57 protein-coding genes and 1 pseudogene (2 of these 58 only partly in view) are annotated in these 53,557 nt (G+C 65.9%); 25 read left to right on the top strand and 33 right to left on the bottom strand.

The annotated features are described in order from the left end of the window. Together FHJ30_RS18165 and FHJ30_RS18160 are read right to left on the bottom strand one after the other, a co-directional pair. On the bottom strand, nt 1–111 hold the 5' portion of the coding sequence (locus FHJ30_RS18165; RefSeq protein WP_257223700.1) for a 2-hydroxy-3-oxopropionate reductase. It extends 813 nt beyond the left edge of the window; only the first 111 of its 924 coding nucleotides appear in the window; its start codon is at nt 109–111; its stop codon lies off the left edge, out of view. 62 nt (nt 112–173) lie between these two features. Beyond that, nucleotides 174–974 (bottom strand): hydroxypyruvate isomerase family protein, encoded by an 801-nt coding sequence (locus FHJ30_RS18160; protein ID WP_139030651.1) that lies wholly within the window; start codon nt 972–974, stop codon nt 174–176. A gap of 345 nt (nt 975–1,319) precedes the next feature. Here FHJ30_RS18160 and FHJ30_RS18155 point away from each other — a divergent pair, with 345 nt between their 5' ends. After that, on the top strand, nt 1,320–1,718 hold the full coding sequence (locus FHJ30_RS18155) for a cupin domain-containing protein (protein WP_139030650.1): 399 nt from the start codon (nt 1,320–1,322) through the stop codon (nt 1,716–1,718). 81 nt (nt 1,719–1,799) lie between these two features. Here FHJ30_RS18155 and FHJ30_RS18150 read toward each other — a convergent pair whose 3' ends face one another. Both FHJ30_RS18150 and FHJ30_RS18145 read right to left on the bottom strand, forming a co-directional pair. Next, the gene (locus FHJ30_RS18150; protein WP_139030649.1) at nt 1,800–3,089 is read right to left on the bottom strand and encodes an MFS transporter; all 1,290 of its coding nucleotides are present in this window, start codon (nt 3,087–3,089) and stop codon (nt 1,800–1,802) included. A gap of 62 nt (nt 3,090–3,151) precedes the next feature. Next, on the bottom strand, nt 3,152–4,384 hold the full coding sequence (locus FHJ30_RS18145; protein WP_139030648.1) for a M20 family metallopeptidase: 1,233 nt from the start codon (nt 4,382–4,384) through the stop codon (nt 3,152–3,154). A 137-nt stretch (nt 4,385–4,521) separates the two neighbouring features. Here FHJ30_RS18145 and FHJ30_RS18140 point away from each other — a divergent pair, with 137 nt between their 5' ends. Continuing rightward, nucleotides 4,522–5,553 (top strand): Lrp/AsnC family transcriptional regulator, encoded by a 1,032-nt coding sequence (locus tag FHJ30_RS18140; RefSeq protein ID WP_139030647.1) that lies wholly within the window; start codon nt 4,522–4,524, stop codon nt 5,551–5,553. A gap of 62 nt (nt 5,554–5,615) precedes the next feature. Here FHJ30_RS18140 and FHJ30_RS18135 read toward each other — a convergent pair whose 3' ends face one another. Both FHJ30_RS18135 and FHJ30_RS18130 read right to left on the bottom strand, forming a co-directional pair. After that, nucleotides 5,616–7,313, bottom strand: a complete 1,698-nt coding sequence (locus FHJ30_RS18135) for an amidase (RefSeq protein WP_139030646.1) — start codon at nt 7,311–7,313, stop codon at nt 5,616–5,618. Beyond that, nucleotides 7,310–7,615 carry a hypothetical protein gene (locus tag FHJ30_RS18130; protein ID WP_139030645.1) on the bottom strand — a complete coding sequence of 102 codons (306 nt, stop codon included), beginning with the start codon at nt 7,613–7,615 and terminating at the stop codon, nt 7,310–7,312. Before FHJ30_RS18130 ends, FHJ30_RS18135 begins: the two co-directional genes overlap by 4 nt. A gap of 240 nt (nt 7,616–7,855) precedes the next feature. Between FHJ30_RS18130 and FHJ30_RS18125 the strand changes: the two genes are divergently transcribed. From FHJ30_RS18125 to FHJ30_RS18115, 3 genes are all read left to right on the top strand, one after another. Beyond that, on the top strand, nt 7,856–9,238 hold the full coding sequence (locus tag FHJ30_RS18125; RefSeq protein WP_240793756.1) for a cation:dicarboxylate symporter family transporter: 1,383 nt from the start codon (nt 7,856–7,858) through the stop codon (nt 9,236–9,238). A gap of 114 nt (nt 9,239–9,352) precedes the next feature. Next, on the top strand, nt 9,353–9,652 hold the full coding sequence (locus tag FHJ30_RS18120) for a putative quinol monooxygenase (RefSeq protein ID WP_139030643.1): 300 nt from the start codon (nt 9,353–9,355) through the stop codon (nt 9,650–9,652). A 78-nt stretch (nt 9,653–9,730) separates the two neighbouring features. Next, nucleotides 9,731–10,630 (top strand): Rieske 2Fe-2S domain-containing protein, encoded by a 900-nt coding sequence (locus FHJ30_RS18115; RefSeq protein WP_139030642.1) that lies wholly within the window; start codon nt 9,731–9,733, stop codon nt 10,628–10,630. Between the two features lie 17 nt (nt 10,631–10,647). Here the strand turns inward: FHJ30_RS18115 and FHJ30_RS18110 are convergent, their stop codons facing one another. After that, entirely contained in the window at nt 10,648–11,928 is a 1,281-nt protein-coding gene (locus tag FHJ30_RS18110) for an HNH endonuclease signature motif containing protein (RefSeq protein WP_139030641.1), read from the bottom strand. Between the two features lie 49 nt (nt 11,929–11,977). Here FHJ30_RS18110 and FHJ30_RS21775 point away from each other — a divergent pair, with 49 nt between their 5' ends. Then, entirely contained in the window at nt 11,978–12,259 is a 282-nt protein-coding gene (locus tag FHJ30_RS21775; RefSeq protein ID WP_139030640.1) for a hypothetical protein, read from the top strand. A 28-nt stretch (nt 12,260–12,287) separates the two neighbouring features. On the opposite strand, the gene FHJ30_RS18100 is transcribed toward FHJ30_RS21775, so the two are convergent. Genes FHJ30_RS18100 through FHJ30_RS18085 form a run of 4 tightly spaced genes read right to left on the bottom strand, consistent with a single transcriptional unit; the run spans nt 12,288 to nt 16,339 of the window. Further along, entirely contained in the window at nt 12,288–13,499 is a 1,212-nt protein-coding gene (locus FHJ30_RS18100; protein WP_139030639.1) for an N-acetylglucosamine-6-phosphate deacetylase, read from the bottom strand. Then, entirely contained in the window at nt 13,484–14,251 is a 768-nt protein-coding gene (locus FHJ30_RS18095) for a copper homeostasis protein CutC (RefSeq protein WP_240793755.1), read from the bottom strand. The genes FHJ30_RS18100 and FHJ30_RS18095 overlap by 16 nt, the downstream gene beginning before the upstream one ends. Nucleotides 14,252–14,253: 2 nt before the next feature. Continuing rightward, nucleotides 14,254–15,033 carry a glucosamine-6-phosphate deaminase gene (nagB, locus tag FHJ30_RS18090; protein WP_139030638.1) on the bottom strand — a complete coding sequence of 260 codons (780 nt, stop codon included), beginning with the start codon at nt 15,031–15,033 and terminating at the stop codon, nt 14,254–14,256. 55 nt (nt 15,034–15,088) lie between these two features. Beyond that, nucleotides 15,089–16,339, bottom strand: a complete 1,251-nt coding sequence (locus FHJ30_RS18085; RefSeq protein ID WP_139030637.1) for a PTS transporter subunit EIIC — start codon at nt 16,337–16,339, stop codon at nt 15,089–15,091. A 230-nt stretch (nt 16,340–16,569) separates the two neighbouring features. On the opposite strand from FHJ30_RS18085, the gene FHJ30_RS18080 reads away from it, so the two are divergent. Continuing rightward, nucleotides 16,570–16,800 carry a glucose PTS transporter subunit EIIB gene (locus tag FHJ30_RS18080; protein WP_079595209.1) on the top strand — a complete coding sequence of 77 codons (231 nt, stop codon included), beginning with the start codon at nt 16,570–16,572 and terminating at the stop codon, nt 16,798–16,800. Further along, nucleotides 16,800–17,258, top strand: coding sequence for a glucose PTS transporter subunit IIA (locus tag FHJ30_RS18075; protein ID WP_139030636.1), 459 nt, complete (start codon nt 16,800–16,802; stop codon nt 17,256–17,258). Before FHJ30_RS18080 ends, FHJ30_RS18075 begins: the two co-directional genes overlap by 1 nt. Before the next feature lie 18 nt (nt 17,259–17,276). Here the strand turns inward: FHJ30_RS18075 and FHJ30_RS18070 are convergent, their stop codons facing one another. Beyond that, nucleotides 17,277–18,032: a GntR family transcriptional regulator gene (locus FHJ30_RS18070; protein WP_228404459.1), complete on the bottom strand. Its 756-nt coding sequence runs from the start codon at nt 18,030–18,032 to the stop codon at nt 17,277–17,279. Between the two features lie 222 nt (nt 18,033–18,254). Here FHJ30_RS18070 and FHJ30_RS18065 point away from each other — a divergent pair, with 222 nt between their 5' ends. Then, nucleotides 18,255–19,076: a hypothetical protein gene (locus tag FHJ30_RS18065; protein WP_240793754.1), complete on the top strand. Its 822-nt coding sequence runs from the start codon at nt 18,255–18,257 to the stop codon at nt 19,074–19,076. Nucleotides 19,077–19,141: 65 nt separating this feature from the next. On the opposite strand, the gene FHJ30_RS18060 is transcribed toward FHJ30_RS18065, so the two are convergent. Next, the gene (locus FHJ30_RS18060) at nt 19,142–19,744 is read right to left on the bottom strand and encodes a thymidylate kinase (RefSeq protein ID WP_139030635.1); all 603 of its coding nucleotides are present in this window, start codon (nt 19,742–19,744) and stop codon (nt 19,142–19,144) included. 190 nt (nt 19,745–19,934) lie between these two features. Between FHJ30_RS18060 and FHJ30_RS18055 the strand changes: the two genes are divergently transcribed. Next, nucleotides 19,935–20,204, top strand: coding sequence for a hypothetical protein (locus FHJ30_RS18055; protein ID WP_139030634.1), 270 nt, complete (start codon nt 19,935–19,937; stop codon nt 20,202–20,204). An 8-nt stretch (nt 20,205–20,212) separates the two neighbouring features. Further along, nucleotides 20,213–21,148 (top strand): threonine/serine dehydratase, encoded by a 936-nt coding sequence (locus FHJ30_RS18050; RefSeq protein ID WP_139030633.1) that lies wholly within the window; start codon nt 20,213–20,215, stop codon nt 21,146–21,148. A gap of 49 nt (nt 21,149–21,197) precedes the next feature. On the opposite strand, the gene FHJ30_RS18045 is transcribed toward FHJ30_RS18050, so the two are convergent. Continuing rightward, entirely contained in the window at nt 21,198–21,536 is a 339-nt protein-coding gene (locus FHJ30_RS18045) for a hypothetical protein (RefSeq protein WP_139030632.1), read from the bottom strand. A gap of 154 nt (nt 21,537–21,690) precedes the next feature. Here FHJ30_RS18045 and FHJ30_RS18040 point away from each other — a divergent pair, with 154 nt between their 5' ends. Further along, nucleotides 21,691–22,665: a hypothetical protein gene (locus FHJ30_RS18040; protein WP_139030631.1), complete on the top strand. Its 975-nt coding sequence runs from the start codon at nt 21,691–21,693 to the stop codon at nt 22,663–22,665. 42 nt (nt 22,666–22,707) lie between these two features. On the opposite strand, the gene FHJ30_RS18035 is transcribed toward FHJ30_RS18040, so the two are convergent. The 3 genes from FHJ30_RS18035 to FHJ30_RS18025 all read right to left on the bottom strand — a co-directional run bounded on the left by FHJ30_RS18035 (nt 22,708) and on the right by FHJ30_RS18025 (nt 25,191). Further along, complete coding sequence (locus tag FHJ30_RS18035; RefSeq protein WP_139030630.1) at nt 22,708–23,349, bottom strand: NADPH-dependent F420 reductase; 642 nt, start codon at nt 23,347–23,349, stop codon at nt 22,708–22,710. 70 nt (nt 23,350–23,419) lie between these two features. Beyond that, on the bottom strand, nt 23,420–24,100 hold the full coding sequence (locus FHJ30_RS18030) for a YitT family protein (protein ID WP_139030629.1): 681 nt from the start codon (nt 24,098–24,100) through the stop codon (nt 23,420–23,422). After that, nucleotides 24,097–25,191: a histidinol-phosphate transaminase gene (locus tag FHJ30_RS18025; protein ID WP_139030628.1), complete on the bottom strand. Its 1,095-nt coding sequence runs from the start codon at nt 25,189–25,191 to the stop codon at nt 24,097–24,099. The genes FHJ30_RS18030 and FHJ30_RS18025 overlap by 4 nt, the downstream gene beginning before the upstream one ends. 91 nt (nt 25,192–25,282) lie before the next feature. Between FHJ30_RS18025 and FHJ30_RS18020 the strand changes: the two genes are divergently transcribed. Further along, nucleotides 25,283–25,765, top strand: coding sequence for an Lrp/AsnC family transcriptional regulator (locus FHJ30_RS18020; RefSeq protein ID WP_139030627.1), 483 nt, complete (start codon nt 25,283–25,285; stop codon nt 25,763–25,765). Nucleotides 25,766–25,928: 163 nt separating this feature from the next. Here FHJ30_RS18020 and FHJ30_RS18015 read toward each other — a convergent pair whose 3' ends face one another. The 3 genes from FHJ30_RS18015 to FHJ30_RS21445 form a co-directional block, all read right to left on the bottom strand. Further along, nucleotides 25,929–26,891: an SRPBCC family protein gene (locus FHJ30_RS18015; protein WP_139030626.1), complete on the bottom strand. Its 963-nt coding sequence runs from the start codon at nt 26,889–26,891 to the stop codon at nt 25,929–25,931. 179 nt (nt 26,892–27,070) lie between these two features. Further along, the gene (locus tag FHJ30_RS18010) at nt 27,071–27,736 is read right to left on the bottom strand and encodes an SRPBCC family protein (RefSeq protein WP_139030771.1); all 666 of its coding nucleotides are present in this window, start codon (nt 27,734–27,736) and stop codon (nt 27,071–27,073) included. Nucleotides 27,737–27,893: 157 nt separating this feature from the next. Then, entirely contained in the window at nt 27,894–28,052 is a 159-nt protein-coding gene (locus FHJ30_RS21445; RefSeq protein ID WP_171059123.1) for a hypothetical protein, read from the bottom strand. Nucleotides 28,053–28,266: 214 nt separating this feature from the next. Between FHJ30_RS21445 and FHJ30_RS18005 the strand changes: the two genes are divergently transcribed. Next, on the top strand, nt 28,267–28,878 hold the full coding sequence (locus tag FHJ30_RS18005; protein WP_139030625.1) for an NADPH-dependent FMN reductase: 612 nt from the start codon (nt 28,267–28,269) through the stop codon (nt 28,876–28,878). A 116-nt stretch (nt 28,879–28,994) separates the two neighbouring features. Here FHJ30_RS18005 and FHJ30_RS18000 read toward each other — a convergent pair whose 3' ends face one another. Next, nucleotides 28,995–29,471, bottom strand: coding sequence for a sensor histidine kinase (locus FHJ30_RS18000; RefSeq protein WP_139030624.1), 477 nt, complete (start codon nt 29,469–29,471; stop codon nt 28,995–28,997). 214 nt (nt 29,472–29,685) lie between these two features. Here FHJ30_RS18000 and FHJ30_RS17995 point away from each other — a divergent pair, with 214 nt between their 5' ends. The 6 genes from FHJ30_RS17995 (at nt 29,686) to FHJ30_RS17970 (ending at nt 35,441) form a co-directional block, all read left to right on the top strand. Continuing rightward, nucleotides 29,686–30,441, top strand: a complete 756-nt coding sequence (locus FHJ30_RS17995) for a ZIP family metal transporter (RefSeq protein WP_139030623.1) — start codon at nt 29,686–29,688, stop codon at nt 30,439–30,441. Nucleotides 30,442–30,684: 243 nt separating this feature from the next. Beyond that, complete coding sequence (locus FHJ30_RS17990) at nt 30,685–31,503, top strand: pyruvate, water dikinase regulatory protein (protein WP_139030622.1); 819 nt, start codon at nt 30,685–30,687, stop codon at nt 31,501–31,503. Nucleotides 31,504–31,652: 149 nt separating this feature from the next. Further along, a complete protein-coding gene (gene ppsA / locus FHJ30_RS17985) occupies nt 31,653–34,046 on the top strand; it encodes a phosphoenolpyruvate synthase (protein ID WP_139030621.1) in 2,394 nt (797 codons plus the stop codon). A 139-nt stretch (nt 34,047–34,185) separates the two neighbouring features. Next, complete coding sequence (locus tag FHJ30_RS17980) at nt 34,186–34,635, top strand: SRPBCC family protein (RefSeq protein ID WP_139030620.1); 450 nt, start codon at nt 34,186–34,188, stop codon at nt 34,633–34,635. A gap of 10 nt (nt 34,636–34,645) precedes the next feature. Then, nucleotides 34,646–35,110, top strand: coding sequence for a pyridoxamine 5'-phosphate oxidase family protein (locus FHJ30_RS17975; RefSeq protein ID WP_139030619.1), 465 nt, complete (start codon nt 34,646–34,648; stop codon nt 35,108–35,110). Nucleotides 35,111–35,252: 142 nt separating this feature from the next. Next, nucleotides 35,253–35,441 carry a hypothetical protein gene (locus FHJ30_RS17970; RefSeq protein WP_139030618.1) on the top strand — a complete coding sequence of 63 codons (189 nt, stop codon included), beginning with the start codon at nt 35,253–35,255 and terminating at the stop codon, nt 35,439–35,441. Between the two features lie 18 nt (nt 35,442–35,459). Here FHJ30_RS17970 and FHJ30_RS17965 read toward each other — a convergent pair whose 3' ends face one another. Continuing rightward, complete coding sequence (locus tag FHJ30_RS17965) at nt 35,460–36,488, bottom strand: LacI family DNA-binding transcriptional regulator (RefSeq protein WP_139030617.1); 1,029 nt, start codon at nt 36,486–36,488, stop codon at nt 35,460–35,462. Nucleotides 36,489–36,650: 162 nt separating this feature from the next. Here FHJ30_RS17965 and FHJ30_RS17960 point away from each other — a divergent pair, with 162 nt between their 5' ends. Both FHJ30_RS17960 and FHJ30_RS17955 read left to right on the top strand, forming a co-directional pair. Continuing rightward, nucleotides 36,651–37,586, top strand: a complete 936-nt coding sequence (locus FHJ30_RS17960; RefSeq protein ID WP_139030616.1) for a dihydrodipicolinate synthase family protein — start codon at nt 36,651–36,653, stop codon at nt 37,584–37,586. 117 nt (nt 37,587–37,703) lie between these two features. Beyond that, nucleotides 37,704–39,005 carry an Nramp family divalent metal transporter gene (locus FHJ30_RS17955; RefSeq protein ID WP_139030615.1) on the top strand — a complete coding sequence of 434 codons (1,302 nt, stop codon included), beginning with the start codon at nt 37,704–37,706 and terminating at the stop codon, nt 39,003–39,005. A 284-nt stretch (nt 39,006–39,289) separates the two neighbouring features. Here the strand turns inward: FHJ30_RS17955 and FHJ30_RS17950 are convergent, their stop codons facing one another. The 5 genes from FHJ30_RS17950 to FHJ30_RS17930 form a co-directional block, all read right to left on the bottom strand. Next, nucleotides 39,290–40,735, bottom strand: a complete 1,446-nt coding sequence (locus tag FHJ30_RS17950; RefSeq protein WP_139030614.1) for an SLC13 family permease — start codon at nt 40,733–40,735, stop codon at nt 39,290–39,292. A 184-nt stretch (nt 40,736–40,919) separates the two neighbouring features. After that, nucleotides 40,920–41,300, bottom strand: a complete 381-nt coding sequence (locus tag FHJ30_RS17945) for a universal stress protein (protein ID WP_139030613.1) — start codon at nt 41,298–41,300, stop codon at nt 40,920–40,922. Between the two features lie 39 nt (nt 41,301–41,339). Further along, nucleotides 41,340–43,310: a tripartite tricarboxylate transporter permease gene (locus FHJ30_RS17940; protein WP_139030612.1), complete on the bottom strand. Its 1,971-nt coding sequence runs from the start codon at nt 43,308–43,310 to the stop codon at nt 41,340–41,342. A gap of 8 nt (nt 43,311–43,318) precedes the next feature. Beyond that, nucleotides 43,319–44,530, bottom strand: coding sequence for a tripartite tricarboxylate transporter substrate-binding protein (locus FHJ30_RS17935; protein WP_139030611.1), 1,212 nt, complete (start codon nt 44,528–44,530; stop codon nt 43,319–43,321). An 81-nt stretch (nt 44,531–44,611) separates the two neighbouring features. Next, nucleotides 44,612–45,691: a PrpF domain-containing protein gene (locus tag FHJ30_RS17930; RefSeq protein WP_139030610.1), complete on the bottom strand. Its 1,080-nt coding sequence runs from the start codon at nt 45,689–45,691 to the stop codon at nt 44,612–44,614. A gap of 279 nt (nt 45,692–45,970) precedes the next feature. Between FHJ30_RS17930 and FHJ30_RS17925 the strand changes: the two genes are divergently transcribed. Further along, a complete protein-coding gene (locus FHJ30_RS17925; protein WP_139030609.1) occupies nt 45,971–46,885 on the top strand; it encodes a LysR family transcriptional regulator in 915 nt (304 codons plus the stop codon). A gap of 6 nt (nt 46,886–46,891) precedes the next feature. On the opposite strand, the pseudogene FHJ30_RS17920 reads toward FHJ30_RS17925, so the two are convergent. Then, nucleotides 46,892–47,536 (bottom strand): annotated as a pseudogene (locus tag FHJ30_RS17920) (DNA alkylation repair protein). Between the two features lie 200 nt (nt 47,537–47,736). Between FHJ30_RS17920 and FHJ30_RS17915 the strand changes: the two are divergent. Further along, on the top strand, nt 47,737–48,480 hold the full coding sequence (locus tag FHJ30_RS17915) for a hypothetical protein (RefSeq protein WP_139030608.1): 744 nt from the start codon (nt 47,737–47,739) through the stop codon (nt 48,478–48,480). 10 nt (nt 48,481–48,490) lie between these two features. Here the strand turns inward: FHJ30_RS17915 and FHJ30_RS17910 are convergent, their stop codons facing one another. Together FHJ30_RS17910 and FHJ30_RS17905 are read right to left on the bottom strand one after the other, a co-directional pair. Beyond that, nucleotides 48,491–49,009 (bottom strand): GNAT family N-acetyltransferase, encoded by a 519-nt coding sequence (locus FHJ30_RS17910; RefSeq protein ID WP_139030607.1) that lies wholly within the window; start codon nt 49,007–49,009, stop codon nt 48,491–48,493. Between the two features lie 82 nt (nt 49,010–49,091). Next, nucleotides 49,092–49,508 carry a hypothetical protein gene (locus tag FHJ30_RS17905; RefSeq protein WP_139030606.1) on the bottom strand — a complete coding sequence of 139 codons (417 nt, stop codon included), beginning with the start codon at nt 49,506–49,508 and terminating at the stop codon, nt 49,092–49,094. 88 nt (nt 49,509–49,596) lie between these two features. Between FHJ30_RS17905 and FHJ30_RS17900 the strand changes: the two genes are divergently transcribed. Next, nucleotides 49,597–50,256, top strand: coding sequence for a metalloregulator ArsR/SmtB family transcription factor (locus FHJ30_RS17900; protein ID WP_139030605.1), 660 nt, complete (start codon nt 49,597–49,599; stop codon nt 50,254–50,256). Between the two features lie 21 nt (nt 50,257–50,277). On the opposite strand, the gene FHJ30_RS17895 is transcribed toward FHJ30_RS17900, so the two are convergent. The 3 genes from FHJ30_RS17895 to FHJ30_RS17885 form a co-directional block, all read right to left on the bottom strand. After that, nucleotides 50,278–51,453 carry a serine hydrolase gene (locus tag FHJ30_RS17895; protein WP_139030604.1) on the bottom strand — a complete coding sequence of 392 codons (1,176 nt, stop codon included), beginning with the start codon at nt 51,451–51,453 and terminating at the stop codon, nt 50,278–50,280. A 224-nt stretch (nt 51,454–51,677) separates the two neighbouring features. After that, entirely contained in the window at nt 51,678–52,664 is a 987-nt protein-coding gene (locus tag FHJ30_RS17890; RefSeq protein ID WP_139030603.1) for an aldo/keto reductase, read from the bottom strand. A gap of 11 nt (nt 52,665–52,675) precedes the next feature. Further along, a protein-coding gene (locus FHJ30_RS17885; protein ID WP_139030602.1) for a LacI family DNA-binding transcriptional regulator crosses the window boundary here: on the bottom strand, nt 52,676–53,557 show its 3' portion. Its footprint extends 108 nt past the window's final position; only the last 882 of its 990 coding nucleotides appear in the window; its start codon lies beyond the right edge, outside the window; it ends in the stop codon at nt 52,676–52,678.

The following is a 53,557-nucleotide window of genomic DNA, read 5'->3' as shown; positions in this document are numbered from 1 at the left end:
CTTGACCAGGTTGATGGCCATGGGCAGGCCCATGATTCCGAGTCCGATAACTGCAACGTTGCTCATGGTGGTTCTCTTTCCTGAAGTCTGCGTGGTGTATGCCGGACCCAACTGGGTAGCGCTAAGTGTCGTTCTGAGCGTTCAAAACGACACTTGCTGCTACCTAGTTGGGTCTAGTTGGAGGCGTGTTCGCGGGTGGCCCAGCTGAACGCGGTTTCCTGGGGTTCCTTGTACTCGAGGCCGATGTAGCCCGTGTAGCCGAGTTCGCGGCTGCGGGCGATCCATTCGCCCAAGGGGAGAGTGCCCGTTCCTGGGGCGCCGCGGCCAGGGTTGTCGGCGATCTGGATGTGGCCGAAGTCCTTGGCGTGGTTCTCAATAACGGCTTCGACGTCGTCGCCGTTGACGGACAGGTGGTAGAAGTCCGCGAGGAGCCTGATGTTCCCGACGCCGGCCTCCGCCTTCACGCGGGCGATGACCCTGAGTGCGTCCTCCGCCGTGAGGAGCGGATACCTGGGTGCCCCGCTGACAGGTTCGAGGAGGACTGTGCCGCCGATCCGGGCGACGCCTTCTGCTGCGGCCGCGAGGTTCCTGACCGCCAACTCGTCCTGCTCTTCGGGGGTGAAGCCGTCCTGCCGGTTGCCGTAGAGGGCGTTAAAGGCCTTGCAGCCAAGGCGCTCACCGATGCCGGTCACAACATCGATGTTGTCCTTGAACTCGGACTCGCGTTCCATCCAGGACACCAGTCCACGGTCGCCTCCCGGCATGTTGCCGGCATTGAAGTTCAGGCCCGTGAGCTGGACGCCGGCGTCCTTGATGGCGTCCTCGAACCGGCTCACCTCGGAGTCCGCGGGCACGGAGGCCTCAAACGGCCACCAGAACTCGACAGCGTCAAAGCCGGCTGCCTTGGCTGCTGCAGGGCGTTCGAGCAGCGGCAGTTCCGTGAGGAGGATGGAGCAGTTCACTGTGTACGTCATCGTAGGTCCTTCCAAGGAGGGCTTTGATCTATCTTCCCTTGCGGCGGAACTGCTTTTGTTTCCGCTTTGTGGAAATTAGATTCTGCTTTATGAAAAGCTTAGGGAAGGGTGGGGCGAGTAGTCAAGGCGAACCGGGTTGCGGGCCCGCAGCAAATTTCCCATTGACTTCAGGCGCCGCAGGGATACGGTTAGAGATACATCGGCAGGGTCCGGTGGATGGGCGTGCGCCGGGGCAGAGGCGCATGCGGCTATGTGGTCTCGATAAACTTCGCCGCTCGGCGGCATCCAAAACCATCGCCTGGTCCGCGCCGGGCGTTCCCACCATCACTCACAGGCTGTGACCTCATGACGGCAAATTTCATCAGGGCGCTGGCGGTCAAGTCCCTGGATTCACCGGACTCGAAGCGTTGCCCGGACAAGGCGGAATTCGACCTTGTCACCGTTGACGACTACTCCGTGGCGCGGCTGATCCTCGCGCCGGGCTGGCGGTGGTCCGACTCTGCCAGGCCAGCTGAGTTGACCGCCTACTGCGAGCACCACCACCTTGGCTACTGCATCTCAGGACAGCTGGAGGTGGAAACGGCCGACGGCGGACGGTCAACGATCCACGCCCACGACACCTATGCGCTGCCTCCCGGGCACGACGAATGGGTGGTGGGCGATGAGCCGTTCGTCGCCGTCGAATTCCTTGGCGCGGCCTCGTTCGGCCGGCCCCGCAGCTTCGGGATGCACGCCCGCATCTAAGGCAGCACCGGACAAAAAAGTCCCCTGCCGCACTTGCGTGCGGCAGGGGACTGGTGGTGTGCCGGGAAGGCGGCCGGATTCCTAGTGGGTCAGGTCCTTGCCCTTTGTCTCCGGAATTGTGAAGACGAATGCGGCGCTGATGGCCAGGAGGACCACGGCGTACACGTTGAACACCTGGGGCACTCCCATGGTGGTGCCCAGCCACTGCTGCAAGTACGGGGCCGTTCCGCCGAAGGCCGCCACGCAGATGGAGTACGGCACGCCCACGCCCACCGTGCGGATGGAGGTGGGGAAAAGCTCGGCGTAAACGGCCGGAACAATCGCGGCGCTTGCGGCGATGAAGATCAGCATGACGGACATGCTTACCGCGAGCTGCCACGCGGAGTCCTTCAGCAGCCACGTCATGGGGAAATGCAGTATCCCTCCACCGATTGCGCCGCACCACAGGACCTTTTTGCGTCCGATGCGGTCGGACAGCTTGCCCCAGAAGGGGAGTGCAGCGATGAACACGATGTTGGCGATCACGCCTGCCCACAGCGCCTCGCCGCGGTCGATCTTCAGGGCTGTGGTGGCGTAGCTCGGTGCCACGACGCCCCAGATGTAGTAGATAACCGTGAGGCCCACCGTGAGCCCGACTACCTGCAGCGCCTGCTTGCGGTGGCGGACAATCTGCGGCCAGATGGGCGCACGCTTTTCGGCGGTGGACTCGCCTTCGAAAGCCTCGGTCTCGTGCAGCCGTGACCGCATGATCAGTGCGTAGAGGCCCATTGCCGCGCCCAGGAGGAACGGAATCCGCCAGCCCCAGGCGTTCATGGCCTCGGTGGTCAGCGTCATGTTCAGGACTGCGCCCAGCAGGGTGCCGAACAGGATGCCCACTGTGCCGGACGTGTAGATCAGCGTTGCCCAGAACCCGCGGTGCTCCTTGGGTGCCATTTCGGAGAGGTAGGTTTGCGACGACGGCAGCTCACCGCCGTGCGCGAGGCCCTGCACCAGGCGGGCCACCAGCAGCATGAGCGAGGCCCAGGCGCCGATGCTTGCGAACGTGGGCGCGATGCCGATCATCAGGCTGCCCAAGGAGGCGAGCCCGACGGCGAGCGTCATGGACGTCTTCCGGCCCACCCTGTCGCCGATCCAGCCGAAGAGGAAGCCGCCGAAGGGCCGTGCCACGAAGCCGACGGCGAAGATCGCCAACGTGGACAGCACCGCCGACGCCGGGTCGGCCTTGCTGAAGAGCTGGCTGGCGATGAAGGGCGTGAATGTGGCGTAGATGGCCCAGTCGTACCATTCCACGGCGTTGCCGATGCCGGTTCCGACGATGGTTTTAGCAGTGGACACGCGTCCAGTCTGCTGCTTGGTTACTGCCATGGACATGGTTACTTCCTCAGGATCGTGGTGAAGAGGATGGCGGGGATGGGTTGGGATGGCGACGGCGGCTAGGACGCCGCTGCAAGCGCCGCCAGGCGCGAGGTGGCGAGTTCCGTGTAAAGCGCTGCCCCGTCAGCCAGCACGCCGTCGTCGAACGTTGCGTAAGGGGAGTGGTTGAAGGGTGAGGTGGCCGGATCGCCGCCAGGGGCGACGGCGCTGAGGCCGACGAAGGTGCCCGGCACTTCGGCCAGTACCCGGGAGAAGTCCTCGGAGCCGCTCAGGGGAGTGGCCCAGCGGGAAAGGCGGCGCTCGCCGAAGAGCCCTGAAATGACCTTTTCCGCGGTGTGCGTTTCGTCCTCGTTGGTGATGGTGAGGGGGTATTCCTCCTGGTAGTCAACGTGGACTTCCACCCCGTGCGCGGCCGCGATGCCCTGGAGCAGGCGCGGCACGGCCTCCCTCATCCTCAGGCGGGATGCGTCGGAGAACGTCCGGACTGTCGCCTCGATGCGCGCCGTTTCGGGAATGACGTTCCGCTTGGTGCCCGCGTGGAGCACGCCCACCGAGAGCACCACGGGATCGAACATGTTGAACTGCCGGGTCACCATGACCTGCAGGGCGGTGACCATCTCGGCCGCCACGGTCACGGGGTCCTTTGCCGCGTGGGGGGCGGAGCCGTGGCCGCCGGCACCGAGTACCGTGACTTCAAGCCCGTCCGAGGCGCTGAGCATCACGCCGGGCTTGGTGCAAAAGGTGCCATGCGGCTCGAGGGAGGAAAACACGTGCATCCCGTAGGCCGCCTGGACTCGGGGACCGGCGGCGTCCAGGACGCCTTCGCGGATCATGTAGCTTGCTCCGTCGCAGCCTTCTTCGCCGGGCTGGAACATCAGGACGACGTCGCCCTGGAGCTGGTGCTGCTTCTCGGCGAGGAGCGTGGCGGCCCCGGCGAGCATCGAGGTGTGCAGGTCGTGGCCGCAGGCGTGCATGGCGCCGTCCGCCCGGGATGAGTAGTCCACCCCTGTCTTTTCCTGCACGGGGAGGCCGTCCATGTCCGCGCGGAGGAGGACCGCGGGCCGATCGGTTGTGGTGTTTCCGGAATCGGTGCCGCCACGGCCGCGAAGCACCGCGGTGACGGAGGTGGTTTCCTTGCCCAGGGTGATTTCGAGGGGAAGCCCGTCCAGGGCCTGGAGGACCTTCTCCTGGGTCCGTGGAAGATGGAGCCCGATTTCCGGATGCCTGTGCAGGTCATGGCGGAGGCGGACGAGCTCCCCCTGCAGTTCCTGGGCATCTTCTGTAACGGGCACTGGCTACTCCTTGGATTGGTGTTCCGGGTCTGTCGACTATTCTGGAGTGGCGCAGTTCACATGCAGCGAAAGCGCTGGAAATATTCTGGAAGCGCGCTGGTTAGGCAGGATTCGTGCAGGCGAAAGGGAGGGCACCAGTGGAACTCAGCGAAGAGGACCTCGCGCTCATCCAGGTCCTGCAGTCGTCTCCGAGGCTGGGCTGGGCAGATGCGTCAAAGGTGCTGGGCGTCCATGCCACCACGCTGGCCGGCCGGTGGGAGCGGCTGGCATCAACCGGGGCCGCGTGGGTCACGGCGCACCTGGTGGGGGATCCCCAGCAGATGCTCCTCGCGTTCGTTGCCGTGGACTGCGAGATGCACCTGCGCGACCATGTCACGGCGCAACTGGCCGCCGTCCCTGAGATCGTCACCGTGGAGGAGGCGGCCAGCAACCGGGACCTGATGTTGACTGTCATCACGAAATCACTGGATGAGTTCAGCAGCCGCGTGGTTTCCAGGCTGAAGACCGTCGAGGGGCTCACCAAGTACCAGACGGCGCTGTGCACACGCCTGCACACGAGCGCGGATGAGTGGCGCCTGAACGTCCTGGACCGGTCCCAGCTGGCAACGCTGAGGACGCTTGGCGCCTCGGCCGGTGCGGCGGCGCGGCGGCCCGGCCCACAGGGGGAACTGCCGGCCAGCCATCTGGACTTGCTGCCGTACCTGGCACGGGACGGACGCGCCACCGCGGCGGACATCGCACGGGGGCTGGGACGCCATCCGGCTACGGTGCAGCGGCAGCTGAATCGGGTGCTGGCCAGCGGCATCCTGCTGTTCCGGTGCGAAATCGCGCAGGCCTACTCCTCCTACCCGGTGACCTGCCAGTGGTTCGCGAATGTTCCGGCGGGCCGGCATGAGGCTGCCGCCGCCGAAATCCGCACCATCAGCAATGTCCGGCTCAGCGCTTCCACCACCGGCCCCACCAATTTCGTGATCATCATGTGGCTGCAGTCCCTGGCGGACGTTATGAACGCCGAGCTGGCGCTGCAGCAGAAGGTCCCGGACATCGAACTGGTGGAGAGCGTTGTGATGCTGCGGACGGTGAAGCGGGTGGGCTGGATGCTTAGGGAGGACACGACGTCGAGCGGTGCTGTGGTGGTGCAGGCCGAAGGGCTGCCGGCTGCGGACTGAAGCGGGGACGTCCCGGTCCGCCCGCTTGGGGAGGGGGCGGACCGGGGGGCTTGGGGGACCGGCTACTGGGACAGCTCGGCAACCTCGTGCGCCTCGAGGCGGCCCCGGCCCGGCGGGACCGGCGCAGCCGCCACCTTGCCCCGGGCGCTCTTGCTGAAGGGCTTCCGGGATTTGGACGGATCAACGGAGATTGCCTCGGGGGATTCGCCGGCAGGGTTGGCCGGGCGCCGCAGGTGCCAGTCCGTCACGGCCTGGTAGGCCGCAGCTACGGCAAGAAGCCGGTCTTCGGCGAAGGGCTGGCCGCCCAGGATGGTGCCGATGGGAACGCCCGCGGAGTCGAAGCCGATGGGCAGGGCGAGTTCCGGCAGGCCGATGGCGTCAAACGGGTTGGGGCTGGTCTGCAGCACAACGTCGCACTGCTCGAAGAGGTCGTTCAGTACGCGTTCGAGCAGGAGGACCTTGGCACGCTGGCCCAGCACGTACTCGTTGGCCCCGAGCATGGAACCCTGGAGCCAGCCGGTGACGGAGACCCCAAAGCTGCGCAGGTCCTTGCGCAGCACCGGCAGGAAGGGCTCGCTGCGTTCGGGCAGCCGGACATTGTTGAAGGCCGTGCTGGTGAGGGTGTCCCAGTCCTCCGGCAGCCGCACGTCAACCACCTGGATGCCCTCAATCCCGGCGAGCTTGTCCAGGAAGGCCTTCCGTGCGGCCGCGGTTTCCGAGGACCCGGCGGTGAAGTCCGGGATGACGCCCACGCGGGTACCCCAGCGCATGGTCACCTTGTTGCCGCGCCTCACCGGGGTGGCGGCCTGGACCAGGTCCGGAACCGGCGGAAGCCCCAGTGTCCGCGGGTCGTTGGGGTCCTCGCCCGCCATGGCGGTCAGCATGATGGCGGCGTCCTTTGCGTCCCTGGCAAGGGGCCCAGGGTGGTCGCGGGTGTAGCTCAGGGGGATGATGCCGTACAACGAAACCCGGCCCATGGTCGGCTTGAGCCCGGTGAGGTTCTGGGCGTTGGAAGGCGCGGTGATGGAGCCGCCTGTTTGCGTTCCGACACTGGAGGCTGCCATCCGTGCGGCCACTGCCGTGGCTGAACCGGACGAGGAACCGCCGGGATTCGTCTGCGGGTTCCCGGGTGTCCACGCATTGACCGTGGTGACGCGGCCGTCCGGCGTGGTGGCCCGGGTGGTGGCGAGCGGCCCCATCTGGGTCTTGCCAAGGACGATGCCGCCGGCCCCTGCCAGCCTCGAGACCGCCGTCGCGTCAAAAGGCGGAACGAAGTCCTTGAAGATGTAGGAGTTGGCCGTTGTGGGATAGGCACGGGTGTAGTAGTTGTCCTTGATGGCGAGGGGAATGCCATGCAGGGGACCCTTGTACGCCGCGCCGGCCAAGGCTCGGGCGCTGGCCAGGGCGTCGTCCGCGGCGACGAGGTTGAACGCCTGGTAGCTCGCATCAAAGGCGCCGATCCGGTCCAGATAGGCCTCCACCAGCAGTTCTGCGCTGAGCCGGCCCTGCCGGATGAGGCTTGCCGCTTCCGAGATGGTCAGCTCGGTGATATCGGCCAGGGCCTCGGGCCGGACGTCGCCGTAGGCATCCGGGTTGATGCCGGCGGGCACCGCGGACGACGGCGCTGCGTGGGCAACTGCGGGAAGCGCCGCCGCGCCGAGTGAGGTGGCCGCGGCCAACACGGCGAACCTGTTGACGAACGACCGGCGGTCGATGGTGCGGTCCAGGGGCTGGTTCTCCAGCTTTCCCACCGGGTTCATGCCGTCCTCCGTGCAGTGTCGATCGAGGGGTACAGGGCGGGAGGGGAGGCCTGCTGTGACAAGAGCGCGGGGTCCGCTTTGCCTGCCGGGCCAGCGAAAGGCAGTTGGTAGGCGCTGAGTTCGGCGACCGTGGTGCGCATGAAGCTGCGCAGGCTGGCCAGCACTGATGCCTGTCCGGGGCTTCCCGTCTCCGGATCGCTGGTGGTTCCGGGCGGGAGTTGGTTCAGGTCGATGCCGAGCGAGGCGAGGCGGGCCCTGATCATCGTGTCCAGTTCGGCGTCGGTGGGGGGAGTGAGGGGCATGATGCTCCTTTTCTACGGGGCTGGCATGCAGCCCGTGCAGCTGAGACAAGGGGATACTGTCACCCGCCTGTGGCGCTGTCATGTCACATAAGTTGCCGGCTCATTTCGCACCGCCGGCATCCGTCGGCTTAATGATTCCGCATTACGGATTTATCTTTCCGGAAACATGGGCTCCCTAGCGTTGCTCGTGACCCTGCGGCATCCCTTGTTGTCGTCCGTCCCCAAATGAACAGGCCTGGCATGAACATCACCGCCAACCGAGCACCCTCCCCGCAACCACACACCGGGGCACCCAGGAAGCCGCTCTACAAGTCCCTTTTCATCCAGATCCTGGCAGCAGTCGTTGCGGGGGTCCTGATCGGCCACTTCTGGCCCGACATCGGCGCAGCGCTCCGCCCCTTGGGTGACGGCTTCATCCAACTGATCAAGATGATCATCGCGCCGCTGATCTTCCTGGTGATCGTCACGGGCATCGCCGCTGTCAGCGACGTCAAGGCCGTTGGCCGCGTCGGAGTGAAGGCACTGGCCTACTTCACGGGTGCCACGCTCTTCGCCTTGGTCTTCGGCCTCGTGGTGGGGAATCTTTTCCAGCCGGGCGCGGGACTGAATATCGATCCGGCGTCGCTCTCCCAGGACGCCCTCAACGCGAAAACCGCCACCGCCCCGCCCAAGGATGCCGGCGCGTTCCTCCTTGGGATCATCCCTACCAGCGTGGTGGGCGCCTTTGCCAGCAACAACCTGCTGCAGGTCCTGTGCTTCGCGGTGTTCTTCGGCGCGGCGATCGTCGTCGTCGGGCGTGAACGCTGCCTCCCCGTGATCACCCTGATGGAAACCGTGCTGGAACTGTTCTTCAAGATCATGGGCTGGGTGATGCGCGTGGCTCCGGTGGGTGCCTTCGGCGCAATGGCATTCATCATTGGCCAGTACGGTCTTGGTTCGCTGGGCACCTACGCCCTGCTGATCGCTGCCTGCTACGGTGCAGCGCTGGTGTTCATCGGCCTGCTGTTCGTGGTGGCATGGGTCTACCCGCGCGTGCCGCTGTGGCAGTTCGTGAAGTACACTCGCGAAGAGTTCGTCCTGGCACTGGGCACCGCCTCCACGGAATCCGTGCTGCCGCGCATCATGACCAAGCTGACCAATGCCGGCTGTTCCCGTGCCACCACCGGCCTGGTGATCCCCACCGGCTACTCCTTCAACCTGGACGGTGCCGCGCTGTACCTGTCCATCTCGCTCCTGTTCCTGGCGCAGGCCTTCGGGTACAACCTGGACCTGGGCCAGCAACTTGCCGCCCTTGGGGTCCTCATGCTCACCTCGAAAGGCATGGCCGGCGTACCCGGTTCGGCGTTCCTGGCGCTCTCCGCCACCGCCGGTGCGCTGGGGATCTTCCCGGTGGCCGGCGTGGCCCTCCTCCTTGGCGCGGACCGCTTGATGGACTCCATGCGCGTGGTGGTGAACCTGCTGGGGAACTGCGTGGCCACTTTTGTGGTGGCTAAGTGGGAGGGCCAGTTCGACCACGCTGCCATGCTCCGCGCCTTTGCCGGTGACACGACGACGGCGGAGGCGGCGTCGGAGCCGGGCAGCACCCCCGTGCCGGACGGCCAAGTTATGGCGGCTGGGATCTAACGGTCACCTTCGGCGGAAGCTTCAGCAGTGGCGGGTTTTCCCGGGGCGGCGCGGTAGCGTGCGGTCTCCATCGTCACCGTCGTCCCTGCCGTTCCCGTCCTGCACACTGTCCCTATGACCTTTGCGAATGTGGGGACTCTTGAGACCAAACCCGGCCAGCGCGACGCCGTCGTCGACATCCTGGTCCGGCCCATGGCCGGGCTGAAGGAGGCAGGCTGCCTGCTCTACGAAGTGGGCATCAACGATGCCGCGCCGGACACGGTATTCGTGTGTGAACTGTGGGAATCACCGGAGGCCCACCGGGCTTCGCTGGGACTGGACAGCGTACAAGCTGCGATAACTGAGGCCATGCCCCTGCTTTCCGGCGAAATGGGCGGCCACCAGTTCACGGTGCTGGGTTCGCCCTTGCGCTGAGACCCTGTGCCCCGCCTGCTCCAGCAAGTAAGCTTCCCGGCAACGACTGGACACGGAGCAATGGGGTAAGGAAGACGCATGAAGCCGCTGCCTGCACTGGAACTTGTTACCCGCCTGGAGGATGCCGAATGGCTGGATCCCGTGGCCAAGAAGGTCCGAAAAGTGGTGAAGCGGGTTATCGGCCCGAAGTGGGCGCGCGACGTCCTCCATGGGGTTCCGATTGGGCACCCGGTGCATCCGCTGGCGGTCCAGGTGCCGCTCGGGGCGTGGATATCGGCCGCCGTACTGGATGCATTCCCCGGTAATGACCGGGCTGCCGCGGTCCTGATCGGGGTGGGGGCGGGCACGGCCGTGCCTTCGGCCGTCGCGGGGTTTACTGACTGGTCGCAGCTGCACAGCCAGCAGCAGCGGGTTGGGCTGGTCCACGCTGCTGCCAACATCACGGCAACGAGCCTCTATGTTGCCTCCCTGGTGGCACGTGCACAGGGAGGCAGGGGAAGCGGCAAGGTGCTGGCGTACCTTGGCCTTGCCGTAGTGGGTGCCGGCGGTTTCCTGGGCGGCCACCTCACTTACCGGCAGGCGTCCGGAGTAAACCACAGTGAGGACCTCCCGCACCGTTTCCCGAGTGGATGGCAGCCCTTGGGGCCGCTGGCGGAACTGCCCGAGGGAAAGCTCCACAAGATTGTTGTTGCCGAGATTCCGCTGCTTGTTTACCGGGAGGCGGACGATGTCCGCGTGCTGTCCGACGTGTGCAGCCACCTCTCCGGGCCGCTTCACGAAGGCAAGCTGAAGGGCGGCAGGCTTCAGGGCGGGGCCGCTGCCGGCGGTGACGCTTGCGTCGTCTGCCCATGGCATGGAAGCACCTTCTCGCTGCGAACAGGAGAAGTGCTTGCCGGTCCCGCAACGGCAAGGCAGCCGCTGTTCGAAACGCGCGTGAGCGGGGGCCTCGTTGAGGTGTGCCTGCCGGGGGCCGACTGAGCATTGCGTCGGTTGCCTCAGCCGGTCAGCAGGTTTTGGAGTGCGTGTTCGAGGGGGCTTTTTTGGGGTGGCCGGCGTGCGGGTGGCAGGGGCCTGGGTGTTGCGGTGGGGAGTGTCCCGGGTGGCCATTGTGGTGGTTCCCAGTGGTGGTGTTCGGCTGTGTAGTGGCGTCCGGTGGGTGAGGTCCAGCTGGGTGGTTCGTTGGTGGTTGCCGGGCTTGGTGTCCAGCCGCTGTTGTGTTTGAGGCGGTGGTGTTTGGGGCAGAGTTGTCCGAGGTTGTTGATGGCGGTGGTGCCGCCGTTGTGCCAGGCGGTGAGGTGGTCGGTGTCGTTGTCGGGGGTGTGGTTGTTGCAGCCGGGGAAGGTGCATCTGCCGTCGCGGAAGCGGAGTGCGTGTTTCATGGCTTTGGTGAGCCGGTAGCTGGTCCGTCCGATGTCCAGTGGTGCTCCGTCGCGGGGGTCGACGAGGACTCGGTGGAAGGAGCTGGCGCCGTCGGTGAGGAGTTTGCGGGCGATGGTGGCGGGAATCGGGCCAAAGCCGTCCAGCATGGCGGGTTCGTCGGTGAGGCCCAGCAGTGAGAATACCGGGACGGTGACAAGGACGTCTGCCTTGGGTGTTGGGACGCTGCTGATGCCCGCTGCGTCGCCCTTGAGAGGGTCCCCGCTGTCCCCGCCGTCCGCGGTGTCCCCGGTGTGCCCGCCGTCCGCGGTGTCCCCGGTGTGCCCGCCGTCCCAGGTGTGTGCGTGGCGGGTGTTGGGTGTGCTGAGGAGGAGGTGGGCGGCGATGTCGGGCCGGAGTTGGGTGAGGGTGCGGTGTTCGTTGGGGTTTTGGGCGCCGCGGGCGAGGGCGGTGGTGCGGTTCCAGATGGCGTTTGCGGTGTGGCCGGGCAGGTAGAGGGAGAGCCAGGCCATGCCGTCGCGGTCCGGGGCGTATTCCATGCGCCGGTTGGCGGCGCTTTTGGTGTGGCGTTTTTCGAGGGTTTCGGGGTGGTGGCGTTCCCGCCAGGTGCGGACTCTGGCGCGGAACCGTGCCGGGACGAGGTCACCGGGTGCGGCGCCGCGGGCCGGGCGGGGCGTGCCCGGGTTCAGGAAGTGGGCTACGAGGGCGGCGGCGCCGGCGGGGCCGAGGCCGTGGGTTTCGTCGGCGATGATTGTGGCGTGCTGCCAGGAGATGGTCCCGGCGGCCAGGGCGGCTAGGGCCAGCGGGAGGGCGCAGAGCTGCCGGGACAAGGTGGCGAGCGCCCCGGCGGCGGGGGAGCTGATGGTCAGGACCCCGGCGATTTCCTCGACCGCTGACATTTCGGCGTAGGCCCGTTCGTGCGGCGGGCGCTCCGGGTGGGGTCATGGCGTGCTGGAGTTCGATGGCTTCGGCAGTGGCCCGGGCTTTGAGCGCGGCGAGCTGGGCTTCCATCCGCTTGGTCTGTGCCAGCCGTTCCAGGCGGATCTCGTAGGCGCGCTGCAGGGCATCAACCCTTGCACCGGCCGCGGCTGCCGTGTCCAGGGAAGCGTCCTCAAGGAACAGCGCGTCAAGGGCACCGACGGAGGCGTGAATGCCCTCCATCACCACTGCAGTCCCCGCTGCGATCCCGGGGTCAGTCCCCGCGCCGTTTCCCATAGAAACATCCTCTAACGGGGGTCTGACATTTTGAGGTGCGACGCTAAGCGGACCGCTGAGGCGCCGTCACCCACTCGCCCCGCCGCAGGACTCCAGCCAGGGTCAGCTCGGGGTCAACCACGACGACGTCGGCCGGCATGCCTTCGCGGAGGTCGCCTGCCTGCGCAGATAATCCCAGTACGGACGCAGGAACCGCCGTGGCCGCCGTCGTGGCTTCCTGAAGGGTGACGCCGGCGGCCACCGTGGACCGCACGACGTCGAGCAAGGTCGCCGTACCGCCGGCGATCGCATTGTTGCTGTCCACCCGGGCCACGCCGCCGTCAACCGTCACCGCCAGCGTGCCCAGCCGGTACTGGCCGTCTTCCAAGCCAGTCGCCGCCATGGAGTCCGTGACCAGCGCGATGTTTTCCGCCCCCACCAGGTCGAACACCATTTTGACCGTCTCGGGGGCCAGATGGACGCCGTCGGCAATCAGTTCCACCACGGCGTTTCCGGCGTGGGCCGCACTCAGGCTGGCGGACACCGGCCCGGGGGAGCGGTGGTGCAGGCTGGGCATGGCATTAAAAAGGTGCGTCACGGTCGGCCGGATCCGGCCGGTGGGATTAGTGGCCCCCGCAAGCCCCCCAGCTGCCCGCTCCAGGAACGCACAAGCGGCGGCGGTGTCAGCCCCCGTATGCCCCAGGGATGGGATGATTCCCCGCAACGCCAGCAGATCGACCAGTCCGGACGCGCCCGGCAGTTCGGCTGCCAGCGTCACGGAAGCCAGGGAAGGTCCAGCCGCCTCCAACAATTGGGCCATCAGCCCGGCGTCGGGTTCCAGCAGCAGCTCCGGATCATGGGCGCCGCACTGCCCGGGGGAGAGGAAAGGTCCTTCCAGGTGCGACCCGGCAAGCAGTCCCTCTTCTGCCAGGACCCGCAGCACTTCCAGGTTCCGGACAAGATCCGCGGGAGCCGCCGTGACCAGGCTCGCCAGCAACGTGGTGGTTCCGCGGCTGTGCAGGTAGCGGGCGGCAGCCCGGGCCCCTTCCACCGATCCCTCGGAAAAGTCCGAGCCATGGGCACCGTGGCAGTGCAGGTCCACCAAGCCCGGCAGGATGATGCGCTTGGGCACCTCGCCAATGGGCGCAAGTTCGCCGTGAAATTCCGACGCCGGCCCGGCGTAGGTGACCAGTCCGCCGTCGACCGCTACCAGGCCGTCCGTAATGTCCATTGTTGCGGAGACCACCCGGCCGCGGAGGATCAATTCCTTGCCCATGGCCCGGCCTCCAGTAGGGCTGCCGCCATTCCGGCAGCCAGTGACGGGTCCGCGGCACGTGCCCTGGTCCCTGCGGAAAGGTCCAGCCCCCGCGCCGACGTGTGGATGGCGTGGACCCCGCTGTGAACCAGCGCGGCCATCAATTCCAGCCGCACCCCGCCGCCCGCCATGATCTGTACCGACGGCGCATGACTGTGTCCCAGCTCCACCAAGCGTGCCAGCATGGGAAGTCCAGCGGCGCAGTCGGGGCTTCCGCCGCTGGTGAGGACGCGGTTCACGCCGGCGCGTTCCAAGCTGGCCAATGCGTGCGCAGGGCCCGTGCCCGCGGCGAGGGCAGCATCAAACGCCCGGTGGAACGTCACTTCCACAGCAGGATCACGACGGCGAGCTGCCCCACAAAGGTGCCGAAGCGCCGGAACGTCCGGGCCGCCGTCGTCCGCCAAAACTCCCACGACGACTCCCGCGGCACCAGCGTCCACCACCGCCTCTACGTCACGTTCGAGCACCTCAAGTTCCTCATCCGTGTAAATGAAGCTGCCGGGGCGCGGGCGGACCAGCACGTGGACAGGAACGCCCGCCCGGCACGCCTGCTCCACCATACCGATACTCGGTGTGATGCCGTCCGTTTCCGCGAGTGCGGCGCAGAGCTCAACCCGCGCGGCGCCAACAGCCGCTGCGAGCCGCACTCCCTCTGCATTTTCCACCGCGAGCTCAAGCTGCGGCATCCTCGCCCCGCCCAGGAAGCCTGCCACCGTCAGAGCCCCTGCCAGGCGGGCTTCCGCCCAAATGTGTCCTGGTAGTACTCCCGGTGCGCGAGCCTGGACGCCGCGGCCTCGTCCACCATGACGGTCACGTGTGGGTGCAGTTGGAGCGCGGACGCAGGGCACAGTGCCGCCACCGGACCTTCCACGGCAGCCGCGATGGCCTCCGCCTTGGCCTCACCCATGGCCAGCAGGAGCAGGTGCCGCGCCTCCCGGATGGTTCCAAGGCCCTGGGTCAGCACGTGGTCCGGAACGGCCACGGGATCCGCGAAGAAGCGGGCGTTGTCCCGGCGGGTCTGCTGCGTGAGCGTCTTGATCCTGGTCCGGGAAGCCAGCGAGGACATGGGCTCATTGAAGCCTACGTGGCCGTCCGTTCCGATTCCCAGAATCTGGATGTCGACCCCGCCCGATGCCGCAATGGCAGCCTCATATCGTGCAGCCTCGGCTTCGAGGTCCGCCGCCACCCCATCGAGTCCATGCACTGCACCCGGTGTGAAATCCACACTGTCCACGAATTCCTCCCGGATCACCGAGTGGTAGGACTGGGGATGCGTGCTGGGCAGTCCAACATACTCATCGAGGAGAAAGGCCTGGGTACCGGCAAAGCTCAGCCCGCCGTTCCGGTGCCGCCCGATGAGTTCCCGGTACACGCCGAGGGGCGTTGAACCGGTGGCCAGGCCAAGGACCGTCGGGCTGCTGCGGACCTGCTGCTCGATGGAGTCTGCGGCCGCGCGGGCCACGTCGGTGGAGGTCGGGAGGATAACGATTTCCATACGAATGCTTTCGATTGCCGGTGCGGAGTTTGCTGGTGCGGGGATCGGCCGCGATTTACTTGGCGGCGTCAGTGTCCACGGTGATCTCGTCGTCCTCGCGGCCCGGGGTGCGCAGGTTCCAGCGCTTGATGACGAAGGAAAAGAGGAAGTAGTAGATCGCCGCGTAGCCCAGGCCGATGGGAATGAGGAGCCACCCGTTTTGCGCCTTGCCGAAGTTGAGGACGAAGTCGATCAGGCCTGCCGAGAAGGTGAAGCCGTGGTGGATGTCGAGCGCGTTCACCAGGGCCATGGACGTTCCGGTCAGGGCCGCATGCACGATGTACAGGGGGAAAGCGACGAACATGAAGGAGTACTCAAGCGGTTCGGTGATGCCGGTGAAGAATGCGGTCAGGGCTGTGGAGAGCATGATGCCGCCAACCACCTTCTTCTGGCTGGGTTTTGCATGGCGCCAGATGGCAAGGGCTGCTGCCGGCAGGCCGAACATCATGATAGGGAAGAAACCGGTCATGAAGATGCCTGCGCTGGGGTCGCCGGCGAAGAAGCGGTTCAGGTCGCCGCGGACCAGCTGGCCGGAGGCGTCGGTGTAGTCGCCAATGAGGAACCACACGGCGGAGTTGAGGATGTGGTGCAGGCCGGCCGGGATGAGCATGCGGTTGGCGAAACCATAGACGCCGCCACCGGCCACGGCGTTGCCGGCTACGGCTTCACCCACTGCCGAGAGCCCGGCGTTGAAGAGCGGGTAGAACAGGGCAAGGACGACGCCGGCTGCCAGGCTGGTGACGGACGTCAGGATGGGCACCAGGCGGCGGCCGCTGAAGAAGCCCAGGAAGTCCGGCAGCTTGGTGCGGTAGAACCGCTGCCAAAGCATGGCGGACAGCAGGCCCACCACAATGCCGGCCAGGACGCCGTAGTTGATCATGGCGGGCTTGCCGGCGGGGTCAACCTGGCCGGCCAGGACCAGGGGGGACATGGCCTTGAAGACGCCGTCAATCACCATGTATCCCACCACTGCTGCCAATGCGGTGGAACCGTCGGCCTTCTTGGCCCAGCCGATGGCGATGCCGACGGCGAAGATGAGCGGCAGCCAGGTGAAGACGGCGTTGCCCGCGGCGGAGATGACGGCTGCGCCGCCTTCGAAACCGGGGATCGCGCCCAACAGGTCTGCCTGCCCGATGCGAAGCAGGATGCCGGCGGCGGGGAGGACGGCGATGGGCAGCATCAGGCAGCGGCCCAGCCGCTGGAGGGTTGCGAAGGCCCTGTTCGGCTTCTTCTCTGGAGCCAGGGCGGTGGTCTCGGACGTTGACATGGTTACACCTCTGCGGGGATCGGGTGGGGCTTGTGAAGAAACGGTTCCAGCCGGTACTGTCTGGTTATGACCAGTTCAGTGTGATTCATCCCACGAGCGCATGTCAAGGTAGAACTTCTACAGGGCAGGCGCTGACAGTTCCGATGAACGGGAACATAATTGGTCGCACTTGGGCCGCCGGTCCTGGTGCTGAAGCAGTGCTCCCCGGGGCACCGTCAGAAAGGGCAGCCATGTCCAAAGCAGAAAAGATCATTGAGGGCCTTGGCGGAGCCGCCAACATCGTGGAGGTCGAGGCCTGCATCACCCGCCTGCGCACGGAGGTGAAGGACGGGTCTCTGGTCAACGAAGCCACTTTGAAGGCGGCCGGAGCCCACGGCGTCCTCGCAGCAGGCACCGCAGTCCAGGTCATTGTTGGCCCGGAAGCGGACAACCTGGCGGAAGACATCGAGGACCTGCTCTGATGCCGGAAACGCTTGTTGTCCACGCGCCCATCAGCGGCAGCGTTGTTCCTTTGTCGGACGTCCCCGATCCCGTCTTCGCAGGCCAGATGGTGGGTTCCGGCGCGGCGGTCGAGCCGCCCGCGGGGGAGGTGTTCGACGTCGTGTCCCCGGTCGCCGGAAAAGTGGTCAAGCTCCTGCCGCACGCCTTCGTGGTAGTGGAGTCAACGGGGAGGGGAGTGCTCACCCATGTGGGCATCGATACCGTGAAGCTCAAGGGCGAAGGCTTCAAGCTGCTGATCGCCCAGGGCGACACCGTGGGCGCCGGTGAGCCCGTAATGCATGTGGACCCCGCCGCCGCCTTGGCCGCCGGTTACTCGATGGTGAGTCCCGTCGTCGTGCTTGATACCAAGCCGGACACCGCAACGCTCATGGCAACCGGTGCCGTAACGGCCGGCGCCGGCCTGTTTTCGCTGGACTAAAACGCGGGCAGGGCGGTCCTAGAGCCGGACTTCCATGGTGAGCGAGTAGCGGTCCGAGCGGTACCAGGAGCGCGAGTGCTCGATGGCCAGGGGCCCTGAATAGGACACCCTGTCGAAGGCCAGCACCGGCGCACCTGTTCCCGTTCCGAGGAGCGCACCGACGTCCGCCGGGGCGCCCTCGGAACGCACGCTCTGCCGTGCCCTGTCGATTTGGTGGCCGAACTGCGCTGCCAGCGCCTTGTATACGGAGCCGGTCAGGTCGATATCAAGCAGCCCCGCCGCATGCGCCGGGTTGTACCAGGCATCGTCAACGCTTACGGGCCGGCCGTCTGCCAGCCGGAGGCGCTTGAGGTGGATCGCTTCTGACCCTGGGTCCAGGCTTAGCGCCTCCGCAGTGTCATCCGGGGCTGCGGAGGCCTCGGCCACGAGCACCACGGTGCTGGGAACATGTCCCATGGCTTCCATCTCCTGCGTGAAGGAGGCCAGGTGGAGGGTGGACTGCACGGGGGAGTCCGCCACGAAAGTGCCCTTTGCGGGAACCCGGACCAGGTGCCCTTCATTGACCAGTCGGCCGATGGCGGCGCGGACGGTAATCCGGCTGACGCCGTAGGAGTCCATAAGGGCCCGCTCGCTTGGCAGTCGGGCGCCGGGCTCCAGCTCGTCCTTGGCAAGCTTCAGGATGATCAGGCGCAATTGTTCATGCTTGGGGACCTGCGAGTTGTTGATGGTTGGTCCCGCCGACGGGGCGCTGCTCCCTGCTGCTGTGGCTGGCACGTCTGCCCCTCCGATCGGTGGAGCGGTCCGGTAAGGACCACTTCTTCGGATTATTCCATACAGCACCATTCGTGTCGGGCCCTTGGACTGGGCATCCGCCAGAAAAGTTACCGCGCCGATATTTCACTCAGCGCTCCAAACCCCTTAGGCTAGAAACACTAAGCATGCTTCCTATTTTCAAAGGGGTTGTACCTGATGCGAAAAGTTCCTGCGCTTGGATTGATGACAGCAGCGATGATTGCGCTGGCCGGATGCACGGGCGGCGGAGGTGGCGCTGCCAGCCCCTCCCCTTCGGCGACTTCGGCCTCTGCCTCCGCCACGGCTGAGGCGAAGGTCTACAGCGAGGATGAGCTCCGCGAGCTGATCTCCGGCATGAAGGACGACGACGGCAACGAGCTGAAACTGTACTCCAAGGAGCAGGTTGACCAGGGCGGAAACATCGCCAACCTGCTCCTGAGCACCGCAACCGTGGATCCTGCGGACTGCAAGGACATCGCCACGGCCGGGCTGCTGGATACCGTGGAGAGCGGAAGCGTCGCCGTCGCGCTTTCCGAGGGCGACCAGCCCCGCACCGTGTCCGCACAGTCGGGCAGCGAAGGGCCCGACGCCGTCGAGGTCCTGGACGGGATCAGCAGCAAGATGGACCAGTGCGCAAAGTTCTCCGTTTCGGCGCTGGGACAGAAGTACGAGGTCAACAGCGAGGAACTGAAGGCCGAGACTGAGGCCGAGAAGACCTTCGCCACGCTGAGCACCCGCAGCGGCGAGAACCAGGAGAAGCTGATGCAGGTTTCTGCTGCCCAGGGCCGGCTGCTGGTGGTGGCCACCAAGAGCGGCGCGAACCTCGGCGACCCGGACCAGAAGGAGCTTGAGGACCTCATCAACGAGGTGCTGAAGAAGGCCGACGGCGGCAGCGGGACTTCCAGCCCGACGTCCACCAGCACGTCCCGCTCAACGAGCACATCCTCATCGGACCGTTCGGCCTCACCTACGCCGACGGAGACCGAGTCCGCGACGTCCTCGGCTACACCTACTGCAACACGCTAGCGCTTAACGCCTCCTGGGGAGGGCGGGCGGACTGTGGGTCCGTCCGCCCTCCCCGGATGTGCCGCTCAGTCGTTCTGGAGCGCCGCCTGTGCCTCCGCGGTCTTCAGCTGGCGGACGACGACGGCCAGCCGCCGTGCGGGGTCGGGGCTGGGCGCCGAAGCGTCAACCTTCAGGAAGCTGCTGTATTCCGGCAGTTGGCGGTAGGCGCGGTCGAAGGCGACCAGGTCATCCAGCGTCTCCGCGTCCGTCCCGCGTGAGACGATGCGGTGGTGCGCCAGCCGCGGGTCCACCTCGAGGTGCACGACGGCGGCAGGGGCGGGCAGCGCGTCCAGCAGCCACGGGAGGAGGCGGCCGCGTCGCAGGCCTTTCGTTCCGCGGAGGGCCAGCTGGCAGTACAGGTGACGGTCCATTACCACCAGGCCGTCAAAGCGGCTGGCCCGCAGATGGTTTACCAGCACGTTCCACACCCGGAACGTGGTTTCCACCGCGTCCCCCACGCGGTCGGGCAGGCGGATCCCCAGCTTTGCACCCAGGACTGACATGCTGCGCCTGCCCGCATGGTTGTTCAGCAGCAGCACCCGGCAGCCTTCGGCCTCAACGGCTGACACCAGGGCTCGGGCGGCCGTGGACTTTCCCGAACCGTCAATTCCGGTCAGGACAATGATCATCTGGCCTCCTCTCGCCATCGGGTTAACGCAGGGTACGCCCCGGAAGTCCCGGCTGACCCGCGATTCACAGGTTTTTGAGCGCCAATTCACAGGTTCCGGCCGCCGGAAGGCCCCAGCCCGTAGGCTGGAGAACGGAACGGTACGGGTGCACCCCGCCGGACACCGCAGTTCCCAAGCGAAAGGCAGAACCATGACTGCTAGCAATGACGAGCCGAAGAACACCGCAGACCTTCGCGGCCCGGGGGATCCGGACGAAGCCCTGGAATCCAACGAAGCCAAGCAAGCCCCGCAAAGCGGACAACACCCGGAACTGCCCGGGGCCGGGAACATCCGCGAGGAGCAGCAGGCGCATGCCGCAGGAACCGTGCCTGCATCCTACTCCGGCAGCGGCGAACCGCCCCGGGAGCACAAGCCAGAGGAAGCCCTGCAGGAGCCGGGAACCTGGGACGACGAGGTCTAAGCCCACCAATGATTACACGCGCCGACGTGGAACGCGCAGCTCGGAGGACCGCCGGCCTCACCCGTGTCACGCCTGTCCTGGAAGGCGATCCGGAAGTCTTCCCCGGCCCGGTCTGGTTCAAATGCGAGTTCATGCAGCACACCGGAACGTTCAAGGCCCGTGGTGCCCTCAACAGGGTCCTCGCTGCCAAAGAACGCGGGGAGCTGAATCCGGATGTCGGCGTGGTGGTGGCCTCCGGCGGCAACGCCGGACTGGCCAACGCCTACGCAGCCGCGCAGCTGGGCGTCCCGGCCACCGTGTTTGTCCCCGCAGCCGCGCCTGCAGTGAAGGTACACAAGCTGAAAGCCATCGGCGCGGCTGTGGTGCAGGGCGGAGCAGAGTACGCGGAGGCGTACCAGGCGGCCATCAAGCATGCCCAGGAAACCGGGGCTGTGTATTGCCACGCCTATGACCAGCCCGAAATTGCCGCCGGCGCCGGAACAGCAGGGCTCGAACTGCTGGACCAGGTGGGCGGGCTGGACACCGTCCTGGTTGCCGTGGGCGGCGGCGGGCTGATGGCGGGAATCGCCGCGGCAGTGGAGGGCCGGGCCAAAGTGGTAGCGGTGGAGCCGGAGACGGCACCGACGCTGCAGGCAGCGCTGGCCGCCGGAGCACCGGTTGATGTCCAAGTATCGGGGGTAGCAGCGGACTCCCTCGGCGCCCGCCGCATCGGCGACATCGGCTTCTCCGTGGCGGTCCGCGCCGGCGTCGAAAGCGTCCTGGTGTCCGACGCCGACATCGTCGACGCCCGCCAGAAGCTGTGGGATGACTACCGGATCATCGTGGAACACGGCGCCGCTGCCGCCTATGCCGCGCTGACGTCCGGCGCCTATGTCCCGGGCGTGGGCGAACGCGTGGCGATCATCCTGTGCGGCGCCAATACGGATCCGACCACCCTCACGTGACCAGATCCGCCCGGCAGGACCGCCGCCGGGGGCCGGGATCAGCCGGCTATCAGCTGCAGAACTGGCTGTACGTGGCGCCGGCTTTCTCGTAACCGGTCTGGAGCTCGCCAAGCTTGGCCTCGTCCGGCGTTTCCTTGGCCTGCTCATCCGTGTACGCGAGGATCGAGGCAAGGGCACCCTTGAGGTCGTCCGAGGCGACGGCATGGATGGGACGGATCTGGTTGGCCAGGCGGTTCATGCCGGTCTTGCCGGCGTTGTTGGCCGGGTTCGACACAACGGACTGGATCCGCTCGCAGGTTTCCGCGGTGGTGAGCTGGTTCGAGGCGGTGCAGGCCGTCGCGGAGACAACGAGTCCGGCGGCGATCAGGGCTGTGGCGAGTTTCTTCATCGGTCCCTCAGTAGTTGATTGAGGCTTCGATTGTAAGCAGAACAGGGGCCCCGATGTCTTGGCGGGCTCCCTGCGGGTGCCTAGACTGGCAACACCATCGTGCGGAGCTGCCGCAGATCGGCCCCGCGCATCAGCCCGAAACCAAGGAAGCATCATGCGCCGAACCGTACAACGCCGTGCCGCCGTCGGACTTCTTGCACTGATAGCCCTGATCGTTCCCAGCGCCCTGCCTGCAACTGCCGCACCGCCTTCCGGGGACGGCGTCATACTCCTGGAGGGCGCCACAGCCACCGAAGGCATCGCAGCCGGCCAGGGCACCACCTTCTACGCCGGCGACCGCCTCAACGGGGACATCTACCGCGGCGACATCCGCGACGACACCGCGGGACTGTTTATCGACGCGCCGGAAGGCAGGGTGGCCATCGGCATGAAGGTGGACGTCACACACAGCCTCCTGTTCGTTGCGGGCGGCGGAACCGGTGACGCCTACGTCTACAGCACGGAGACAGGAGAAACGCTCTCTGTGGTCGAGTTGACCGCCAAAGCGAACGCCTTCATCAACGACGTCACCTTGACCAAGGACGGCGCGTGGTTCACCAATTCCTTCGCCGCCGAGCTGTACTTCCTGCCGGTGGACAAGGACGGCCGGCTGGGCGAAGTGGAAACAGTGGCCTTGACGGGACCTGCAGCAGATACATGGACGGGTTTCGGCCCCAATGGCATAGCTGCAGTCAACGGGGGCAAGACCCTGATCCTGGCGCACTCGGCGTTCGGGGCGTTGTTCACCGTGGATCCTGGCGGTGTGGCATCCGATGGTGAAGATACTGACGGCGAGGACCCTGAGACGGCGGCTACAGCCCGGATCGAGGGCATTGACGTGCCCAACGTGGACGGCATCCTGGTTCAGGGCCGCCAGTTGTGGGCCGTCCAGAACCAGAAGAACCAGATCAGCAGGATCAAGCTTTCCAACGATCTCTCGTCCGGGGTTGTCAAAGACGTCATCACCAGCCCCGACTTCAACGTCCCCACCACGATTGCCAAGTTCGGCAGCACCCTCGCGGCGGTGAACGCCAAGTTCGGCCAGCCCGCCACCGAGTTCGAGGTGGTCCTCGTCCCGGCGCGGGGCTAGCCGCCCGGGGACCGGCAGCCCGACAGCCTGCCCGGCGTGCCGTCAGACGGTCCGCGTTGCCTTGCCCAGGTTTTCCTTCAGCTCGGCGGCGTTCTGCCGGACCACGTACGCCGGGCGGTCCCGCTCCACGCGCCAACTGTCCTCCAGCAGGCCGATGTTCACGGTGTCGAAGCCGAACTCGTCATAAAGGCGGGTGACCAGTTCGGCGGCCTCCGGGTAGTCGCTGGCCGTTGCCAGGGCACGCCGGTCCTCGGCAGCGGCAGGCTTGCCGTCCGTGGTGATCTGGGACGCCATGATGTGGTTGAAGCCCTTGGCCACCTTCGAATCCCGCAGGTGTTCCTGGAGCAGCCCGGACGTGGTGGCCTCGCCCTTGTCCAGGGCGGGGATGCGGCCGTCCCGTTCCCAGTAGTAGTTGTTGGCGTCGATCACGATCTTCCCGGCAAGCGGCGCAACCGGGACGTCCTTGTAGCGTTTCAGCGGAACGGCGACGACGGCGAAATCGCCGGCCGCCGCTGCCTCCGCAGGCGTTGCGGCGCGGGCGTTCGGGCCAAGTTCCGCCACCAGGTTGGCCAGAGTTTCAGGGCCGCGGGAGTTGCTGATCACTACGTCATAGCCCAACTCCACAGCCTTCCGGGCAACTTGGCTTCCAATATGTCCTGCACCGATGATTCCAATTGTTGTCATGTCCCCGGCAACAGCGGCCTCCGCATAGATATTTCAGGGCTGCTCCGGGAATAAATCCGCGCTCCGGCGCTCACTTTCCCAGGTAGCGTCCGGGGCGGTGGTTCAGGGCGAGGATGAAGTTCAGCAGGACTGCTCCGGCAGCGGAGAGCAGCACCATCAGGGGAGCCACCAGGGCCAGCGCCGCCAGGACGATCGCCACGTCCAGCACCATCTGGACGTATCCTGCGCGCCATTTCAGTTTCTCCTGCAGCAGCAGGGCAAGGATGTTGAAACCGCCCAGGCTGGACTGGTGCCGGAACAGGATCAGCAGGCCGACGCCGGCCAGCAGGTTCCCGCCCAGAACCCCGTACACCGGGTCGGTGTGCAGGGCGCCGAGTGCCCACGGGTGCAGGCCGGTCATGGCCGAGACCAGGCCAATGGCGGCGCCTGTCCGGAGCGCAAAGTTCCAGCCTTTCTTCCAGACCGCCAGGGCAAGGAACGGCGCATTGACCGCCATGAAGATGACGCCGAATGGGACCGGAAGCGAGTAACTGAGCAGCAGCGCAAGGCCCGCCGTTCCGCCCGTGACTGCCTCGCTGGATTTGAGCAGGAACAGCCCCAGGGAGGCGGCGAAGGCGCCGGTAAGGATCCCCAGGACATCTTCGACGGTGGAATGCCGGACGGCCGACGGCGGCGCGGGGCTTGGTGCCGCCGGCCGGGCTTCCGGCGTGGTTGGGGCGGTGGTGGTTGCGGGTGCCGCGGGCGTGCTCACTGGGCGGTGAACCGCGCACGGTCCGCGAGCACTGCGAGCACCCGGTTGTTCGTTTCCCTGTCCGCCAAGGTGACCCGCACGCCGTCGCCCGCGTACCCGCGTGCCAGGATGTCGGCGTCGGAAAGCGCTGCGAGGATCTGCTCCCGCAGCCCGTCCGATGCCCGCAGCCAGTAGAAATTGGCCTGGCTGTCCGGGACGTTCCAGCCGGACTGGCGTAGGGCAGACACGACCCGGGTGCGCTCCCCGGCAACCGTATCGGTCCGCTCCCGGATCTCGCCCTGCGCGGCCAGTGACGCCACTGCGGCGGCCTGCGCCACGCGGTTGACGCCGAAGGGAATGGCGGTGCGACGCAGCCCCTCAGCCAAGGCCGGGCGGGCGATGGCGTAACCGATCCGCAGCCCGGCCAGCCCGTAAGCCTTCGAGAAGGTCCGCAGGATGCAGAGGTTCGGATACCGGCCGTAGAGCTCCAGGGAATCCACACCCGGGCCCCTTTGGAATTCGACGTACGCCTCGTCCAGCACCACCAGGACCTGCGGCGGCACGGCTGCGAGGAATTCCTCCAGCGCCTCCGCGGTGATGGACACGCCGGTGGGGTTGTTGGGGGAGCAGAGGATTACCAGCCGGGTCCGCCCGGTGACGGCAGCCGCCATCGCGGGAAGATCGTGGTGCTCGTCATCGCGGAGTGGGACGGGGACAGGCACGGCGCCGGCCACCGTCACCAGGATGGGGTAGGCCTCGAAGGAACGCCACGCGAAAACCACCTCGTCGCCGTGGCCGCAGACCGCGGAAATGATCTGTTGCAGCACGCCCGAGCTTCCCGGCCCTGCAGCGACTTCGTCCGGGGATACCGAGAGGTGGCGGGCGATCGCCTCCCGGGCATCCACAGCTCCCATGCTGGGGTACCGGTGGATCCTGCTGGCCTCCGCCGAGATCACATCGACCACCGAGGACAGGGGAGCGAAGTGGCTCTCGTTCGAGGCGAGGGCGGCAGTCAGGGCCGTTTCCGCGCTCCTCCCGGCAATGTAGGCGGGGAGGCTTGCGATGGCGGCACGCACCTCGGGTGCCGGTGTCTGGGGAAGGATGATGGTCATGAAGGCATCGTGGGGCAGGGCGGAGCATCTGCGCAACACACGCGGATCATGCAGGACAGATCCGGGCTCTGGATGCCCGCAGCGTGGCAAAATGCTCACTATGCACCTCATCGATGCGCTGGACGCCGAAATCCTCCTGGCCATGGACGCGGACCCGCAGGCGACGGTCCTGTCCCTGTCGCGGACGCTGGGCGTGGCCCGCAACACCGTGCACGCCCGGCTCCGGCGCCTGGTCAACGACGGCAGCCTGGCCCCGTTCAGCCAGCGCGTCCGCACCGGCGCCCTCGGGCTGCCGCTGATCGCCTTCATCTCCATCTCCATCAGCCAGTCCGCCAGCGACGAGGCCATGGCCGCGCTGCGCACCATCCCGGAAATCATCGAGATGCACGCGACAACCGGCGATGCCGACCTGCTCGCCAAGGTGGCCGCGAAGGACCCGGCGGACCTGCACAGGGTCACCAACAGGATGTTGGCGATTGCCGGCGTCGTACGCACCAGTACGGCCATGTCCCTGGTGGAAGTCATGCCGGCGAGGACCCTGCCGCTGCTGCAGGCGGCGGCGGGACGGGCGTAGGAGAGGGCCCGGCCCGCTGGATCCACGGACTGGTCAGTACTTAACGGCAAAAGCGCCGCCCGCCCCCGGAAGGAGGTGGGCGGCGCTTTTGCTGCCAGGCGGTCCCGCACCGCGGCCGGAAAACGTGCGACGACGGGACGGACCCTAGGCGGTTCGCTTACCGTCAGTGCTGGCCAAGGTTGCCGCCAACAGGCGGCAGGCCGCCGTCGGGCCGGCGGTCATCCTCGCGCCGTTCGCCGGCGCTCAGGTTCTCACCTTCCACCGTCTCGTCCGACTCCCCGGTGGTGTCCACCAGTCCGTTGGTCTGGTCGAAGGCGTGGCCGATCCTGTCATCGCCCAAATCGGCGACCGAACCGGTGGAGCCGGCTGCCGCCGTCGTGCCTGTAGTTGTGCCTGGAGCCGTGCCGGCGTAGGTGCCGCTGGTCACGGACTCATCATTGGTGGTGTCCGTCGGAATCGGAGTCACGGTCACGGGCTCCCCGGATTCCACGGGAGTGACCGTTACGTCCGCGCCCTCCGCCGTGTCCTTCTTGGAGCCGGCCATTGCGGCTGCCGCGCCTGCTGCCGCTGCTACTCCAACACCGGCGGCCACCTTGCCGGACACGCCGGCCTTGCCGGAATCGCCCCGCGAGCCCGCGGCGTCTTCCACGCCCGGGGTGCCTACAGGCGCGCCCGAGCTGACGCTGCCGCGCCAAGCTCCGCTGGCGTAACCCTCGTCCTCGATGAATTCCTTGAACCGCTTGAGGTCTGCCTCAGCCTGGCGGTCCACCACGTTGAGCTTGTCGCCGACCTTCTCGATGATTCCTTCGGGCTCGTATTCGAGCGTCAGCTGCAGGGAGGTCTGGCCGCCGCCGACGTCTTCGAACTCCACCGCACCGGCGTTCGTGGCACCCTCCGTAGCTGCCCAGGCGATCTTGCGGTCCGGGACCTGCTCCAGGATCTTGGCTTCCCACTGGCGGCGGACGCCGCCGATCTCGGCTACCCATTCGAGCCGGTCGTCACTGAGCTGGGTCACGCTCTTGACGCCGCCCATGAAGTGCGGGAACTCCTCGAACTGGGTCCACTGGTTGTAAGCGGTGCTTACCGGTACGTTCACCAGAATGCGTTTTTCCACCTTCGTGCTCATAACGTCTCCTTCGCTGTGTTACCGGAAGCTGACGAGTCGGTAAAAATCATCAGCATGCTTACCAACATACCTTTTGGGCGGTCCGGTTTCCAGAGCACCTCCCCAAACTGGGTAGCGCCAAGTGTCGTTTTGAGGCTCCAAAACGACACTTGGCGCTACCTAGTTGGGAAAGGGGAGGGTCAGTGCTGGCCCAGGCTGCCGTCGACCGGCGGGAGGTTGCCTCCCCTGCGGCGCGCCCGGCGTTCAGCGGAACTGTAGCTTTCGCCCTCGGCCGTCTCGTCCGACTCGCCCTCCAAATCCACCAGGCCGCCGGTTTGGTCGAACGGGTGGGCGAAGCGGTTGTAGGGCTGCGGCTCGGCCGGTGCCGCGGCTTCGGCCGGGGCGGGAGATCCGGCTGGGGCACCGGTCCCGGCCTCGGCGGTGCGGCGGCTCTGGTGTTCGATGAATTCCTTGAACTTTTTCAGGTCGTGTTCCGCCTGGCGGCCCACCACATGGAGCAGGTTGCCCACCCTTTCCACCACCCCTGCCGGCTGGTATTCCAGGGTCAGGGCAAGCTCCGTCCGGTTATTGCCGGCGTCCCTGAAATCGACCGCGCCGGAGTTGGTGACGCCTTCGATCGCGGCCCAAGCCACCCGCCGGCCGGGAAGCTGCTCAAGGATTTTTGCTTCCCAATGCCGCCGTACGCCGCCAATGTGGGCCACCCATTTGAGCCGGTCATTTCCGAGCCGGGTCACGCTCTCCACGCCTCCCATAAAGCGCGGAAACTCCTCGAACTGGGTCCACTGGTTATAGGCGGTGCTGACCGGTACATCGACCACAATCCGTTTCTCCACTTTCGTGCTCATCATGTCTCCTTTGACTGAACCGAAACCGATGAGAAAACTGGTCATCAGGTAGTTCTAAGTCTGCTCCGCCTGCGCGCTCCTCACCACCCCTCCAGACCCCCCCAACTAGGTAGCGCTAAGTGTCATTTTGGAGCTCCAAAACGACACTTGGCGCTACCTAGTTGGGATGGCCGGGCTGGGCGGCGGCTTCGTCGGTGTCCGGTCCCTCGGCCGGATCCTGAGCGTGGACCCGGATCTCCGTGGCGTCCGCGTCCGGATCGCCCTCGGCGGGGGCCTCCGAGTGGATCCGCTCATCCTGCAATGGGTTCTCGCTCATGGCTGCTCCTGACCGCGCCGGGGACTTCGCTACAGATCATTCAGCGCTTCCCCGCGCAGGGTGTCAAGGAGTTGCGGTCCGGCTCTGGCAGGGCCCGGACTTCTGTGTTGGACTGATGGGGCAGTGGGCATCAACCGCCGCCCGGCCGCGGGCGGCATCTTTTCCAAACAGAACATGGACGGCCGGCGCTGACCGGCCATTGGAAGGAACACTCATGGCACCGTTCAAGATCGGATACTTCGTGGGGAGCCTCGCAACCGGCTCCATCAACCGGGTCCTCTCCCAGGCACTGATCAAACTGGCTCCAGAGGACTTGGAGTTCACAGAGATTCCCATCAAGGACCTACCCCTGTACAGCTACGACTACGACGCCGACTTTCCGCCCGCCGGCCGCGCCCTCAAGGAGGCCATCGAAGCCTCCGACGGAATCCTTTTTGTGTCCCCCGAATACAACCGTTCCATTCCCGGCGCCCTCAAGAACGCCATCGACTGGGGCTCCCGGCCCTGGGGGAGCAACTCGTTCGCCCGCAAGCCCACCGGCATTATTGGGGCGTCCGTGGGCAGCATCGGCACCGCGGTGATGCAGTCCTCGTTCCGCAGCGTCCTCAGCTTCCTGGATGCCCCGCAGTTGAACGCCCCGGAAGCCTACATCCACTACAACGCTGCCGTGTTCGGTGAGGGCGGCGAAGTCAAGGACGAGGGCACCGCCAAGTTCCTGCGCCACTACATGGAGGAGTACAGCGCGTTCGTTGCACGCGTCCTGGCCGCGAACGCCCCCGGCCACATCGGCGACCTTGAGCTGGATGAGGAGAAGCTCACCAGGTAGGCGGGCCGCGGTCCCGGGCTGCCGGGCGCCAAATGCCTGCCCGCGCCAATACCCGCGCTAATGACTGTCAATAATTACGGATGCCCGCTGTCCCAGTACGGCGGGCATCCGAGTCTTTAATCGAGCGGCAGCGTCACCGTGACGCTGGTCCCGTGCCCCGGGCTGGAGCTGATGTCCACCGAGCCGCCGGCTTCCTGCACGGCCACAGCCATGAGCCGCAGCCCGTAGCCGTGGTTCCGCCCGCAGGTGGCGAGCTCGCTGTCAAAGCCCGTGCCGTCGTCGGACACCACCAGGCGGATGCCGTGGTCCACGGCGGCAAGCTGGACGGTGAGGCGGGAGGCCCTAGAGTATTTGTAGGCGTTGCTCAGGGCCTCGCGGGCCGACTGGTAAAGGAGGGACGCGCAGTCCGCCGGAATCTCGATGCCCCAGTGCGGAGTATCCCAGCGGACCGCGGTCCCGTGCTGGCGGAGGGGCCGGGTCAGCCGGTCGATGCAGCCGGCAAGCCCCAAGGTGTGGAAGTCCACCGGATGCTGATCCGTGAGCACGCCTCCCACTGCGATGACGTCTTCGTCAACTGCTGTCTGGTCCCTCATGGCTTCCTGCTCCCCGCAAGCTGTTTGATGCTATGGCTCCAGCGTGGACCTGAAACGTCAACAGCCAGCAAGGTTTACCTCAAGATCACATCAATTCTTGGCGCAGCCGGCGGGTCCACTACTCTGGCTGTCTTAGCGCTTACCGGCTTCCGGACCCGGAGCCGGTTTTCCTAGGGTCGGATGGCTCCCGCCGGGGGAGCGGGAAGTGGTGCACATGCCGCTGTGGTTGCAGGCTTTGTTGTGGGGCACAGCCGCGGGCGGGGCGCTGGTCCTGGGGGCGGCTCTGTCCTGGCGCTGGAACCTGCCCGCCAAGCTGGTCTCCTCCATCATGTCCTTCGGGGCAGGCGTGCTCATCTCGGCACTGGCCTTCGAGCTGGTGGATGAAGCGGTCCAGGGCGGCGGGCTGTGGCCCACCGTGGCCGGCTTCCTGGCGGGCGCCGTGGTGTACGTCGGGGCCAACATGATGCTGTCCCGGGCCGGGGCAAAGCACCGGAAGCGTTCCGGGAACCAGCAGCCGTCCGAGGCGGAAAATCCCGGCAGCGGCACCGCCATTGCCGTGGGTGCCCTCCTGGACGGCGTCCCGGAATCCGTGGTCCTGGGCGTGGGCATGCTGGCAGGCGGAGCCGTCAGCCCGGCCATGATGGCCGCCGTGTTCATCTCCAACGTCCCCGAGGGCCTCTCCGGAAGCGCCGGCATGAAGAAGGCCGGCCGGAGTGCCCGCTACGTCTTCGGCCTGTGGGGCGGGATCGCCGTGCTGTGCGGGGTTGCCTCGCTCATTGGCTACGCCGCGCTGGAAAACGCTCCCGGATCAGTGGTGGCGTTCATTACCGCGGTGGCCGCGGGCGGCATCCTGGCGATGCTGGCGGACACCATGATCCCCGAGGCGTTCGAGGAGCACCATAACCTCACCGGCCTGACGGCTTCCCTGGGGTTCCTCGCCGCCTTCACCGTGCACCACCTCGGCAAATAGGACGACGGCGGGACGCGGCTGCCGTGGCGCGCCGGCAGTTGCCGTGGCCGCGAGGCCCGGCGCCCACTGGTTCGGGGCGGTCCGCGGCCCCCGTAAACTCGATGTCAGTATGGCGCGCCGCCCCCGCGGGACGCGCCGGGCCCGTTCCCCACCGTCGCTGAACGAAAGGCATCCCATGACGTTCCACTGCCCTGACACTTGGCTCAACCTCTCCGGCGCCGCCGTGGAAGTGCGAAAAGCATCGTGACCGCCAGCGACCTCCGGCCCGTCTACTTCCTCTCGGACAGTACCGGCATCACGGCGGAAACGCTCGGCAATACCCTGCTCACGCAGTTCCCCGTGAACAATTTCGACCGCATCACCATCCCATTCATCACCACGCCGGGGCAGGCACGTTCCGTCGTCGAGACTGTTGACGGCGTCGCTGCCACCGGCCTGCAGCCGATTGTCTTTTCCACCGCGGTCAACAGTGAAATACGGCAGATCCTTGGCACATGCCAGGGAATCGTCGTGGACCTCATCGGGACCCATATTGGCGTCCTGGAAAAGGGCCTCGGCACAGCGGCCAGCGGGGAACCGGGCAGGGCGCACGGGCTGGGGAACGCTGCCCGGTACCAGTCCAGGATGGCCGCGGTGGAATACGCCATGGAACACGATGACGGCCAGAGCCTGCGCGCACTGGAGAAGGCGCAGGTCATCCTGGTGGCCCCGTCCCGGTGCGGCAAGACCCCCACCACCATGTACCTGGCACTGCAGCACGGGATCTTCGCCGCCAACTTTCCCCTGGTGGACGAGGACTTTGAGCGGGAGGGACTGCCGAAGCCGCTCAGGCCCTTTGTGTCGAAGTGTTTCGGGCTGACCACCAATCCGCTGAGGCTCAGCCAGGTACGCACCGAACGGCGGCGCGGCTCCCCCTACGCTTCCCTGCGCCAATGCGGTTTCGAGCTGCGCAGCGCAGAGCGTTTATACGAGTCCTACGGGATTCCGTTCCTCAACTCGGCCAGTGTGTCCATCGAGGAAATGGCGGCGACCATCCTCCAGAAGATGAGCCTCAAGCATTAGGGAAAAGTTTCACAATCCGGGTGTGGCGTACGTCATGTGGCACGACCTTTGGAGACCTGACAGTGTTGACAGGAACTGTGCGCACCTACCTGCTTCCGCCATGCGCGGGGGCGGATCCCGCGCGACCCTCTGCAAAGGAGCAGCAAACTATGACAACAGACATCCTGTGGTTCTCGGAACTCGGGCTCAAGGACCTGGACCGGGTGGGCGGCAAGAACGCTTCCCTCGGCGAAATGGTGCAGAACCTGACCTCTGCCGGCGTCCAGGTACCGGACGGTTTCGCCACCACCGCTGATGCCTACCGCCGCTTCCTGGCCGATTCAGGCCTGGACCAGAAGATCGCCGACAGGCTGGTGGGCCTGGATACCGACGATGTGACGGCCCTGGCCGCAGCCGGCCAGGAGATCCGGTCCCTGGTGCGCAAAACCCCTTTCCTTCCGGATTTCGAAGAACAGGTCCGGAACTCCTACCAGCAGCTGGTGGAGAAGCACGGCGGCTCTGCGGACCTCTCATGGGCGGTGCGGTCCAGTGCCACCGCTGAAGACCTGCCCGACGCGTCCTTCGCCGGGCAGCAGGAAACCTTCCTGAACGTCCGCGGCATCGAGAACATCCTGCAGGCCATCAAGGACGTCTTTGCGTCCCTGTACAACGACCGGGCCATTGCCTACCGCGTGCACCACAAGTTCGAGCACGCCGATGTGGCACTTTCGGCGGGCATCCAGCGGATGGTGCGTTCCGACGTCGGGTCCTCCGGCGTTATGTTCACCATGGACACCGAATCCGGCTTCCAGGACGCAGTGTTCGTCACGTCCTCCTACGGCCTGGGCGAAGCCGTCGTCCAGGGTGCCGTGAACCCCGATGAGTTCTACGTCTACAAGCCCGCCCTGGCAGCGGGCCGACCCGCCATCCTCAAGCGCGGCCTGGGGGAGAAAGCCCTCCAGATGACGTACACAAACAGCCAGGAAGTGGGCCGCACCATTGACTTCGTCCCCGTTGACGCTGCGCTGCGGAACCGCTTCAGCCTCACGGACGACGACGTCGAGCAGCTCGCCCGGCACGCCGTCGCCATCGAGAAGCATTACGGCCGCCCCATGGACATTGAGTGGGGCAAGGACGGCGTCGACGGCGGCCTGTACATCCTGCAGGCACGTCCGGAGACCGTGCAGTCCCGCCGTGCGCCCGGAAGCCAGACCCGGTTCCGCCTCAACGAAACCGGTCCGGTGCTCGCCGAAGGCCGCGCGATCGGCCAGCGCATCGGCGCCGGCAGTGTCCGCATCCTCACCGCCATCGACCAGATGGCCGCGTTCCAGACGGGCGACGTCCTGGTCGCGGACATGACCGATCCGGACTGGGAACCGATCATGAAGCGTGCCTCCGCCATCGTCACGAACCGCGGCGGACGGACCTGCCACGCCGCCATCATCGCCCGCGAGCTCGGGATCCCCGCGGTTGTGGGAACCGGGCACGCCACGGATGCGCTGGCAGACGGCGTCGAGGTCACCGTTTCCTGTGCCGACGGCGAGACTGGGGTCATCTACCAAGGGTTGCTGGACTTCAGCGTGGAGGAAACGGGAATCACCCAGCTGCCCGAGGCGCCGGTGAAGGTGATGATGAACGTGGGAACCCCGGAGCAGGCGTTTACCTTTGCCCAGCTGCCCAACCACGGCGTGGGCCTTGCCCGCCTCGAGTTCATCATCAACCGCCAGATCGGCATCCACCCCAAAGCCTTGCTGAACCTCAATGACCAGGCGCCGGACGTGGCTGATGTGATCCGGGAACGGATTGCGGCCTACGACAGCCCGCGCGAGTACTACATCAAGCGCCTGGCCGAGGGAGTGGCAACCATCGCTGCGGCCTTCGCGCCGGAGCCGGTCATCGTGCGCATGTCCGACTTCAAGTCCAACGAGTACGCCAACCTGATCGGCGGACCCGCCTACGAGCCGCATGAAGAAAACCCGATGCTCGGTTTCCGCGGCGCCTCACGCTACCTGGAACCGTCTTTCCGGGACTGCTTCGACCTCGAATGCGAGGCGCTGTCCTTCGTCCGCAACGAGATGGGCCTGACCAACGTCAAGCTCATGATCCCCTTCGTGCGGACCCTGGATGAAGCCCGCGGCGTCATCGATCTCCTCGCCGAGAACGGGTTGCGGCGCGGTGAAAACGGCCTCGAGGTCATCATGATGTGCGAACTGCCGTCCAACGCGCTGCTCGCGGACGAGTTCCTGGACTACTTCGACGGTTTCTCCATCGGCTCCAACGACATGACCCAGCTGGCCCTGGGCCTGGACCGGGATTCGGCAGTTGTGGCAGAGGGCTTCGATGAACGCGATCCCGCCGTCAAGAAGCTGTTGGCAATGGCAATCACGGCCTGCCGGGCGCGCGGCAAGTACGTCGGCATCTGCGGGCAGGGCCCCAGCGACCACCCCGACCTTGCCGAGTGGCTGGTTGAGCAGGGGATCGAGTCCGTCTCCCTTAACCCTGACACCGTAGTGGACACCTGGATCCGGCTGGCGGCCGGCAGGCAGCTGGCCGCCCAGCGTTGATGCCAGGGAACCTGGCCTGGCAGGCCGGCCAAAGGGCTGAGGGACCTTCGGCACTTCCGCTCCGGCGAGGCTGAGTCAAAGCTGTTCGCAGGGCCCGTGTTTGCGCGGGCCCTGCGAACAGCGGCCATGGAGGGAACGATTGAAACCGATCATCGGAGAGATTGTGATCGCGGCCCCGATGGAGGCCGTCTTCGATTTTGTGGCCGACGAAACCAACGAGCCCCTCTACAACCCAAACATGGTGCAGGTGGAGAAGCTCACCCCCGGGCCCGTCGGCCTCGGAACCAGGTATGCCGCCGTCATGAAAGGGCGGCGCGGCACCCGCGTGACCATTGAATGCACGGGGTTCAACCCACCGCGTTCGCTGAAGTCGCACAGCCGGACCGCCGGCATGGACATCACCGGCGAGCTGACTTTCGCCCCGCAGGGAAACAACTGCAGGCTCCGCTGGGTCTGGAGGCTGGAGCCACACGGCCCGCTGCGGCTCCTCGGGCCCCTGGTGTGGACTCTCGGCAACCGCCAGGAGCGCGCCAACTGGATGGCGCTGAAGAAGTACCTGGAGCTGCACCCGCCTGCTGCGGCGGCTTAGGATCGGTGCCATGGACATGCAACAGCCGGGATCGAACACCGAAGTCCTTACCGAAAAGGAGTGCTGGAAGTACCTGCGCTCCTCATACATCGGCAGGCTGGCGGTCATCAACGGGAACGTCCCCGAAATCTTCCCGGTGAACATCGTGCCCGCCGAGCAGGCGCTCTATTTCCGGACCGCGCCGGGAACCAAGCTGCGTTCCTTGCTTTCAGGGGCCGCTGTGGCGCTGGAGACAGACGGCCTGAACGCCTACAGCACCGAGGTGTGGAGCGTGGTGGTCAAAGGCATTCCCGAACCCGTGGAAGACGGCGCGTTGCCCCTGGAACTTGCGGATCCGGACCGTGAACCATGGGAACCAGGGCTTAAGGAGCACCTGGTCCGGATCAGCCCTACTGAGGTCACCGGACGCAGGTTCGCGGTGCACGCTCGGACGCGGTGGTGGCCGCCGCTCGATTTCTCGTCGGACTGGACGTAGCGGCACCTGGCCCGGGGACAGGGCGACGGCGGGATGCGGCACCTTCCCCCTGCCGCCGTCGGCCATAAAATGTTCGCCCCTCACCGGCGCCTTTCCTGCGCGGGGCTGTTAGCGTGAAGGACCGGCCAAAGAAGGAGGAGCGATGACTATCAGTTCACCGGATTCACTGCCCGGCGACGAGCCGCAGGAGGGCGCGTCCACGGGCCAGGGACAGGGCGACGGCGGTGTTCCCGGCCGCGGTGATGGCGTGGGCATCGGAGCAGAGGCCGAGCCCAACACCTTCGAGCCCGAGGAAGACCCGGACGAGCCGTACGGGCCGGAGAGCGACTAGCGGGACCGCCCAGGCCTGTTATTTTTCCGCGGCGCCCCCGTGAATCCCGGGGCCACTTGATTCCCGGGGAATCAGGGTGGGCATGGACGTTCTGACCATTGGTTCCTTGCCTGGCTCCACGATAAGGTCAATGGCCGTCCGTGCTATCTGATCCAGGGGCACGTGCACGGAGGTCAGGGGAGTGGGCAGCCTCGCCGCGAGGGGTGTGTCATTGTATCCGACCAGCGCCAAATCGGCGCCGACCCGAAGGTCTTGGCGGTGGGCTGCCGCCATGATTCCCATGGCAATGTTGTCGTTAGCGGCGAAAACGGCGGTGGGGCGAACAACGGCGCCAAGGAGCGCTTCGCCCGCGCTGAAGCCGTTTTCAATGCCGTAGCCCCCAGCAATGATCCACTCGTCGCGTGCGGTAAGCCGGGCTTCGTCAAGGGCCCTGCGCGCTCCAGCAAGGCGGGCAATCCCTGTCGACGTAAATGACGGTCCTGTGACGACGGCGATGTCGCGGTGTCCAAGATCTATGAGATGGCGGACCGCGAGGTAACCCCCTACCTCATCGTCTCCCAGTGCGGAGGGGCTAACGCCGTCCGTGCGGAGCACCAGGGCGTGCGCTACCCGCCGCTCACGCAGGCGGCGCGGAAGCTCGTCATCCAGGCGCGCCGTCGCCAGTATCAGCCCGTCCACGTTCCGGTCGAGCAGCGTCTCCGCGGCCCGGCGTTCGTCGTTCGGGTCATCGCCGCTGGTGGCCACCATGGCGAAATATCCACGCGAGGAAGCGGCACGTTCCAGTTCCTCAAACATAAGGGCCATCACCGTGTCGCTCAGGCGGGGAACAAGCACGCCCAGGGTCCTGGTCTCCCCCCGGCGAAGGCTCGAGGCGAAGGAGTTCCTCCGGTAGCCGAGCTCTTCCGCGACTTTCCGCACGTGTGCGGCAGCGGCGGAACGGGAAGCCGTTCGTTCATCGAGCGCGCGGCTAGCGGTGGAAATGCTGACGCCGCTGGCCGCAGCGACGTCCCTGAGCGTCACGATCGTGCCGGGGGCCGTGGGCTCCATGTCGGGTCTCCTCTTGAGCGGGGCGGTGTAAAGACACTCTATTCCCCCTTTCTGCAAACGTTCTCTTGACAGTGACGTAGAGCACAGCGCACAATGAAAACGTTCCCGCAAACGTTCTCATGGCGGGACTGCCGACCATCAATGAAGACTAGAGGTAGTGAAATGACCATCGATCTCCGCGGGCTGGTTCCCGCCCCTGTCACCCCTTTCAACCGCGACGGCAGCGTTGACGTCGAAGCCATCCACCGCCTGGGGGGCTGGCTGGCAAGCGTGGAGGGCGTCAAGGGCCTTGTCGTCTTGGGCCACGCCGGCGAGGGCACCTTCCTGACGCAGGACGAGCAGGCCCTGGTGATCCGCGAATTCAAGAATGCGGTGAACGGCGGGATTCCGATCATCGCCGGCATCACGGGCGAAGGAAACACCGTCGCGGCGCTGGAAGCCAAGCGCGCCGTGGAAGCCGGAGCCGAGGCTGGCCTGGTCTACCCGTCCCACGGCTGGCTCCGCTTTGGATACCAGAAGGGTGCTCCGCAGACCCGGTACAAGGAAATTTATGAAACCTCCGGGCTGCCGCTCATCCTGTTCCAGTACCCGGATGCAACCAAGGCCACCTACGACCTGGAGACCCAGCTCGACATCGCCGGCCAGGAAGGCGTATTTGCCACCAAGAACGGCGTCCGCAACATGAAGCGCTGGGACACCGAGATCCCGGTACTCCGGGCGGCTTTCCCGGACCTGCAGATCCTGACGTGCCATGACGAGTACCTCCTGCACACCATGTTTGACGTGGACGGCGCCCTGGTGGGCTACGGCGGACTCGCTCCGGAGCCGCTGGTGGAACTGATCGCAGCAGGCAAGGCCAGGGATTACGCGGCTGCCCGCGCGATCCATGACCGGCTCCTGCCCGTGACCAAGAATGTGTACCACCGCGGATCCCACATGGAGGGCACAGTGGCCTTGAAGGAGGGCCTGGTTGCCCGCGGCATCCTGGAACACGCAACGGTCCGCCCGCCACTGCTGCCCCTGGCAGAAGGTGCCGGCCAGGAAATCGCCCTGGCACTGAAGTCGGCCAACCTCGGCAGCGTCACCGCTACTGTCTGATTCCCTCGGACGCTTCGGGTGGCGGGCGCAATGCCCGCCACCCGGTCACCGCTTTTTGAACTCTCCACCCGGTCAATGACGACCCACAGCAAACAGCTGTAGAAGGAAGACTCGCAGATGCGCGAGCACAATAAGACCATCACCCGTCCCGGACCAAGGGAACAGCAGATGGCCGCCCCACATGTAAGCCCCGCTCCTGAAGGAACAGGAAAACGCCGAACCTTCCTTGGCTACCTTGCGCTGATGGGACCAGCGTTCGTGGTGGGGGCCTGGCAATTCGGTCCGGGCAACCTGACCACCGCAGTCCAGGCCGGCAGCCGCTTCGACTACAGCCTCGTCTGGGTGATCGCGGTCTCCACCATCCTGATGATCTTCTTCACGGACATGAGCGTGCGCCTGGGGATCGTGACACCGACGTCACTGATCACCTCCATCAAGGATCATCTTGGAAAACCGGTCGGGATACTTGCGGGTTTTGGCGTCTTCGGCATCACACTGATGTTCTCGGTAGGGAACGCCGTGGGTTCCGGACTCGGCCTGTCCCTGGTGTTCGGCGGCTCCCCTGTGGTCTGGACGGTGGTATGCACGGCCGCCGTCGCTTTCGTCCTCGCTTTCCGTAACGTCTATGGCATCATCGAAAAAGCTCTCCTGGTGATTGTTGCGCTGATGGCTGTCGCTTTCGTGGCGAGCGCCGTCGTCGCACAGCCGGACTGGTACCGCTCCCTTGAGGGGATGGCACCCACGCTGCCTGCCGGCAGCGAAATCCTCGTCGTTGCCCTGGTAGGCACCAACTTCTCCATCAACGCCGCGTTCTACACGTCCTACGGCATCAAAGAACACCGGCGGACCCGCGCCGACTACCGGGACATCACACTTGCGGACACCATCCCTGGAATCGTTGCCCCGGGCATCATGACGGCCCTGGTCATCCTGGTGGCAGCTGCTGTCCTGGGCAAGACCGGCGGGGAAGCCGGCTCCATCACCGCCCTTGCCTCCATCTTCGAACCCCTCGCAGGCCCCGTCGGCTCCATGCTTTTCGCCCTCGGACTCTCCGGGGCCGCCTTCTCGTCCATGATCGCCAACGCCACGGCCGGCGGCACCATGCTCTCCGACGCGATGGGAAGGGGAGCCCATGCCGGATCACCGGCGGCACGCATCGTCACCGGATTGATCCTCGCCTTCGGGCTGATCATCACGCTCTCGTTCCAGTCCTCCCCCGTGGGGCTCATCGTCATCGCCCAGTCCCTGACAGTCCTCATCGCACCGCTGCTGGGGGTCCTGCTGTTCATCATGAGCAACAAGGCGGCAGTTATGGGGGAGCTGCGGAACCGCTGGTGGCACAACCTGTTTGGAGCCATCGGCCTGGTCACCATCGTGGCCTCATCCATCCGCCTCATCACGCTCCTCCTGGGCTCGTGAGGTCCAGGCCATAGAAACATCAGTAGTGCCCCGGCCGATCTCCGGCCGGGGCACTTGCTGGTTCCTCAAGGTTCGATCAAGATTCCCGGCGACCCCCGCAAAATGGACTTTCGGTGAGGTTACCAGCGGGTACATTTCTGTCTGTTTCCACGTTATTTCCCCAACACGGAAGCCAGGGAGCCCCCGCGCTGGAGCTTGACTCGCGCGGGGGCTTCGCCATCTGCCCGCCTGCCTGCATTCGCCCGGGACTGTCCTGCCGGGGCTGTCCTGCCAGGGCTGGGAGGTCACATGATGCCGGTGGGCACCAGCATGGCCCAGGCCAGCAGCGGGGCGGCCAGCACTACCGCGCCGGCGTAGGCCATCAGCTGGCGGTACACGCGCTGCCGGTCATCCGCCCGGGCGTTGGCTACGATCAGTGCCCCGTCCGTGGAGAAGGGGGAGACGTCCACCACTGTGGCGGCGATGGCCAGGGCCGCCACCGTGCCGGAGGCGCTCAGGGAACTGGTGGCCAGCAGCGGGCCCGCCATGGGGATGAACGCAGTCAACAGAGCCGTTGACGAGGCAAAGGCCGAGCCGACGCCGATGACGTAGCAAAGGACGAGCGCTATGACCAGCGGCGCGCCCAATGCCAGTGCATGCTCGGCGAGGGTATCAATTACTCCCACATGCTGGAGCAGGGAGACATAGGTGATCATGCCCGCCACCAGCAGGACGGTGGACCACGAGATGCCGCCAATGAACGTCTGGTGTTCCTTGATGTTGACCAATGCCAGGAGGAGGCCGGCGGAGAGGGCGACGAAACCTATCGGCATGTGGAAGCCCAGCGTGCACACCAGAATCACCGCGATGAGGGCCAGGGTGAGGATCTGCTGGCCGTGGGGGCGCCCGGGGAGTGACGCGTCAACATCCGCGTGCTGGCCGCCCTTGCTGTCGCGGAGCTTGCCCAGGAGGGCGAAGAGCACGATGGTCAGGACTGACAGGATGAGGTTGAGGGCAAAGCTCGCGGCGAAGAGCGAGCCCTGGGAGATGGGAAAGCCGTTTTCCATCGCAATGTCGTGGACCAGGACACCGGCCACGGACAGCGGAGAGAAGCCTCCCGCGTGGGCCCCGTTGATGATGAAGGCGCCCATCAGGACGGGGTGGATCCGGGATTCATAGGCAAAACCGATGGCGGCCGGGGCCAGCAGGGCGACGGCGGCCGGGGAGAAGGTCCCCAGTGCGGTCAGTGCGGCGGCCATGAGGAAGAACACCCAGGGAAGAAGCATTGTCCTTCCCCTGACGGCGCGCACACACGCCTGGACAATAATGCCGATCGTGCCGTTCCGCTGGGCCATGCTGAAGAAGTAGGTGACCCCAATGATGGTCAGGACAATGCTGGCGGGGAACTCCGCGAGGATCTCTTTGTCCGTCATTCCAAGCATGAAGTAGCCGACGCCGAAGGACGCCACCAGCCCCATCACCCCGATGTTCAGCGGCCATTTCGTGGCGACGACGAACATCACCACCAGAATGGCGAGGGGAATGATCTGAACAGCTGTCATGGCAGGCTCCGGTTCCGTGGCGGCCGCCGGGTTGAAGATGGCATTGCCCAGCAGGAAGGCGCCCAAGCCCAGGAGTGTGGTTACGGCCGCCACCAGCAGGATACGGCGGCGGCGGGCGGATGCCCGGGATGGCCGGTCCTGGGTGTCGGCGTTCGCCGGGTCTGCAAGTGGCTGCGCGGTCTTGGTCATGGTGGCTGTCCTTGGTGGTGCGTGTCGTGAAGGTGGCTGCATACAGGGAGGCAGGGCCCGGAAATGACCCTGCCTCCTGTGCGTGCCGCGCTGTCCCCGCGCCCGTCTTTCGGGTTTCCTGTTGCGGTGGAGTGCGTGAACGGCGGCACGCGCGCCGGACGGGGTCCGGCGGGTCGCGCGGTTCTTACAGCTTGTCGGCCCGTACGGCGAGCACGGGACAGGTGGCATCCAGGAGGATCCGCTGCACGGTGCTTCCCAGGATGAGCTTGCCTACCATGGACCGGTGCCGCAGGCCGATGACCACCATTTCGACGTCCCGGTCCTGCGCAATCTGGATCACTGCATCTCCCGGATCGGACAGAACCGAGGACTCGACAGTCAGCGCCAGCCCGGCGTCGGAGAGCTTGCCTTCCAGTTCCGCGATCTCGTGGTCGTTGAGGTCATGGTGCCCCCGGCCGATATTGACAATCAGGAGGTCCGACTTTCGCAGGTGCGCTTCCTTGATGCCTTCCGTGAGTGCTTCCCGGCCTTCGGGAGCGGGCGCATAGGCCACAAGTACCGTCATGTTGTCTTTCTCCAATGGTTTCTAAACGGGTAGGGGATGCTAGACGAATGTGTTGAGCCAGCCTTGCGGAAGGTCGATCGGCAGCAGCGAGGGGAGTGCCAGGAGCACGATGTACAGCACGCCTGTATAGATGATGGCGACCTTGAGGCGTGCCCTCGCCACCACCAGCAGGAACGCGGGGATGAAGACCGTCACGGCCACGAGGTACCCGAACACCGCTGTGAGCGCCAGGAAACCGGTCATCCATGCGAAGGTTTTCATCGCGAACCCGGCGTCGAGCGTCCAGCCGGCCCGCTCGGTCCTGGTCCGCACCCGTGCCCGGATCTCGATGAACAGCAAGATCCCGGAGAAGACAAGCCCGCCGATGCTCACCAGTTGGGGGACGAGCCTTGCCTCCGGTGAGAAGGATGCCGACGAGATGAGGGCTGCGGCAAATGCGACGGCGAAGATGCCGGATGCTGCCAGGGACCAGGTGGAGTTCTTGAGGGGTGCTTCGTCGTCCTCCGGCTGTTCGTCCCGGTGTCCGTCGTCGAAGTTGCTGTTGCGGCGGGCGCGGATGAACTTGATGAAGGCCCAGATCATTGGCAGGACCAGGATTGCAAGGAAGACCAGGACGCCGGGCCGGGCCATCCAGTCGAAGCCTTCGTACAGGCTGTCCGTGAGGAAGTAATAGCGCTCCAGCGGGATTGCCAGCACGAAGCCGATCAGGAACGGGGCCCGGGGGAAGCCGGTGGACTTCAGCAGCCAGCCGAACACGCCGAGGATGATCATCACCCAGAGGTCGCCCAGCTGGCCGCCCTCCTGGAAGGAACCGAGGAGCATCACGGCAACGAGGCCCGCGGCCAGGACGGCGAAGGGCACCTTGGTGAGCTTTGCCAGCTGCTTGACGCTGAGGAAGCAGAACAGCGCGCCGAGGATCGATGCGATGGCGAAGGACCAGACGATCAGGTACATCAGGTCCAGGTGCTCGGTGATGATCGAAGGGCCCGGCTGGATGCCATAGGTCAGGAGCATGCCGAGGAGCATCGCGGAGGGAACACCGCCCGGGATGCCGAAGAGCAGGGTGGGGATCAGGTCGCCGGCCTCCACGGAGTTGTTGGCGCTTTCGGGGCCAACGATGCCGCGGGGATCTCCCTTGCCGAACTGGCGCTTGTCCTTGGCGGTGGCAACGGCCTGCCCGTAGGCCAGCCAGGTTCCCGCTGTTGCACCGACGCCGGGGAGCACACCGGCCCAGATGCCGATGAGCGCTCCGCGGATGACATGGGTCCAGTGCGTCAGCCACTCCCTGATGCCCTGGCCCCAGCCGCCGCCGAGGGTGATGGTTTGCTTTTGTCCGCGGCGCTGGCTTGCACGTGATGCGATTTCAGCCAGGCCGAAGATTCCGAGGGCGACGGCCACGAGGGACAAGCCATCGCCGAGGAACAGGCTGCCGAAGGTGAAGCGTTCCTCAGCCGTGGTGGGTGATGTTCCCACCATGCCAAGGACCAGGCCCAGGAGGCCGGCGGAGACGCCCTTGATGATGTTTCCCCGCGACAGGACTGCGGCCAGGGCCACACCCAGGACGGTCAGCATAAACAGTTCCGGGCTGGCGAAGGAGAGCACCAGGGGCCGGGCAAGCGGTATGGCCAGGGTCAGGCCGATGGCGCCGATGATGCCGCCGGCCATGGACGAGAGGAATGCCAGTGTCAGCGCACGGGCGGCCTGGCCTTTCTTCGCCATGGAGTAGCCGTCCAGCATGGTGACGCTCGCCGAGGCGGATCCGGGTGCGCCCAGCAGGACGGCGGAAACAGTGTCGGAGGTATGGACGACGGCGAGGGCGCCGATCAGGAGGGCCAGCGCCTGGGGCGGTTCCATGCCGAACGTGATGGGCAGGAGGATGGCCACGGCTCCCGTGCCGCCAAGTCCCGGGATAAGGCCCATGATCAGGCCGGCTACAGTGCCGATCAAGAGCATGATGAGGAGGGAGGGGTCAGCGAGGGATGCCAGCGCTGCCATTGCGGAGTCAAGCATGATGGTCCTTATTCAACGTGGATGTTGTATTTGTCCGCGAGCAGCCCTGTGACATAGGACCGGACGGAACTGCTGACGGTGTAGGCAGCACGGACGCGGTCTGCCACGCCGGTGTCCGCGATGAGGGGGTAGCCGCCCAGCACTTTGGCTGCCTTGTCCTGGAAGCCTTTGTCCGTCCCGAGTTCCTCGCTGGAATGGCGGAGCAGCTCATAGGCCCTTTCGGGAGTCTCCTGCGGAACCCACAGGCCCTTTTGGTAGGTGTAGGTCAGCCCTAGCAGGGTCTTGTAGGCCTCGAACTTCTCGCCCGAGGGTTTCTTTCCGTGGAGCGTCTCGTAGGCCTCCGCGACAGTGGGTACGTCGGGGAAGTTGGGGTCGCGGACAACCTCGCCGGCTCCGTCCAGCTGGCCAAAGGACATCAGCACAACGGCCTTGCCCTCCTTGGCGATGCCGGCAACAGCCGAGCCGTAGGCGGAGGTGGTCTGGTAGTCCAGGTCGATTTCCCCGCGCTGGAGTGCCAGGTTGACCGGCCCCCGGCCTTCAAAGCCGAACGTGCTCGTCACGTCCGCTTCGAGCAGGTCGAATGCCACGAGGGTGGTTATATCCAGGCCGGTGGCGCTGATGCCGCCGAATTCCAAGGGCGTGTCCCGGTTTATCAGGTCCTGCAGGCCTGACACGCCTGCTTCGGCGCGGGCATAGATGACTCCGCCCGTGCCGTTGACGACGACGGGCTTGAGGTCTTCGAACGAATACTTCACAGCCGAGCGCCCCAGCACCCAGGGGACAACGGTCGACGCCGTGCCCACCAGGATTTCCGTGCCGTCCGTCTTGGCCGACCGGGCAAACCTGTTGGTGCCCAGGATGCCTTCACCGCCTGCTTCGTTCACGGGCGCGAAACCGGGGCGGCCGGGGACGTAGTTCGTCAGTTCGGTGCCGATGAACCGTGCCCAGGTATCGGTGCCGCCGCCGGAGGCGAGGGGGATCAGGAATTCCAGGGTTTCGCCGCTGAAATCGCCGTCTTCCGTGCTGGAGGGCGGGTTCAGCAGGCTTCCGCCGAGCACTGTGGTGGCAGTGCCCAGCAAGGCGAAGGCGCCGACGGCTGACAGGATGGTCCGCCGGGAGTGCTTGGGCGGCTCGGGCTGGTCGGCTTCTTCGTAGAGCCCGGCAAGTGATTCTTGCGGGGTGCTTCCGGGTGGTTCCAAGGATGACTTGTTGCTCGTCATTGAGAAGATCCTTTGATCGGGTGCCTGTCTCGCCGCAGCGCCTTCCAGGTGCGCGAGGGGCAGATTGTTGGGGAGGTGCGGTTACCAGGTTTCCGGCAGCAGCAGTTCTGCGTCGGCCAGGCGGCGGGCACTTCTGAGGGTGCCCACAACGGGGATGCCGTCGCGGATCTCTGCCCAGGTCTGAACCAGGCCTGCAGGTGTGCGCATGGCAAGCCCTGCGGAAGCATCGGTGGATATCAGGTCCCGCACCACGGTGCCTTCCTGTTGTGCGGCCATGGTCAGGGCGACGCTTCCCGTGATCGCCAGGGCAGGGTGGAGCTTGCCCATCGACAGCATCCGGACTACCAGGTCGGCCCCGTCATTCAACGGCGCCCGGGCCACGAGTGCGAGCTTCGGGATGGCACGCTCGGCCTCGGCCCGCGTGGCAGCCAGGCCCATTCGGACGGCTGCGTCCCGCCGCACGTCGTCCAGGTGCACCAGGAGTTCCGCCCGCCCATCGATCTCCGCGGCGGTTTCATGCCCGGTGAGTCCGACGGAAGCAGCCTCCAGGATGACCAGCGGTGCACCGGCATCAATCAGCGTGGCCGGGACTTCCCGTCCGTCAAAGGTCACCTTCTCCACCGGCTCGCCGGTGGGAAACAGCTTCCCGGTTGTCCGTCCTGCAGGATCGAAGAAACCCATGCCTACGGACAGGCCCGGGAAGGGGACACCGGGAATCATGAGGGTTCCGGTTTCCTGGAGCTTTCCGTCCGGGGTGGAGACCTTCTGCAAAATGAGCTGGTCGGTGTTCGTGTTCAGGGTCCGGACCGACGTGGTGTCCTGGCCGGCATCAACCCAGCCGCGATCAATTGCGTAGGGTGCCACCACCGCTGAGCAGTTGCCGCAGTTGCTGCCCCAGTCAACCTTGTGCTCCTCGATGGCCACCTGGGCGAAGGTGTAGTCGACGTCAGCTTCGGCGCTGGTGGAACGGGACAGGATGACGGCCTTGCTGGTGGTGGAGGTTCCCCCGCCCACACCGTCAATCTGGCGGTTGTCAGGGCTGCCGAACAACCGGAGCAATACTTCGTCCACGGTCTTTCCGGGGACTTGGAGGTTGTCCCATTCGAACACCCAGCACTTGCTGGTTCCGCCCCGCATCCACGCTGCTGGGATTCTAAACATGATTGCTTTCACACCTTCCTGGGGCCCTTCTTTGGGCGGTTCAGCCTTTCGGCTAGCACCAAGTGTGATGTGTCACTTCATTGAATTACAAACGCAATTTTTTGCACCATGCTGCAGTTTTACTTCAATCACTACTCGGACTGAGGGACGTTTCCTGTGTCTTCACAACCCGTGTGCCTGCCGCGTGCTGTCAAATGGTCCCGCGCTAAGGCCTTGGATGAAGGTCCGGGTTAGAATTCTTCAGGGGATGTAAGAAACACTTCAAAGGGGAACGCGCCAATGCTGAACGTTCGAAGGCTGGAACTGCTGCTGGACGTGGTGGAACTGGGATCCATCACGGCGGCAGCAGAGAAGCACGTGTACTCGCCGTCCGGTGTATCCCAGCAGCTGCGGCGGCTGGAATCGGAGATCGGCCAGCCGCTTCTCCAGCGGCAGACCCGCGGAATGGTGCCAACGGATGCCGGCCACGTCCTGGCGGCGCACACACGCCGCATCCTGCGGCAGATGGCTGCCGCGGAAGCTGACCTCGCCGAAATCGCCGGACTGAACAGGGGCAGCCTCACCATGGGAACCTTCCCCACACTGGGAGGCTCGTTCCTGCCATTGGTGATCAGCAAGTTCAAGCGCCAGTACCCCGCCATCGAGCTCCACGTGCGCAGCAGCCGTTTTGAAGATTTGGTTGAAATGCTGGAGAACGGGCAGGTGGGCATGTCCCTGCTCTGGGACTACGAATGGAGCAGGATCAACACGGAGGACTTTGCCCTCACCACGGTGTTCGAGGACGCAACCGCCCTCGTTGTGGGAAAGGACCACCGGCTGGCCCGGCGCAAGCAGGTGGACATGGCCGACCTTGCCGATGAGGAATGGATTGTCCGCGAGGAAGCGCACCCGGTGGTGGAGGTGCTCCAACGCAGCGCCCGTGCAGCCGGTTTCACGCCCCGGATCGCCTTCCACGCCAACGACTACCAGGAAGCCCAGGCCATGGTCAGCGTGGGGCTGGGCATCGCTTTGGCCCCTCGAACCGCCGTCGTCAATAAACACCCGGGTGTCAGCATCGTCTCCCTTGGCGCCACCGCACCCTCCCGGCGGGTCCTGCTCGCGCACCGGCACGACAGGGTGCGGGCCGCCGCCGAGATAGCCTTCCAGACCACACTCCTGGAGGTGGCCAAGGAGTCAACGGCCGACTTCCGGTGACGGCCCCTACCTACCGGCCTGCCGGCGCACCATCTCGTTGATCCACGTGGGCGCGTACGGTGAGGTGCAGCCCGGGGACGTGGGGTAGTCCCTGAGCACCTGCAGGCGCTGGCCGATCTCCAGTGCCCGGCCACGCTGCCCGACATGCTCAATACCGATCTGCGCCAGGCAGGTGTTCATGGCCCACTGCAGCCGGTCCGGGGCGTCCTTCATCTCCGCCTCGATCACGTCCAGCAACCCCTCAAGGTCCAGGCCGTCAGGCGCCTTCACCACGCGCTCGCTCGTCAAAGTCCAGCCGGCACTTGCCACCACCGGATCCGGATCGGCCAGCCAGGCCACCCGCAGCTCCTCGGCGTGCGGGTTCTTCTTCACCACGTAGTTCACCAGCCAGTCCTGCACCTTGGGCGCCCGCACCTCCCGCAGCATGGCATCCAGTTCGCCCCGCCCGAACGCCTTTGGCCGGCAGACCAGGAGCGCCAGCAGCCTCGCCGCGGTATCGCCGGTGGCCCAGAGGTCACGGGCAAGTTCCTCTTGGGTCTTGAGCCGCTTGGCGATGGCACGCAGTTTGCTGAGGTTCACGCCGTGGTCATCGCCGTGCCTCTAGTTCACCTCACGCGCCCTCGGGTCCTGGAGCCCTGCCAGTTCGGCCATCAGCTCCGCCACGCCCGCCCCGGTCAACGTCGTCTCAGCCACCGCGGCCTCCTGTCCATCGTGTGCGGAATCCAGCCTACGGCCAAGAGCGGTTTTGTTATGAGGGCAACGGTTTGGCTCCAATCGGTTGACTAACAGGTCCCGGGCCGCGGGGCGGCCGGACAATTAAGGGATCACAAACGGCCCTCAAGGAGGCGGACATGCGGCGGTCAGTGTGGCCCGGCGCGGCAGTACTTCTTTCAGCTTCGCTGCTCACTGCGTGCGGTGGGCCGGCCGCCCAGCCGCAAGCTACGCCGTCGGGCGCTTCCGCCACGGCGACCCCCACGGAAACGACGACGGCGGCACCCTCCCCAAGCGCGACCGGCAGCGCTGCCGTTACGTCGCCGCCGTCGGCCTCCTGGACCACGTACACCACGGCGGCCGGTGACCTGTCCTTCGACCTTCCGTCCACGTGGAACATCAAGGACCCGGCGGGGGAGCTGGCGGAGGGCGGCGGGGCATTCGCGGAGGTGACCAGCGAGGATGGCCGGCTGCTGGCGACGCTGCGCACCAACATGGCCACCGGCTCCACCTGCACCGAAAAGTATCCCTATTCCGTGCTGGAATCGCAGGAGATGCCGCAGCTGGCGCAGTACGGCACCGTGCCGCGTTACACGTTTGAAACCCGCGGCAACAGCGCCGCCGCGGGCCCGCCGGACACCCCTGCAGCGGCCTACGGCATCACGTCCGCGCCGCATCCCGAAGGGGATTCAGCCTGCTACATGTTCCACTTCTTCACCTGGCCGCCCAATGCCGCCACGTTCGGGGCGTTCTACAACCCCGAGCTGAACCGGACTCCCGGGGATGCCTCTCTGCCGTACCTGGAGAAGGCGAAGCTGTACGCGGGGACACAGGAGTACCGGGACATCAAGCGGATGATTACGTCGCTGCGGCCGGCGGGGTAGGAAGGGCTGGCTACGCGGTGTCGATCCAGTAGCGGCGCTTGCCGTTGCGGGTGTCCTGGTAGATGCCGCCGTTTCTTTCGATGGTGGCACGGGAGCCTGCGTTGTCCTCATCGCAGGTGAGGAGGACCCTTTGGATTCCCAGTTCCCGGGCTATCGGCAGGGCTTCAGCCAGCGCCCTGGCTGCATGGCCGCGGCGCCGCGCGGAGGGCCGGACGCTGTAGCCGATGTGCCCGCCCTCGTTGAGGAGGAAGTCGGTCAGTTCGTGCCGGATGGCCAGCGAGCCAAGGAACGTCTCGCCCTCAATGATCCACAAATAGGTGCAGGGGACGTACCCGGGCTTCCGCGGGCTCTCCGGGAGGGCGTCCTTCACGAGCCAATCGACGAAGCGGCCGAAAAACTGCGGATCCCTGAGTTCCTCCAGCGGCCAGCCGTCTGCACCCGCACCGTCCTGGCGGGCTCCGTCGAATTCGGCGGCCGCATCCAGCCAGGAGGAGTGGAAACGTACGTCGGGAGTGGTCAGGGTGGCCATCACACGATCGTATTCGAAGGTTCCGAGCCACGGGTTCCTGCGCGGGCGGGCCTGAAGGCCCACCCGTGTCACCCCTGCAGGGTCACCTGAAGATGCCTGTCCCCGGGGAGAGCCGGTTCAAGGCCAGTGCGCCGACGAGGAGCCCGAAGTCCCTCAGCGCCACATCGTAGAAGCCGCCGAGGACCAGGAGGTTAATGATGATGCCGAGAAGCCAGACGGCCACAAGCAGTGAGCCGAACCGCGGCCGCACAGCCACGGCAATGCCGGCGATCACCTCGACCACCCCCACCACGTACATGATGGTCTGGGCGGGCAGCGGCACGACGGACGTGGCCACCGGGGCGAGGTACATCGTCCAGTCGACGAGCAGGTTGAAGAACTTGTCCAGCCCAAAAACGATGGGCGCAACCGTGAAGACCGTACGGAGCAGCAGGAAGGCCTGGTGTTCCCCCGGCCGGTCCTTGGCCTGCACCGGCGTGTTGGCTGCTTTTGTTGTCATGATGAGCTCCTTCTAAAAGTAGGTTCTGTTATTTTAGAAAGTGCCGTAGATTTAAACAAGAGACATTGTTTTAGAAAGAGGTAGGAGCATGACCAGGCTTCCGTGGGCGCGCCGGCTGGCGGCACTTGCTTCCCTGGGGGACGAGAAGCGCCGGCAGCTGTACGAGCTTGTGCTGTCCGCCCCTGGCGCGATGAACCGGGACCAGGCTGCCGAAGCGACAGGCCTTCCCCGGAGCACGGTGTCATTCCATCTGGACAGGCTGGTGGCGGACGGGCTGTTGGCCGTGGAGTTCCACAAGCCGGCGGAAAGGTCCGGGCCGGGGTCGGGGCGCCCCTCGAAGCTGTACCGTGCGGCTGCCCGTGAAGTGGGCGCCTCCGTGCCGGACCGGAACTACGACCTCGCCGGGGAACTCATGGCAACGGCCATTGAGGTTGCCGCGGACGCCAACCAGCCGGTGCGTGATGCCCTCCTGGCCACCGCCTACGCCAGGGGCAAGGCGCTGGCCCAGGACAGCGGTGGTTTTGAGGACTTTCTTGTCGCCCTCGGCTACGGCCCGCGCGCGGATGGCAGCGGCGGCTTTTCGCTGCCCAACTGCCCCTTCCACCGCCTCTCGGAGGGGCACCCCGCCGTCGTCTGTGCCATGAACGGGGCCTTCCTCAGCGGGGCGGCTGCCGGCTGCGGCGAGCCGGAGGAACGGGTGGCGGCCAATAGCAGCCCGGGGCAGTGCTGCGCCAGGATCACTCCCTGACGAGCATTGTTCGGCAGCAGCCTATGGGCAGAGGCGGTCCAGGGTCTCCTGCAGGGCGGACGCCATCTGGTCATCCCAGAGGTTCAATTTGTCGTCAGTTTTGGGATCTTCGAGGGCGGTAGGCATCGGGGGCGGGACAAGGGTCATGGTGGCCTGGTACTGGCCGTCGAGGCTTGCGACGGAGGCCGTTCGGTAGGTCCAGTACCCGCCCGTGCCGCCGAACCGGTGAACGCCGTCGCAGTGCTGGTTCCACCTCCGCAGCCCCAGTCCGTACAGGGGGATGGCCTCGGCCCGGGTCATCTCCTCCACGGATTCCTTGGCAAGGAGCTCTCCGCGGAACAAGGCGCCATAGAAGTCATTGACGTCGGACATCGTGGACATCGCTCCGGAGGCGGCCGACCCAAGTGCTCCGGGCGCTTCCGTCACGTCCAGGCGTTCACCACGGTAGGTAATGTAGCTGCGGATCACGGCGGCACCGGCAGCTGCGGCCGGATCAAGGGTGGTGCGCTCCAGTTTCAGCGGGTCGATGACGTCCCCACGCAGGACCTCCGCAAACGGCCGTCCCCGCAGCTTCTCCACGAGCTGGCCAAGCGCCAGGTAGTTTGAGTTGGAATACCGGAAAGAGCCCACGTCCCGCGTGTCCCAGGGCAGCTGCCCGGTCAGCTCAAGTCCCCGCTGGGGACTGATGTCTTCCTCAATAACCTGCAGGACGTCGTCGGCCGTTTTCTCGGTGACTTCTTCGAAGGAGCGCATGCCCGAGGTGTGACCCAGAAGTTGGCGGACAGTGATGGGGGCAGGCGGTTTCAGGACCGTGGCGAAGCTGTCCAGTATTCCGTTGACGGGATCGTCCAGGCCGATCAGGCCGTCTTCCACGAGTTTCATCACGGAGACGGCGGTCATGGACTTGGTGATGCTGGCGACGAAAACCTGGTCATCCGGCGTCGCGGCCACTTTGGACTCCAGGTTGCGGACGCCGTAGGCACGGGACCACGTCCCTCCCGGCCACCGGACTTCCGCCACCACGGCCACGGAGCCCTGGTCCACGAATGCGCGCATGGTGTTGTCGATGGACCTGGTGGGCGGGGGAGCGGTGCCAAAGGAGGCCGGCGCGGGAGCCGGTTCCGAGTAGGTGCACGCCCCGAGCGCCAGCGCGGCCGCGGACAGTGCACCGAGAAAGGACCTGGAGGACGTTCGCATGACGCCGCCTGATGGGATGCCAGGGTCTAAGGGACGGGCCGCCGCCGCGCCGCCCCCGGTCAAGGGTCCCCCGGCGCAGTAGTCCCAGCGCTTTAAGTCTAGAAGCGGCGTGGCAGCGGGTCGAGGAATATTCACCCGATGCCGTGGCTTGTGGCAAGGGGACCGGCCGCAGGCTCCGAGCGTCCCGGATTACGAAAAGTTTGACCGGTACCGGGCCGAGAACCTCATACCCTGATCAGTCCCCGTTCCCGCAGGTCCTGCCACAGTTTTTCCGGGACCTTGGCGGCCATGCGTTCGGCGCTCTGGCGGATCTGCTCGGGCCTGCTGGCCCCGACGGTGACATTGACGACGGCGGGATGGCGGAAGGGGTACTGGATGGCGGCGGTGGGAAGCTCGACGCCGTGCTCCTTACAGATGCCTGCCAGCATCCGGGCCCGTCCCAGGACTTCCTCGCTGGCCTGTGCGTAGTTGTAGTGCGCATCCGCTGGCAGTTCGGGTTTCGCGAGGATGCCGGAGTTGTAGACGCCGACGCTCACCACCCCGGTGCCCAGCTCGAGGCAGCGGTCCAGCAGTCCTGCGCCGGGGCGCCCGTCCGAGCCCGGCTGTTCCAGCATGGTGAACCTGCCTGCCAGCATGAGGAAGTCCAGGTCCGCTGCTTCGACGCACTGGAGCGCCGCGCCCGCGGTGTTGGTGCCGACGCCGATGGCCCGCACCAGGCCTTCGCCCCGGACCTTCTCCAAGGCGGGAAGGGCCGACTCCACGGCGTCGTCCATGCTGTAGACGTCGGGGTCGTGCAGGTAGGCGATGTCGATGTAGTCGAGGCCCAGCCGTTCCAGGGAATCCTCGATGCTGCGGCGCACTCCTGCTTCGGACGGATCCCATTCACGGCGGAAGTCAGCCGGCACGTCGAAGCCCTCCGGATCCTTTGTGTCCGTTGTTGCCGGTGAAGGCACCAGGACCCTGCCCACTTTGGTGGAGAGGACGAACTCCTGGCGCGGTTTGGCGGCGAGGACTTCGCCGATGCGCCGTTCGGACAGGCCGAGCCCATAGTGGGGTGCCGTATCGAAGTAGCGGATGCCGGCATCCCAGGCTGCCTGGATTGTTGCAGCCGCCTGCCCGTCGGGGATGGCCCGGTACAGGTTTCCTACACCGGTGCCCCCAAAGCCAAGGCGGCCAAGCTGATCCCGTAACTGCCCGTCGTCGTGGTTCATTGCACTGGTCCTCAAAGTTGCCGTGCGCTTCCGCGGACAATCAGTTCGCAGGGAAAAACTACCTGACGTGTTGGCTGGCCGGGGGTGAGAATCCGTTCGACCAGCATTCGGGCCCCAATGCGCGCCATCTCCCGGCTTGGCTGGCGGACGGTGGTGAGGCTGAAGGAATCCCAAGCCGCCATGTCGACGTCGTCGTAGCCGATGACCCAGCAGTGCTCCGCCGTCATCTGCTGGGCGCGCAGGGCGTCCAGGGCGCCGAAGGCCATGAGGTCGTTGGCGCAAAACACGGCCTGGGGACGGTCGGACCGTGAGAGCAGCCTGTTCATGATTTGTGCCGCGATGTCGTGGGAAAACTGGCCGTTGAAGCGGAGGTGTTCGGGTACAGCCTGCCCCTGGTCGGCCATCCTGTTCAAGAAGCCCCGCCCACGGTCACGGGTGGTGCTCGCGTTTTCCGGTCCGCCGATGAAAGCCACCCGTGTTTTGCCGTGGGCCAGCAGGTAGTCGGCCACGGCGGCGCCGCCGTCGGTGTTGCTGCTGGTGACCTGGTCGCAGTCAAGGCCTTCCACCACCCGGTTGATCAGGACGATGGGGCTGTTCTTTTCGATGGCCGCCTGCAGCTCGATTGAGTCCTCGGTGGCGGTTGTGAAGATGACGCCGTCCACGGCGTGTTCCCTGATGGCCTTCAGGGCATCCTTTTGGCTGCCGCCGCCGGCGTTCCAGATGACCACCCTGAAGCCGGACGTATCGAGTTCGCGGGTGAGCTCGTCGAGGGCCTCCGAGTAGAAGGGGTTGTTCAGGTCTGCAACAACAACACCGATGGTGTTGGTGCGCCTGGTTTTCATGGCCTGGGCCCCCGCGTGGGGGACGTAGCCCAGGGTTTCCATGGCCGCCTG

This window comes from Arthrobacter sp. BB-1 (assembly GCF_006151685.1).
GTDB lineage: Bacteria > Actinomycetota > Actinomycetes > Actinomycetales > Micrococcaceae > Arthrobacter.
Note: the sequence above shows the minus strand (reverse complement) of the source record. Positions and strands in the feature narration are given on the sequence as shown.

Excerpts from the sequence above, each read along its gene's own strand:
- FHJ30_RS18160 (WP_139030651.1), bottom strand. The coding sequence starts at position 974 with ATGACGTACACAGTGAACTGCTCCATCCTCCTCACGGAACTGCCGCTG.
- FHJ30_RS18155 (WP_139030650.1), top strand. The coding sequence starts at position 1,320 with ATGACGGCAAATTTCATCAGGGCGCTGGCGGTCAAGTCCCTGGATTCA.
- FHJ30_RS18150 (WP_139030649.1), bottom strand. The coding sequence starts at position 3,089 with ATGTCCATGGCAGTAACCAAGCAGCAGACTGGACGCGTGTCCACTGCT.
- FHJ30_RS18135 (WP_139030646.1), bottom strand. The coding sequence starts at position 7,313 with ATGAACCCGGTGGGAAAGCTGGAGAACCAGCCCCTGGACCGCACCATC.
- FHJ30_RS18130 (WP_139030645.1), bottom strand. The coding sequence starts at position 7,615 with ATGCCCCTCACTCCCCCCACCGACGCCGAACTGGACACGATGATCAGG.
- FHJ30_RS18125 (WP_240793756.1), top strand. The coding sequence starts at position 7,856 with ATGAACATCACCGCCAACCGAGCACCCTCCCCGCAACCACACACCGGG.
- FHJ30_RS18120 (WP_139030643.1), top strand. The coding sequence starts at position 9,353 with ATGACCTTTGCGAATGTGGGGACTCTTGAGACCAAACCCGGCCAGCGC.
- FHJ30_RS18115 (WP_139030642.1), top strand. The coding sequence starts at position 9,731 with ATGAAGCCGCTGCCTGCACTGGAACTTGTTACCCGCCTGGAGGATGCC.
- FHJ30_RS18110 (WP_139030641.1), bottom strand. The coding sequence starts at position 11,928 with ATGTCAGCGGTCGAGGAAATCGCCGGGGTCCTGACCATCAGCTCCCCC.
- FHJ30_RS18100 (WP_139030639.1), bottom strand. The coding sequence starts at position 13,499 with ATGGGCAAGGAATTGATCCTCCGCGGCCGGGTGGTCTCCGCAACAATG.
- nagB (WP_139030638.1), bottom strand. The coding sequence starts at position 15,033 with ATGGAAATCGTTATCCTCCCGACCTCCACCGACGTGGCCCGCGCGGCC.
- FHJ30_RS18085 (WP_139030637.1), bottom strand. The coding sequence starts at position 16,339 with ATGTCAACGTCCGAGACCACCGCCCTGGCTCCAGAGAAGAAGCCGAAC.
- FHJ30_RS18080 (WP_079595209.1), top strand. The coding sequence starts at position 16,570 with ATGTCCAAAGCAGAAAAGATCATTGAGGGCCTTGGCGGAGCCGCCAAC.
- FHJ30_RS18075 (WP_139030636.1), top strand. The coding sequence starts at position 16,800 with ATGCCGGAAACGCTTGTTGTCCACGCGCCCATCAGCGGCAGCGTTGTT.
- FHJ30_RS18065 (WP_240793754.1), top strand. The coding sequence starts at position 18,255 with ATGACAGCAGCGATGATTGCGCTGGCCGGATGCACGGGCGGCGGAGGT.
- FHJ30_RS18060 (WP_139030635.1), bottom strand. The coding sequence starts at position 19,744 with ATGATCATTGTCCTGACCGGAATTGACGGTTCGGGAAAGTCCACGGCC.
- FHJ30_RS18055 (WP_139030634.1), top strand. The coding sequence starts at position 19,935 with ATGACTGCTAGCAATGACGAGCCGAAGAACACCGCAGACCTTCGCGGC.
- FHJ30_RS18050 (WP_139030633.1), top strand. The coding sequence starts at position 20,213 with ATGATTACACGCGCCGACGTGGAACGCGCAGCTCGGAGGACCGCCGGC.
- FHJ30_RS18045 (WP_139030632.1), bottom strand. The coding sequence starts at position 21,536 with ATGAAGAAACTCGCCACAGCCCTGATCGCCGCCGGACTCGTTGTCTCC.
- FHJ30_RS18040 (WP_139030631.1), top strand. The coding sequence starts at position 21,691 with ATGCGCCGAACCGTACAACGCCGTGCCGCCGTCGGACTTCTTGCACTG.
- FHJ30_RS18035 (WP_139030630.1), bottom strand. The coding sequence starts at position 23,349 with ATGACAACAATTGGAATCATCGGTGCAGGACATATTGGAAGCCAAGTT.
- FHJ30_RS18025 (WP_139030628.1), bottom strand. The coding sequence starts at position 25,191 with ATGACCATCATCCTTCCCCAGACACCGGCACCCGAGGTGCGTGCCGCC.
- FHJ30_RS18020 (WP_139030627.1), top strand. The coding sequence starts at position 25,283 with ATGCTCACTATGCACCTCATCGATGCGCTGGACGCCGAAATCCTCCTG.
- FHJ30_RS18015 (WP_139030626.1), bottom strand. The coding sequence starts at position 26,891 with ATGAGCACGAAGGTGGAAAAACGCATTCTGGTGAACGTACCGGTAAGC.
- FHJ30_RS18010 (WP_139030771.1), bottom strand. The coding sequence starts at position 27,736 with ATGAGCACGAAAGTGGAGAAACGGATTGTGGTCGATGTACCGGTCAGC.
- FHJ30_RS21445 (WP_171059123.1), bottom strand. The coding sequence starts at position 28,052 with ATGAGCGAGAACCCATTGCAGGATGAGCGGATCCACTCGGAGGCCCCC.
- FHJ30_RS18005 (WP_139030625.1), top strand. The coding sequence starts at position 28,267 with ATGGCACCGTTCAAGATCGGATACTTCGTGGGGAGCCTCGCAACCGGC.
- FHJ30_RS18000 (WP_139030624.1), bottom strand. The coding sequence starts at position 29,471 with ATGAGGGACCAGACAGCAGTTGACGAAGACGTCATCGCAGTGGGAGGC.
- FHJ30_RS17995 (WP_139030623.1), top strand. The coding sequence starts at position 29,686 with ATGCCGCTGTGGTTGCAGGCTTTGTTGTGGGGCACAGCCGCGGGCGGG.
- ppsA (WP_139030621.1), top strand. The coding sequence starts at position 31,653 with ATGACAACAGACATCCTGTGGTTCTCGGAACTCGGGCTCAAGGACCTG.
- FHJ30_RS17975 (WP_139030619.1), top strand. The coding sequence starts at position 34,646 with ATGGACATGCAACAGCCGGGATCGAACACCGAAGTCCTTACCGAAAAG.
- FHJ30_RS17970 (WP_139030618.1), top strand. The coding sequence starts at position 35,253 with ATGACTATCAGTTCACCGGATTCACTGCCCGGCGACGAGCCGCAGGAG.
- FHJ30_RS17965 (WP_139030617.1), bottom strand. The coding sequence starts at position 36,488 with ATGGAGCCCACGGCCCCCGGCACGATCGTGACGCTCAGGGACGTCGCT.
- FHJ30_RS17960 (WP_139030616.1), top strand. The coding sequence starts at position 36,651 with ATGACCATCGATCTCCGCGGGCTGGTTCCCGCCCCTGTCACCCCTTTC.
- FHJ30_RS17955 (WP_139030615.1), top strand. The coding sequence starts at position 37,704 with ATGCGCGAGCACAATAAGACCATCACCCGTCCCGGACCAAGGGAACAG.
- FHJ30_RS17950 (WP_139030614.1), bottom strand. The coding sequence starts at position 40,735 with ATGACCAAGACCGCGCAGCCACTTGCAGACCCGGCGAACGCCGACACC.
- FHJ30_RS17945 (WP_139030613.1), bottom strand. The coding sequence starts at position 41,300 with ATGACGGTACTTGTGGCCTATGCGCCCGCTCCCGAAGGCCGGGAAGCA.
- FHJ30_RS17940 (WP_139030612.1), bottom strand. The coding sequence starts at position 43,310 with ATGCTTGACTCCGCAATGGCAGCGCTGGCATCCCTCGCTGACCCCTCC.
- FHJ30_RS17935 (WP_139030611.1), bottom strand. The coding sequence starts at position 44,530 with ATGACGAGCAACAAGTCATCCTTGGAACCACCCGGAAGCACCCCGCAA.
- FHJ30_RS17930 (WP_139030610.1), bottom strand. The coding sequence starts at position 45,691 with ATGTTTAGAATCCCAGCAGCGTGGATGCGGGGCGGAACCAGCAAGTGC.
- FHJ30_RS17925 (WP_139030609.1), top strand. The coding sequence starts at position 45,971 with ATGCTGAACGTTCGAAGGCTGGAACTGCTGCTGGACGTGGTGGAACTG.
- FHJ30_RS17915 (WP_139030608.1), top strand. The coding sequence starts at position 47,737 with ATGCGGCGGTCAGTGTGGCCCGGCGCGGCAGTACTTCTTTCAGCTTCG.
- FHJ30_RS17910 (WP_139030607.1), bottom strand. The coding sequence starts at position 49,009 with ATGGCCACCCTGACCACTCCCGACGTACGTTTCCACTCCTCCTGGCTG.
- FHJ30_RS17905 (WP_139030606.1), bottom strand. The coding sequence starts at position 49,508 with ATGACAACAAAAGCAGCCAACACGCCGGTGCAGGCCAAGGACCGGCCG.
- FHJ30_RS17900 (WP_139030605.1), top strand. The coding sequence starts at position 49,597 with ATGACCAGGCTTCCGTGGGCGCGCCGGCTGGCGGCACTTGCTTCCCTG.
- FHJ30_RS17895 (WP_139030604.1), bottom strand. The coding sequence starts at position 51,453 with ATGCGAACGTCCTCCAGGTCCTTTCTCGGTGCACTGTCCGCGGCCGCG.
- FHJ30_RS17890 (WP_139030603.1), bottom strand. The coding sequence starts at position 52,664 with ATGAACCACGACGACGGGCAGTTACGGGATCAGCTTGGCCGCCTTGGC.